This is a genomic window from Mycolicibacterium vulneris (genome assembly GCF_002104765.1).
GTDB classification, from domain to species: Bacteria; Actinomycetota; Actinomycetes; order Mycobacteriales; family Mycobacteriaceae; genus Mycobacterium; species Mycobacterium vulneris.
In genome coordinates, this window is sequence record NZ_NCXM01000014.1 from 55532 (window position 1) to 112021 (window position 56490).

The 56490-nt window shown below is 66.7% G+C and carries 53 protein-coding genes and 4 pseudogenes (2 of these 57 only partly in view); 24 read left to right on the top strand and 33 right to left on the bottom strand.

Annotated features, from left to right (window positions below):
- The 5 genes from B8W69_RS15100 to B8W69_RS15120 all read right to left on the bottom strand — a co-directional run.
- Nucleotides 1-1405, bottom strand: the 5' portion of a protein-coding gene (locus B8W69_RS15100; RefSeq protein ID WP_085290591.1) for an LCP family protein. It extends 161 nt beyond the left edge of the window; only the first 1405 of its 1566 coding nucleotides appear in the window; it begins with the start codon at nucleotides 1403-1405; its stop codon lies beyond the left edge, outside the window.
- A gap of 111 nt (nucleotides 1406-1516) precedes the next feature.
- Complete coding sequence (locus tag B8W69_RS15105; protein ID WP_085290592.1) at nucleotides 1517-2458, bottom strand: class I SAM-dependent methyltransferase; 942 nt, start codon at nucleotides 2456-2458, stop codon at nucleotides 1517-1519.
- Between the two features lie 27 nt (nucleotides 2459-2485).
- A complete protein-coding gene (locus B8W69_RS15110) occupies nucleotides 2486-3427 on the bottom strand; it encodes a class I SAM-dependent methyltransferase (protein ID WP_085290593.1) in 942 nt (313 codons plus the stop codon).
- Between the two features lie 75 nt (nucleotides 3428-3502).
- Nucleotides 3503-4138 carry a TetR/AcrR family transcriptional regulator gene (locus B8W69_RS15115; protein WP_085290594.1) on the bottom strand — a complete coding sequence of 212 codons (636 nt, stop codon included), beginning with the start codon at nucleotides 4136-4138 and terminating at the stop codon, nucleotides 3503-3505.
- Nucleotides 4139-4140: 2 nt separating this feature from the next.
- On the bottom strand, nucleotides 4141-5133 hold the full coding sequence (locus B8W69_RS15120) for a pirin family protein (RefSeq protein WP_085290595.1): 993 nt from the start codon (nucleotides 5131-5133) through the stop codon (nucleotides 4141-4143).
- Between the two features lie 436 nt (nucleotides 5134-5569).
- On the opposite strand from B8W69_RS15120, the gene B8W69_RS15125 reads away from it, so the two are divergent.
- The gene (locus tag B8W69_RS15125; RefSeq protein WP_245843254.1) at nucleotides 5570-7468 is read left to right on the top strand and encodes a chloride channel protein; all 1899 of its coding nucleotides are present in this window, start codon (nucleotides 5570-5572) and stop codon (nucleotides 7466-7468) included.
- 10 nt (nucleotides 7469-7478) lie between these two features.
- Here the strand turns inward: B8W69_RS15125 and B8W69_RS15130 are convergent, their stop codons facing one another.
- Nucleotides 7479-8027 carry a Dps family protein gene (locus B8W69_RS15130; protein ID WP_085290597.1) on the bottom strand — a complete coding sequence of 183 codons (549 nt, stop codon included), beginning with the start codon at nucleotides 8025-8027 and terminating at the stop codon, nucleotides 7479-7481.
- 88 nt (nucleotides 8028-8115) lie between these two features.
- Nucleotides 8116-9027 (bottom strand): DNA-3-methyladenine glycosylase family protein, encoded by a 912-nt coding sequence (locus B8W69_RS15135; protein ID WP_085290598.1) that lies wholly within the window; start codon nucleotides 9025-9027, stop codon nucleotides 8116-8118.
- Between the two features lie 60 nt (nucleotides 9028-9087).
- On the opposite strand from B8W69_RS15135, the gene B8W69_RS15140 reads away from it, so the two are divergent.
- The gene (locus B8W69_RS15140) at nucleotides 9088-9489 is read left to right on the top strand and encodes a nuclear transport factor 2 family protein (RefSeq protein ID WP_085290599.1); all 402 of its coding nucleotides are present in this window, start codon (nucleotides 9088-9090) and stop codon (nucleotides 9487-9489) included.
- On the opposite strand, the gene B8W69_RS15145 is transcribed toward B8W69_RS15140, so the two are convergent.
- The 4 genes and pseudogenes from B8W69_RS15145 to B8W69_RS15160 form a co-directional block, all read right to left on the bottom strand.
- Nucleotides 9483-9863, bottom strand: coding sequence for a DUF427 domain-containing protein (locus B8W69_RS15145; protein ID WP_085290600.1), 381 nt, complete (start codon nucleotides 9861-9863; stop codon nucleotides 9483-9485). The two genes, B8W69_RS15140 and B8W69_RS15145, sit on opposite strands and share 7 nt — an antisense overlap.
- Nucleotides 9864-9908: 45 nt before the next feature.
- Nucleotides 9909-10425 (bottom strand): annotated as a pseudogene (locus tag B8W69_RS15150) (hypothetical protein).
- Nucleotides 10426-10503: 78 nt separating this feature from the next.
- A complete protein-coding gene (locus B8W69_RS15155) occupies nucleotides 10504-11523 on the bottom strand; it encodes an NAD-dependent epimerase/dehydratase family protein (protein WP_085290601.1) in 1020 nt (339 codons plus the stop codon).
- Nucleotides 11520-12026 (bottom strand): nuclear transport factor 2 family protein, encoded by a 507-nt coding sequence (locus B8W69_RS15160; RefSeq protein ID WP_085290602.1) that lies wholly within the window; start codon nucleotides 12024-12026, stop codon nucleotides 11520-11522. The genes B8W69_RS15155 and B8W69_RS15160 overlap by 4 nt, the downstream gene beginning before the upstream one ends.
- Before the next feature lie 75 nt (nucleotides 12027-12101).
- Here B8W69_RS15160 and msrA point away from each other — a divergent pair, with 75 nt between their 5' ends.
- On the top strand, nucleotides 12102-12614 hold the full coding sequence (gene msrA / locus B8W69_RS15165; RefSeq protein WP_085290603.1) for a peptide-methionine (S)-S-oxide reductase MsrA: 513 nt from the start codon (nucleotides 12102-12104) through the stop codon (nucleotides 12612-12614).
- A gap of 318 nt (nucleotides 12615-12932) precedes the next feature.
- Nucleotides 12933-13163 (top strand): helix-turn-helix domain-containing protein, encoded by a 231-nt coding sequence (locus B8W69_RS32250; protein WP_439330617.1) that lies wholly within the window; start codon nucleotides 12933-12935, stop codon nucleotides 13161-13163.
- 8 nt (nucleotides 13164-13171) lie between these two features.
- On the opposite strand, the gene B8W69_RS15175 is transcribed toward B8W69_RS32250, so the two are convergent.
- Nucleotides 13172-14488, bottom strand: a complete 1317-nt coding sequence (locus tag B8W69_RS15175) for a cytochrome P450 (protein WP_085290681.1) — start codon at nucleotides 14486-14488, stop codon at nucleotides 13172-13174.
- 142 nt (nucleotides 14489-14630) lie between these two features.
- Between B8W69_RS15175 and B8W69_RS15180 the strand changes: the two genes are divergently transcribed.
- Nucleotides 14631-15248, top strand: coding sequence for a TetR/AcrR family transcriptional regulator (locus tag B8W69_RS15180; RefSeq protein ID WP_085290605.1), 618 nt, complete (start codon nucleotides 14631-14633; stop codon nucleotides 15246-15248).
- A gap of 105 nt (nucleotides 15249-15353) precedes the next feature.
- Nucleotides 15354-15566 carry a TOBE domain-containing protein gene (locus B8W69_RS15185; RefSeq protein ID WP_085290606.1) on the top strand — a complete coding sequence of 71 codons (213 nt, stop codon included), beginning with the start codon at nucleotides 15354-15356 and terminating at the stop codon, nucleotides 15564-15566.
- Nucleotides 15567-15594: 28 nt separating this feature from the next.
- On the opposite strand, the gene B8W69_RS15190 is transcribed toward B8W69_RS15185, so the two are convergent.
- Both B8W69_RS15190 and B8W69_RS15195 read right to left on the bottom strand, forming a co-directional pair.
- The gene (locus tag B8W69_RS15190) at nucleotides 15595-16482 is read right to left on the bottom strand and encodes an alpha/beta fold hydrolase (RefSeq protein WP_085290607.1); all 888 of its coding nucleotides are present in this window, start codon (nucleotides 16480-16482) and stop codon (nucleotides 15595-15597) included.
- A 29-nt stretch (nucleotides 16483-16511) separates the two neighbouring features.
- Nucleotides 16512-17741 (bottom strand): sulfotransferase family protein, encoded by a 1230-nt coding sequence (locus B8W69_RS15195; protein ID WP_085290608.1) that lies wholly within the window; start codon nucleotides 17739-17741, stop codon nucleotides 16512-16514.
- 28 nt (nucleotides 17742-17769) lie between these two features.
- Between B8W69_RS15195 and B8W69_RS15200 the strand changes: the two genes are divergently transcribed.
- Together B8W69_RS15200 and B8W69_RS15205 are read left to right on the top strand one after the other, a co-directional pair.
- On the top strand, nucleotides 17770-18345 hold the full coding sequence (locus B8W69_RS15200; protein WP_085290609.1) for a TetR/AcrR family transcriptional regulator: 576 nt from the start codon (nucleotides 17770-17772) through the stop codon (nucleotides 18343-18345).
- Nucleotides 18342-19445 carry a DUF1214 domain-containing protein gene (locus tag B8W69_RS15205; RefSeq protein ID WP_085290610.1) on the top strand — a complete coding sequence of 368 codons (1104 nt, stop codon included), beginning with the start codon at nucleotides 18342-18344 and terminating at the stop codon, nucleotides 19443-19445. Before B8W69_RS15200 ends, B8W69_RS15205 begins: the two co-directional genes overlap by 4 nt.
- On the opposite strand, the gene B8W69_RS15210 is transcribed toward B8W69_RS15205, so the two are convergent.
- Genes B8W69_RS15210 through B8W69_RS15225 form a run of 4 tightly spaced genes read right to left on the bottom strand, consistent with a single transcriptional unit; the run spans nucleotide 19442 to nucleotide 23321 of the window.
- Nucleotides 19442-20491, bottom strand: coding sequence for an LLM class flavin-dependent oxidoreductase (locus tag B8W69_RS15210; RefSeq protein WP_085290611.1), 1050 nt, complete (start codon nucleotides 20489-20491; stop codon nucleotides 19442-19444). The genes B8W69_RS15205 and B8W69_RS15210 overlap by 4 nt on opposite strands.
- A complete protein-coding gene (locus B8W69_RS15215) occupies nucleotides 20491-21015 on the bottom strand; it encodes an SRPBCC family protein (protein ID WP_181447409.1) in 525 nt (174 codons plus the stop codon). Before B8W69_RS15215 ends, B8W69_RS15210 begins: the two co-directional genes overlap by 1 nt.
- A 44-nt stretch (nucleotides 21016-21059) precedes the next feature.
- A complete protein-coding gene (locus B8W69_RS15220) occupies nucleotides 21060-22175 on the bottom strand; it encodes a fatty acid desaturase family protein (RefSeq protein WP_085290613.1) in 1116 nt (371 codons plus the stop codon).
- A gap of 42 nt (nucleotides 22176-22217) precedes the next feature.
- Nucleotides 22218-23321 (bottom strand): ferredoxin reductase, encoded by a 1104-nt coding sequence (locus B8W69_RS15225; RefSeq protein ID WP_085290614.1) that lies wholly within the window; start codon nucleotides 23319-23321, stop codon nucleotides 22218-22220.
- A gap of 70 nt (nucleotides 23322-23391) precedes the next feature.
- On the opposite strand from B8W69_RS15225, the gene B8W69_RS15230 reads away from it, so the two are divergent.
- Complete coding sequence (locus B8W69_RS15230; protein WP_085290615.1) at nucleotides 23392-24066, top strand: TetR family transcriptional regulator; 675 nt, start codon at nucleotides 23392-23394, stop codon at nucleotides 24064-24066.
- A gap of 34 nt (nucleotides 24067-24100) precedes the next feature.
- On the opposite strand, the gene B8W69_RS15235 is transcribed toward B8W69_RS15230, so the two are convergent.
- Both B8W69_RS15235 and B8W69_RS15240 read right to left on the bottom strand, forming a co-directional pair.
- On the bottom strand, nucleotides 24101-24454 hold the full coding sequence (locus B8W69_RS15235) for a hypothetical protein (RefSeq protein ID WP_085290616.1): 354 nt from the start codon (nucleotides 24452-24454) through the stop codon (nucleotides 24101-24103).
- Between the two features lie 64 nt (nucleotides 24455-24518).
- The gene (locus B8W69_RS15240) at nucleotides 24519-25124 is read right to left on the bottom strand and encodes a GNAT family N-acetyltransferase (RefSeq protein ID WP_085290617.1); all 606 of its coding nucleotides are present in this window, start codon (nucleotides 25122-25124) and stop codon (nucleotides 24519-24521) included.
- A 51-nt stretch (nucleotides 25125-25175) separates the two neighbouring features.
- Between B8W69_RS15240 and B8W69_RS15245 the strand changes: the two genes are divergently transcribed.
- The 3 genes from B8W69_RS15245 to B8W69_RS15255 all read left to right on the top strand — a co-directional run bounded on the left by B8W69_RS15245 (nucleotide 25176) and on the right by B8W69_RS15255 (nucleotide 28411).
- Complete coding sequence (locus B8W69_RS15245) at nucleotides 25176-26270, top strand: F420-dependent hydroxymycolic acid dehydrogenase (protein ID WP_085290618.1); 1095 nt, start codon at nucleotides 25176-25178, stop codon at nucleotides 26268-26270.
- Between the two features lie 50 nt (nucleotides 26271-26320).
- On the top strand, nucleotides 26321-27022 hold the full coding sequence (locus B8W69_RS15250; RefSeq protein WP_085290619.1) for a GAF and ANTAR domain-containing protein: 702 nt from the start codon (nucleotides 26321-26323) through the stop codon (nucleotides 27020-27022).
- Nucleotides 27023-27118: 96 nt separating this feature from the next.
- Nucleotides 27119-28411, top strand: coding sequence for an acyl-CoA dehydrogenase family protein (locus tag B8W69_RS15255; protein WP_181447411.1), 1293 nt, complete (start codon nucleotides 27119-27121; stop codon nucleotides 28409-28411).
- A gap of 10 nt (nucleotides 28412-28421) precedes the next feature.
- Here the strand turns inward: B8W69_RS15255 and B8W69_RS15260 are convergent, their stop codons facing one another.
- Nucleotides 28422-28877, bottom strand: coding sequence for a MaoC family dehydratase (locus tag B8W69_RS15260; protein ID WP_085290621.1), 456 nt, complete (start codon nucleotides 28875-28877; stop codon nucleotides 28422-28424).
- A gap of 77 nt (nucleotides 28878-28954) precedes the next feature.
- Here B8W69_RS15260 and B8W69_RS15265 point away from each other — a divergent pair.
- From B8W69_RS15265 to ag85C, 6 genes and pseudogenes are all read left to right on the top strand, one after another.
- Nucleotides 28955-29606, top strand: a pseudogene (locus tag B8W69_RS15265) (MMPL family transporter); the annotation flags it as partial.
- Nucleotides 29607-29635: 29 nt separating this feature from the next.
- Nucleotides 29636-30133, top strand: a complete 498-nt coding sequence (locus tag B8W69_RS15270; protein WP_085290622.1) for a metallophosphoesterase family protein — start codon at nucleotides 29636-29638, stop codon at nucleotides 30131-30133.
- 67 nt (nucleotides 30134-30200) lie between these two features.
- Entirely contained in the window at nucleotides 30201-30653 is a 453-nt protein-coding gene (locus tag B8W69_RS15275) for a MarR family winged helix-turn-helix transcriptional regulator (protein WP_085290623.1), read from the top strand.
- On the top strand, nucleotides 30650-31480 hold the full coding sequence (locus B8W69_RS15280; protein ID WP_085290624.1) for an ATP-binding cassette domain-containing protein: 831 nt from the start codon (nucleotides 30650-30652) through the stop codon (nucleotides 31478-31480). The genes B8W69_RS15275 and B8W69_RS15280 overlap by 4 nt, the downstream gene beginning before the upstream one ends.
- Nucleotides 31470-32288 (top strand): ABC transporter permease, encoded by an 819-nt coding sequence (locus B8W69_RS15285; RefSeq protein ID WP_085290625.1) that lies wholly within the window; start codon nucleotides 31470-31472, stop codon nucleotides 32286-32288. The genes B8W69_RS15280 and B8W69_RS15285 overlap by 11 nt, the downstream gene beginning before the upstream one ends.
- A gap of 234 nt (nucleotides 32289-32522) precedes the next feature.
- Nucleotides 32523-33548 carry a diacylglycerol acyltransferase/mycolyltransferase Ag85C gene (gene ag85C, locus B8W69_RS15290; RefSeq protein ID WP_085290626.1) on the top strand — a complete coding sequence of 342 codons (1026 nt, stop codon included), beginning with the start codon at nucleotides 32523-32525 and terminating at the stop codon, nucleotides 33546-33548.
- Nucleotides 33549-33605: 57 nt separating this feature from the next.
- Here the strand turns inward: ag85C and B8W69_RS15295 are convergent, their stop codons facing one another.
- From B8W69_RS15295 to B8W69_RS15310, 4 genes are all read right to left on the bottom strand, one after another.
- Complete coding sequence (locus B8W69_RS15295) at nucleotides 33606-34292, bottom strand: YoaK family protein (protein ID WP_085290682.1); 687 nt, start codon at nucleotides 34290-34292, stop codon at nucleotides 33606-33608.
- 45 nt (nucleotides 34293-34337) lie between these two features.
- Nucleotides 34338-35687: a maltokinase N-terminal cap-like domain-containing protein gene (locus B8W69_RS15300; RefSeq protein WP_085290627.1), complete on the bottom strand. Its 1350-nt coding sequence runs from the start codon at nucleotides 35685-35687 to the stop codon at nucleotides 34338-34340.
- A gap of 55 nt (nucleotides 35688-35742) precedes the next feature.
- Nucleotides 35743-37515, bottom strand: coding sequence for a maltose alpha-D-glucosyltransferase (gene treS, locus B8W69_RS15305; protein ID WP_085290628.1), 1773 nt, complete (start codon nucleotides 37513-37515; stop codon nucleotides 35743-35745).
- A 121-nt stretch (nucleotides 37516-37636) separates the two neighbouring features.
- Entirely contained in the window at nucleotides 37637-38719 is a 1083-nt protein-coding gene (locus B8W69_RS15310; RefSeq protein WP_085290629.1) for a S1C family serine protease, read from the bottom strand.
- A 173-nt stretch (nucleotides 38720-38892) separates the two neighbouring features.
- On the opposite strand from B8W69_RS15310, the gene B8W69_RS15315 reads away from it, so the two are divergent.
- Complete coding sequence (locus tag B8W69_RS15315; protein ID WP_085290630.1) at nucleotides 38893-39309, top strand: TIGR03668 family PPOX class F420-dependent oxidoreductase; 417 nt, start codon at nucleotides 38893-38895, stop codon at nucleotides 39307-39309.
- A 144-nt stretch (nucleotides 39310-39453) separates the two neighbouring features.
- Nucleotides 39454-41613: an elongation factor G-like protein EF-G2 gene (locus tag B8W69_RS15320; protein ID WP_085290631.1), complete on the top strand. Its 2160-nt coding sequence runs from the start codon at nucleotides 39454-39456 to the stop codon at nucleotides 41611-41613.
- A gap of 12 nt (nucleotides 41614-41625) precedes the next feature.
- Here the strand turns inward: B8W69_RS15320 and B8W69_RS15325 are convergent, their stop codons facing one another.
- Nucleotides 41626-43221: a FadD7 family fatty acid--CoA ligase gene (locus tag B8W69_RS15325; RefSeq protein WP_085290632.1), complete on the bottom strand. Its 1596-nt coding sequence runs from the start codon at nucleotides 43219-43221 to the stop codon at nucleotides 41626-41628.
- A 241-nt stretch (nucleotides 43222-43462) separates the two neighbouring features.
- On the opposite strand from B8W69_RS15325, the gene oxc reads away from it, so the two are divergent.
- Entirely contained in the window at nucleotides 43463-45214 is a 1752-nt protein-coding gene (oxc, locus tag B8W69_RS15330; protein ID WP_085290633.1) for an oxalyl-CoA decarboxylase, read from the top strand.
- Here oxc and B8W69_RS15335 read toward each other — a convergent pair.
- Nucleotides 45198-46130, bottom strand: coding sequence for a LysR family transcriptional regulator (locus B8W69_RS15335; protein WP_085290683.1), 933 nt, complete (start codon nucleotides 46128-46130; stop codon nucleotides 45198-45200). The two genes, oxc and B8W69_RS15335, sit on opposite strands and share 17 nt — an antisense overlap.
- 396 nt (nucleotides 46131-46526) lie before the next feature.
- Here B8W69_RS15335 and B8W69_RS15340 point away from each other — a divergent pair, with 396 nt between their 5' ends.
- Together B8W69_RS15340 and car are read left to right on the top strand one after the other, a co-directional pair.
- Nucleotides 46527-47282, top strand: coding sequence for a L,D-transpeptidase (locus B8W69_RS15340; protein ID WP_085290634.1), 756 nt, complete (start codon nucleotides 46527-46529; stop codon nucleotides 47280-47282).
- A 143-nt stretch (nucleotides 47283-47425) separates the two neighbouring features.
- Nucleotides 47426-51007 (top strand): carboxylic acid reductase, encoded by a 3582-nt coding sequence (gene car / locus B8W69_RS15345; RefSeq protein WP_245843255.1) that lies wholly within the window; start codon nucleotides 47426-47428, stop codon nucleotides 51005-51007.
- Nucleotides 51008-51018: 11 nt separating this feature from the next.
- On the opposite strand, the gene B8W69_RS15350 is transcribed toward car, so the two are convergent.
- On the bottom strand, nucleotides 51019-51633 hold the full coding sequence (locus tag B8W69_RS15350) for a hypothetical protein (protein ID WP_085290635.1): 615 nt from the start codon (nucleotides 51631-51633) through the stop codon (nucleotides 51019-51021).
- Between the two features lie 181 nt (nucleotides 51634-51814).
- On the opposite strand from B8W69_RS15350, the gene B8W69_RS15355 reads away from it, so the two are divergent.
- Entirely contained in the window at nucleotides 51815-52759 is a 945-nt protein-coding gene (locus tag B8W69_RS15355; protein WP_085290685.1) for an NADP-dependent oxidoreductase, read from the top strand.
- Here the strand turns inward: B8W69_RS15355 and B8W69_RS15360 are convergent.
- The 5 genes and pseudogenes from B8W69_RS15360 to B8W69_RS15380 all read right to left on the bottom strand — a co-directional run.
- Nucleotides 52751-54321 (bottom strand): annotated as a pseudogene (locus B8W69_RS15360) (NRAMP family divalent metal transporter). The gene B8W69_RS15355 and the pseudogene B8W69_RS15360 overlap by 9 nt on opposite strands.
- Nucleotides 54322-54587: 266 nt before the next feature.
- A pseudogene (locus tag B8W69_RS15365) lies at nucleotides 54588-54957 on the bottom strand (AMP-binding enzyme); the annotation flags it as partial.
- Nucleotides 54958-55050: 93 nt separating this feature from the next.
- Nucleotides 55051-55713: a hypothetical protein gene (locus B8W69_RS15370; RefSeq protein ID WP_085290636.1), complete on the bottom strand. Its 663-nt coding sequence runs from the start codon at nucleotides 55711-55713 to the stop codon at nucleotides 55051-55053.
- On the bottom strand, nucleotides 55710-56315 hold the full coding sequence (locus B8W69_RS15375; RefSeq protein WP_085290637.1) for an Rv1363c family protein: 606 nt from the start codon (nucleotides 56313-56315) through the stop codon (nucleotides 55710-55712). The genes B8W69_RS15370 and B8W69_RS15375 overlap by 4 nt, the downstream gene beginning before the upstream one ends.
- A gap of 42 nt (nucleotides 56316-56357) precedes the next feature.
- A protein-coding gene (locus B8W69_RS15380; protein WP_085290638.1) for an MCE family protein crosses the window boundary here: on the bottom strand, nucleotides 56358-56490 show its 3' end. Its footprint extends 1322 nt past the window's final position; 133 of the gene's 1455 nt are visible here — the last part of the coding sequence; the start codon falls outside the window, past its right edge; the stop codon is at nucleotides 56358-56360.

A 56490-nucleotide genomic window follows, 5' to 3' on the forward strand; every position in this document is an offset into this window, starting at 1 on the left:
GCGTTCCGACGGTCAGCCGCACCGTGCCGGCGGCCACGGCGCTGTTCGCCGTCGCCGGCAGGTGCAGTTGATCGGCCAGGACCTGTGCGGCCCGGTCGGCACCGGGGCCGTACTCGATGACGCTGTCGTCGGCCGGGGCCGCCGCGGTCGTGGCGCTGCCGCGGGTGAAGCCGCGGCCGGCGAAGGCCTCCTCGACGGCGCCCGCGAGCCCGTCCCGTGAGGTGGCATTGACGACGTCGAGAATCGCGGGTTCGGCGAGCGCCGGCGGTGGCTGGGTGGGCGGTGATGCGGCCTCCAGCGCGACCGGTGTATCCGACATGAAGCGCTCGTTGACGATCCGCCGGATGGTCGGCAGGTCGACCTGGTTGATGTCGGACCCGTTGGCGTCTTTGCCGAAGCCGGCGATCGGCAGGGTGTAGAGCGACAGCGGCCGCTCGCTCAGTTGCGAGGCGCGCGAAGCGAATTCCATGACGTCCAGCCCGTCGTCGACGGCGACGTTGTCGCGGGCGACCTGCAGCAGCTTGCGCAGCCCGCTCACGCTGGACAGCGCGCCGCCGCTGCGAGCCGCCTTGACCAAGGACACCAGGAACGCCTGCTGTCGCCGTGTCCGGTCGAAATCAGTGAAGGAACCGTCGTTTTCGTCGCGCCGCTGCCGCACGAAGGCCATCGCGTCCGCGGCGTCGATGCGCTGGACCCCCTGGTGGAAGTCCGCACCCGAATAGCTGTCCCGCGTATCGGCATTGAGGCACACCGTGATCGGCTCGACGGCCTTGGCGATTTGAAAGAACGCGCCGAGCGTGACCTCGACGAAGTGGTCGACCGAGATGCCCAGAAAGTCGTTGACGGCGTTGATTTCGGCTTTGCGGCCGGCCTCGCGCGCGGTCTGCTCGCGAGCCGTCAGGTTGTTGGCGCCCGCCCCGCCCGAGTTCCCGGCCGCCTGCGAATTCAGCGACTGCTGGTAGGCCAGGCCGTACGCCTGCTTGATCTTGCCGGCGCAGACCGATCCCGGGCAGCCCGGCAACTCCGCGTAGTCGTCACGCGGAATCGATATCGCGGTCACCGGCCCGTCGCCGTCCGAAATGTGCACGACGATAAGGACATTGGCGTTGTAGCCGCCCGAGCTCTCGTCGCCGGCGTGCAGCGCCTCGTAGATGTCTTGGGGTAGCGGCTTACCGTTCTGGTCCAGCCGGCTGTCCAGACCCATCAGCAGAATGTTCTGGTTGCCGTCCATCGTCGTCGCCGCATTCGGCAGCGCGTGCGAAATGATGATCTTGCCCAGCGCGGTGTGATAGCCCGTCCAACCCATACCGGTGATCGCCATGACGGCGGCCGAAGCGACGGCCGCCACGAACCGGCCCTTGCGCAGGGCCCAACGGTGCGATTGATCGGATCCGCCACTGGCCATAACGAGTGACCATTGTCCCCGATGACCAGGCGAATTCCCGGTAACCGGGACCGCGAGCCAAGGGTCGACGTGCGACAGGTCTACGAGGTCAGACGCCTCGAAGCCATGGCTTTACAGCCGCTCGGCGACCACGAAGTCGGAGAAGGCGTCCCGGTCTTCGTCCACCTCGGAACTCTGCACCCCGCGGCCCAGGCGGTGCATCTCGTCGATCGAGTTCTGCGCCGTGGCGCGCCAGCCGTTGTCGTTGAGCCAGTCGGCGAGGTTCGCGCGGTGCTCGTCGCGGTACATCAGCTCGCCCACGTCGACGGTCTCCTCCAGGCCGAGCTGGTCGGCCACCTTCTTGAACCGTTCCCGCATCTGCTGGCGCCGCTCCTCGGCATGCATCGGTGCGGTTTCGGCGGAGACGCGGCTGCCCGCCGGGCTCAGCTCGCCGATCTGGGTGAACAGCTTGTCCTGCGCCTCGGCGGGCAGGTACATCAGCAGTCCCTCGGCCAGCCAGGCGGTCGGCTGGGCCGGGTCGAATCCGGCGGCGCGCAGCGCCGCCGGCCAGTCTTCCCGCAGGTCGATCGCCACCTCGCGACGATCGGCGGACGGCTTGGCGCCGCTTTCGGCCAGCGTGGTGGTCTTGTAGTCCAGCACCTGGGGCTGGTCGATCTCGTACACCGTGGTGCCGGCCGGCCAGTCGAGGCGGTACGCCCGCGAGTCCAGTCCCGACGCGAGGATCACCACCTGCCGGATCCCGGTGGCGACGGCGTCGGCGAAGTATGAGTCGAAGAAGTGGGTCCGCACCGCCTGGTAGCCGCGCATGTGCTGCATGCGAGCGGCGGCCTCTTCATCGATGGCTTCGATCTTGGCCACGACCTCCGGGTCGAGCATGGCCTCCCACAAGACGTCGGCACCGGCGTTGTTGACGAGCAGCCGGGCGTAGGGGTCGCGGATCAGCGCGTCGGGCTGCTCGGTCTCGATGGCCCGGGCGGCGGCCACCATGACCGCGGTGGTGCCGACGCTGCTCTTGATGTCCCAGGTGTCGTCGTGTGTGCGCAGTGAACTCATGGCGGTGCTCCTTGGATGGATGCTCGGTCAGGCGGTGGGCTTGCCGAGACGCGCCCGCAGCAGTGTGCTGCGGACCGCCTCGTCGGTCAGGTCGTCGGGTACCGGACGGCCCAGCCGGGCCATCTCGTCACGGTTGCTCATGCTGTGCACGTGCCAGCCGTGGTCGGCCAGCCATGCGGCGGCGTCCGAACGGTCCGGCTCGTGGTACGTCAGCGCCTGGACATTGACGTCCAGTCCGAGCCGGTCGCGCATCCGCAGCCAGCGCTGCGAGTTGCTCCGGGAATTCATGCCGAACATTTCGATCGCGATCTGGCTGTCCGGCGCGCTGAGCGCGGTGACCATCTCGAACAGCCGGTCCTGAGCGTCGCTGGGCAGGTACGGGAGCAGCCCTTCGGCCAGCCAGGCAGTGGGCTGGGTGCGGTCGAATCCGGCGGCGTTCAGGGCCCCGGGCCAATCGTCACGCAGGTCCACCGGGACGGGGTGCCGGATGGCGGACGGCACGGCGCCGTGCTGCTTCAGGATTCCGGTCTTGTATTCCAGTACCTGGGGCTGGTCAATCTCGTAGACCGTGGTGCCGGCCGGCCAGTCCAACCGGTAGGCCCTGGAATCGAGGCCGGCGGCCAGGATCACCACTTGCCGGATCCCCGCGCCGACGGCCTTCGCGAAGTACTCGTCGAAGAAGTGAGTGCGCACGGCCTGGTAGTCGATGCCGCATCGATGCGAGCGCTGTCCGTGCTCGTCACCGTCGAGCCAGGCCAGCCCGGGGTCGGCCAGCCGCGCCCACGCGGGGCCGGCCGACGAGACCAGCAGGCGGGCGAAGTCGTCGCGGATCAGCGGATCGGGCCCGGCGGTTTCCGCTGCGCGCGACGCGGCGACGCCCAGCGCGGTGGCGCCGACGAGTTCGGTGATGGTCCAGCTGTCGCCGGCAGACCGTACGGACGGTGGCAACGAGGCATCCAGGTCAGTCATATCCCAACCATGGTACCGGGATAAGTTAGTTAGCCTATACGCTTTGTGCGCAACTTCACTGCGCCCCGACGCACGCTAACCCTCCGGCCGCCAGAGGGCGCCTTCCAGGACCTGGCGCAGCACCCCGGTCACTGCCAGCATCTCTTTGTAGCTCTTGATGTAGCCGGCGTAGAGACCCACGCCGGAGATCACCACGAGCAGCGTTTCGACCAGTGCCGAGGCATCGGTGTCGGCTTTAAGCTCGCCGCGCTCGATCGCGTCGCTCACGACGCGCATCAAAAAGTCCCGAGCAATCCGGACGGAATCATTTTCGGTCCCGCTCCATTCCGGATGACGCTGCGATTCCAGTACACCGCCAATAATGAATGCCGAACCGGCGGGATTCTCCGAATTCGCTTTCACCGCCGCGTTGATGAACGCCGTCAGCTGCGCCACCAGCGAGGTCTCGCCTTCCGCCTGTTTAATACCAACCCCGATGATAAATTCATTTGTCTCGTCCATAACTTCGCGATAAAGCGCCCGCTTGCTCGAGAAATAATGGTTGATCGCCGGCCGGGTCAGGTCGGCGCGCGCCGCGATGGCCTGGAACGTCGCGCCGTCGTAGCCGCGTTCGCTGAACACCAAACGAGCAGCCTGGATGATCCGCTGCCGTGTCTCGTCGGCCTTTGCGGCAGGCGGACGCCCCGGCCTGCGGTTGCCCCGTGGAAGCATTGCTAAAGTCTGCCACCCCCGTGGTGGGGCATTAGCGCATTTGGCGGAATGCTGCCAAATTTTCCGGCTTGGTAGTCCTCAAGCGCCTCGATCAATTCCGTGCGGGTGTTCATCACGAAAGGCCCGTAGTGGACTACCGGCTCGCGAATCGGTCGCCCGCCCAGAAGCAGCAAATCAATTGCTCCGCGATCGGGTGTCCGGCCCGAATCCGGGACCGGCCGGGCCCCGACGGTGATCCGATCGCCGGGCCCCAAGACCGCTAACTGGCCCCGGTGGATCGGATGAGCGACAGGGCCGACGTACCCGCCGCCCGACAACACATAGACCAGCGCGTTGAAGTCGCGCCGCCACGGAATGTTGAGCTGAGCCCCGTTCTCGATGGTCGCGTGAGCGAGGACGATCGGCGTGTGGGTGACGCCGGGGCCCCGGTGTCCGTCGATCTCGCCGGCGATGATGCGGATCAGCGCTCCGCCGTCATCGGATGCGAGCAACGCGGCGTCGCCACCTTCGATGGATTGATACCGCGGGGATGCGAACTTGTCTTTCTTGGGCAGATTCACCCACAACTGGACGCCGTGGAAGAGCCCGCCGCTGTCGACCAGTTCGGCCGGCGGGGTCTCGATGTGCAGGATGCCCGAGCCCGCCGTCATCCACTGCGTCGCACCGTCGGCGATCAGGCCGCCACCGCCGTGTGAGTCCCGGTGTGCGAACTTCCCGTCGAGCATGTAGGTGACGGTTTCGAAGCCGCGGTGTGGATGCCAGTCGGTGCCCCGGGGCTCCCCCGGTTGGTACTCGACCTCGCCCATCTGGTCCATGTGCACGAAAGGATCCAGCGCGGCCGTGCTGACGCCCGCGAAAGCGCGCACAACCGGGAAACCCTCGCCCTCGTAACCGCGAGGGCCGGTGGTGATCGATCGGACCGGCCGTTCGGTATCGGCGGGGCCGGGGCCACTGACTCGTGGCAACGTCAGCGTGTTAGCCGTGATTGCAGGCATCTGGCCTCCTCGGATAGCAGATGCCCTATACAACCGGACTAGAGTCCACTTATTCCCAGGCCATGACGCTCGGTCCGCGCCTGCGTAGCCCTGCGCTTCACGTACGCCAGGACGCGCGGAAAGCTCCGCCATAACCATTCGATCGACCCCGACCATCACGATGGCCGCGTAGACGATAGTTTGATAAGGCAATACTTGCCGGGATAAACGATCATCGTCTGTGCGGGCTCGTCAGACGGTCGATGTGGCTGGAAATGAACTCGAAACGACCTGGCAATGACCTCGGACGATCATGCGAGGGGGTCGCTGAGAAAGGTGATGGGGGATGGGGCAGAAGAGGTCAGCGGGTAATTCGGTCCGGCAGCGGCTGACGGTGCCTACTGCCGTCGGACAAGTCGCCAGCTGGACCCGGGCGAACCGCTTCGGATTGTTTTGCATGGCGATTGTGGTGGGAATCGGCGCCGGGCTCGGCGCCGCGGCTTTCCGGTATCTGGTCTTCGGCTTCACCTGGCTGGCAACAGGGCACGAAGAATTCGGCCAACAGGGCCGGGTGGCCAGCGACCACCTACCGTGGTTGGGGGCCGGGTTCTACGCCGTCATCCCCGTCATCGGTGGGTTGCTCTACGGGCCGCTGATCAACCGGTTCGCTCGAGAGGCACAGGGCCATGGCGTGCCGGAAGTCATGATCGCGGTCGCCGAGAACGGCGGCCGTATCCGTCCCCAGGTCACGGTTGTGAAGGCGCTGGCCTCGGCGCTGTGCATCGGCTCCGGTGGCTCGGTCGGTCGGGAAGGACCGATCGTGCAAATCGGCGCCGCATTGGCATCGGGCTTCGGTCAATGGGTGCGCATGCCGGAGAACCGGCTGAGGGTGCTGGTGGCCTGCGGTGCCGCCGGCGGCATCTCAGCAACGTTCAACGCCCCGATCACCGGGGTGTTCTTTGCCGTCGAACTAATCCTGCGCGAACTTTCCGTCGAAGCGATTTTCACTATCATGCTTTCGGCGATGGTTGCCGACGTGATCGCTCGCGTGTTCTTCGGCTCCGCCCCCTTCCTCAGCCAGCTGCCGGAGGGTATCGAACTCGATCACATCGCCAATTATTTGCTGGTGGCGCTTCTCGCGGCGATCGCCGGGCTGCTCGGGATCGTCTTCAAGAACCTGCTGTACAAGACGGAGGACGTGTGCGACCGGCTATGGGGCCGGCGACCGGCGTGGGCGCGCCCGGCCGTCGGTGGCATCGTGCTCGGCCTGCTGCTGCTGGCCGTGCCCCAGCTATATGGGGTCGGCTACCCGGTCATGTACGCCGCGTTCGCCGGCCATTACGCCCTGTGGTTTCTGGTGGTCCTCGCCGCCGGCAAGATGCTGGCGTGCAGCCTGACCATCGGGATCGGCGGCTCCGGCGGCGTGTTCGCTCCGTCGTTGTTCGTGGGGGCTACTTCGGGCATGGCCTTCGGGCTCATCGCGCAACACGTCATCGGCACGGCGGTGGGGCATCCGGCGCTCTACGCCATCGTCGGCATGGGCGCAGTATTCGCCTCCGCGGCGCGAGCCCCGCTCACCGCACTGGCCAGCACCGTCGAAATGACCGGTGACTTCACCCTCACCCTGCCGGTCATGTTGGCGGTCGCCGTCGGGACCACCGTGTCGCGCGGGCTTTCCTACGGCACCGTTTACACCACAAAGCTGTTACGCCGGGGCATCGACATCGACCGCGCCACTCCCACGCACATATTCACCGACCTCACGGTCGCCGAGGCCATGCACCCATTCACCGCACCACTCGACCTGACCCACCCGGTGGGTGACGACACACACGACTGGACCGGATTGCTCGGCCCGGTGACCCGGATCCGCGAACCGCAAGCACTATTCGCCAACGACAGCCTCGCCCAAGCGTTGCGTCAGCTCGTCCTTTACGGCCGCGATGGGCTGCCGGTGATCGATACCGACGCACGGCACGTTCAAGGCTGGCTGACCAATCAGAACGTGCTGCAAACGGTCGGCGCCTACGTCACAGATCTCGAACCGGGCGCTTCTCGCGGCCGTCCGGGCGACGAGTGGACCGACCAGGCGGCGGCCCATAACGAACATGATCCGCGGAGTGAACTCGACGGCTACTGCATCGTCGAACACACGCTGTCACCTGATTCGGTCGCAGTCGGGCGCAAGCTCAACGACCTCGAATGGCCTCCGGGCCACCTGCCGGTATCCGTGGTGCACAACCGACGACTCATCGACGCCCAACCTGCCGTGCGGCTCGCTGCCGGCGACCGGATCAACGTCTTGGTGCCCAAGAACGGTTCGCACAGCACCGAGGCGGCGGAGTCCCGTCAGTGAGACAAGTCCGTCAGGATTTGCCACGCGCGCTGCTAGCCGCGTCTTTCTCGGTGCTCTTACCCTTGTGGGCCAGCTCGCCGCCGGCGCTTTCCAGGTGCGCCCGGACGAACCATTGGAACTTCTCCAACTGGCCCGCCTGACCGATCAGAAGGTCCTGGGTCACCTGGTCGAGTTCGTCTGTCTCGTCGATGTATCGGCGGATGTCCTCGATGACGCCGGTGTAGACGAGGTCCAGCGCGGCCAAGTGCGCCTGCACTGTGTCGCGGCCGACCGAGTAGTCGTCCCACGAGCGGTCCTGGATGATGGCGCCGGGCGTTCCTTGCGGCGAAGCACCAAGGGCCGCAATGCGTTCGGCAACGTCGTCGGCGAATCCGCGGACGGCGTCCACCTGCGGGTCGATCATCTCGTGCACGCCGATGAAGTTGGGGCCAACCACGTTCCAGTGAATGTGCTTCAGCGTCAGATGAAGATCGTTGTAGGTGCTCAGTTGCTTCTGCAGCAGCTCGGTGAGCCGCGCTGCCTGCTTGTCGGTCACTCCCGGAATGGTGAACTGAGTCATCGCTTCTTTCCTAGCTTCCTTCCATGAGGATCACACACGGTTACTTGTCTTGTTGGGTACCCGATGGCCAGCCTGAAAAACGCGACGATCAAAGCGAGTGGATTTGCTGCACCGGCAGCCGCGGCCCGCGGCGGGGCTCGTAAGCCAGTCCGCTGGCTTCGAGTAGCCGGACCACGCGTTGGCGGTGGGGCCGCATCGGCTCGAGCAGTTCGAGCATGCCCGCGTCGTCGACGGGCCGGCCCAGCAACGTCCAGCCGATCATTTTGGGAATGTGGTAGTCGCCCACCGACACGGCGTCCGCGTCGCCGAAGGCGCGTTGTGCGGTCTCGGCGGCGGTCCACTCCCCCACCCCAGGCAGCGACATCAATGCCTCACGTGCCTGCACCGCCGGCCTCGACACCAGCCGTTCCAGCGACGGGGCCCGCCGCGCACAGGTCACCACGGTCTGCGCCCGCCGCGGGTCGACGTTGGCGCGGTGAAACTCCCACGACGGGATGTTCCGCCACGCCTGGGCCGGCGGCATGACCCGCATCCCATCCGGTGCGGGGCCCGGTGCCGGCGTCCCGTACTTCGATACCAGCACCCGCCACGCCCGGAACGCGTCGGCTCCGGGCACCCGTTGCTCGATGATCGCCGGGATCAGGGCCTCCAGCACCTGCCCGGTGCGGCCCAGGCGCAGGTGCGGAACCCGTTGGTAGGCGGCGGCAATCGTGGGATGCCGCGGCACGAAGTCCGAGTCGTCGTCCTCGAAACCCAGCATGGCGGGCAGCATTTCGAGGAACTCCTGCGCGCCGCTGCCCCACGCCGCACCGTGCGCGGCATTGGGCCCGACGCGGCTGATCCGGGCCGTGACGGGCCCGCTGGGCAGCAGGCTGGTGCGCCAGATCGAGCCATCGCCGGGAGCCCGGAAGCATGGATCCCCGCGGCCGCGGCGAAGGGGCGCCAACGTGTGCCCGAAGCTGACCGCTCCGGGAAACACGACCGTGCGCGCGGTCTGCACCTGATGACTCCCCGACTGCTCTGATTGACCGTGAACTACGTCCCAAGTCAATATTGCGTTGTGATGACGCCGTTCGATGACCCGCAGGGCGAACTGGCCTGGATGTTCCTGCAGAGCACCAGCGACGGCGGCGATCTCGACGAGGGCTTCGCCCTGCTCAGTGACGACTTCACCTACTGGACGCTCTACACACGCACGCCCTGCGACAAACACGTACTCCGGCGGTCGATCGAGCAACGCAAACACAACCTCGAACTGACCATCGACCTGGTGCGCTGCGTCTACGCGGGAGAGACCGTTGTCGTGGAGGCGCAAGCCTCCGGCACCGCGTCCGACGGTGTCGAATACGACAGCCCGTTCGTGTGCATCTTCGACACCCGCGACGGCCGCATCGTCTCGATGCGCGTGTACAGCGACACCCGCGCGGTGGCGGCCGCGCTTCCCGGGTGGATGCCCTACTGAGCCAAGATGCTGATGTCGGCCTTATTGGGGTAGAACGCGACATGCCCGGCAATCTTTTCCACGGCCGGATACGGCTGCTCGTAGGTCCAGATCACATCGTCGACGGTGTCACCGGCCGAGGTGGTCACGCTGTAGTAGCTGGCGTTTCCCTTGAAGGGGCAGTATGTGCTGGTGTCCGTCCGGGTGAGCCGGTCCTGCACCACGTCGGAGATCGGAATGTATTGCACCGCAGGCAAAGTGGCTTCGCGTAATTCCAGCGCGGCCGTGGTTTCGGCAACGAGCTCGCCGTTGATGCGTACTTGCACCCGCCCCTCGGTCGGCTCGATGGTGATCGGGTGCCCGGCGCTGGGCTCTTTGATTTCCGGGTGGGCCATGGTTCCTCCTTAGACGCCTTACGGTTGTGCAACGCGCGTCCGCGGTCAAGGCTTCCCGTCCGGCGGACCGAATGCGTAGCGGTGGTACTGCGACATGTTCGCCACCGCGCGAACCTGCGACATGACCCTGCCCAAGGCTCGGGATGAGCGGGGCAACTGCGCGAAGGTGTACGACTCGAACCATCGTTCCCACGCCAGCAGCCGCACCCCCGGCACGGCTTCGATGATGTCGTCGGGCCCGTTGATCGCCCAGTGCAGCGTGGACCCGGACCGTCGCACCACGGTGTTCAGCGATTGCGACTTGATCCCGAGCCAATTGAACGCGTCGAACTGCAGCTCGCCCGAACCGAACCGGTGCTGCACGACCGTGCGCCGACCGGGTGGTCACCGACGGCGCCCGCCGCGGGGTGATGGTCGTCTTCTTCCAGTCGTAGTCGATGCGCCCGACGATCTCCTTCGCATACCGATCGCCCAGGATCGGTCTCGGGAAATCGGCGTCCAGCGCCTTCGCGTAGAACGTCGCCAGCATGGTCTGGGGCGCCCCGCGGAGATCGACTGGCACTCGCGCGGTGGTCACACCGCGAGGCTAGTCCCACACCGAGCACCCGCGCCGCGTCCTGAACAGCGGACGGCGTGGTGTTCAGCCTGGAGTTGTGCTCCTGCCTTTGGCATCTCGCATCGCGGCCCAGAACCGGGCCGCCTCGCGGATGGATTCCTCGACCGGGCGCGGCTGCCAGCCCAATTCGTGGACGGCCTTGCTGTGGTCGACGGGCGCTTCGGCCCGCATCATGCGCACCGACGCGAGGCTGAGTTCAGCGTCCTTGCCGGTGAGGCGCGCCCGCAGGTTGCCCAGCGCGCCCATCGCATACAGCACCGGGACGGAGATCGAGCGCCGCGGCGCCGGCACACCGGCCTCGTCGGCCGCGATCCGGACCACCTCTTTCAACGCGATCATCCGCTCGGAGATCAGGTACCGCTCGCCGATGCGCCCGTGTTCGGCGGCCAGGATCATCGCCCGGGCGGCGTCGGTGACACCGACGACTTCGAGTTGGATGCCCTCCATCGTGAACGGCAGCTTGCCGAAGACCGCGCCGGCGATGAATGCGCCGTGCGGGGTACGGCCCCAGTCGCCGCTGCCGTACGTCGTCGACACGCACATCGCCACCGCGGGCAGGCCGGCCTCGGCCACGTAGCGCATCACCAGGTTCTCGGCCTGGACCCGGGACTGGACGTAGTCCGACAACCCACGGGTGCCGACGATGTCCTCTTCGGTCGCGACGTGTCCGTGGCGCCGGCCCACGGTCGCGTAGGTGCTGGTGAAGATGAACCGGCGCAGGTCGGGTTGCGCGACGGCCACGTCGAGAACGTTGCGCAGCCCTTCGACGTTGGTGCGAAACAGCGGCGCGGTATCGCGCAGCCAGGCGCGGGTGTCCACCACGCAGTAGTAGACGTCGTCGACACCGTCCATCGCCTCTTGCACCGTGGCCTTGTCGAACACGTCACCGTGAAAGCGGGTGAGCTCGAGGTCGTCGATCGAGCGGGTGTTCGCGCCCTCGCGGACCATGGCCCGCACCTGGTGGCCGCCCGCAACAAGTTGACGGGTCACATGCGAACCCAGAAAACCGTTGGCGCCGATAACCAGTTTGGGTGTGGTGCTCACTGGGCGCCTCCGTACTGCTCCATGAAACGTGCGGCGTCCTCATCGAGCGTGCCGAGTTCCTGCGCCTTACGGCACCACTTCAACGTGGCCTGCACGAAGCGCAGCGGGTTGTAGATGTCTTCCTGCTGGCGCCACAGGCCGTCGCCGGCGTAGGTGATGATCGAGATGTTCGTCGCGCTGATGACGGTGCCGTCGCCGGGATCGCGCATCGGGTTGTCGAGTTCCATGATGATGCGCCCGGTGGGCTCATCGATCACCGACCACAGCGACGGGAACGCGACCATGTGGCTGCCGGGAAAGCTGCCCATCGTCTTGCTGATCCACTCGCGGACCTCGTCGCGGCCGTGCATGGTGCCGGCTGCGTGCTCGATGTACACGACGTCGGGTGTGTAGTGCTGGACCCACGCGTCCCAGTCCTGCGATTGCGCGGCCGCATCGACGGTCGCTTCGAATTTCTCGAAGGCGGCGGCCAGTTCGCTACGCGAGAACTCTGGCGTGCTCATGATTTCGCGGCCCCGTTGCAGCTCATCGGCGGAGTGTAACCTGGCGTCATTGTTGCCGGTGAGGAGGACGAAACGATGACCAACCAGAAAGCGATTCTCGCCGGCGGTTGCTTTTGGGGGATGCAGGAACTGATCCGCAAGCAGCCGGGCGTGGTTTCGACCCGGGTCGGTTACACCGGCGGCGACGTCCCCAATGCGACATACCGCAACCACGGTACCCACGCCGAGGCGATCGAGATCGTCTATGACCCGGCGGTCACCGACTACCGCACGATGCTGGAGTTCTTCTTCCAGATCCACGATCCGACAACGAAAGACCGGCAGGGCAACGACCGGGGACCCAGTTACCGGTCGGCCATCTTCTATCTCGACGACGAGCAGAAGCGGATCGCGCTAAACACGATCGCCGACGTCGAGGCGTCCGGCCTGTGGCCCGGCAAGGTGGTGACCGAGGTCAGCCCGGCCGGCGAGTTCTGGGAAGCCGAGCCCGAACACCAGGACTACCTGCAGCACTATCCCAACGGTTACACCTGTCACTTCATCCGCCCGGGCTGGAAACTGCCGCGCCGGGCGGCTGCGGGCCATTAGCGACGCCGGGTTCCTCACCGACACTGTGCGGCGCCACCGTTAACGGCCCGAAACGATGTCGCTGACAACATCGACATCGCGATCCGGCAGGCGGAAGACCTAACCCATCGGATGCAGTGCGCACCAGCGCGGGTGCGTTTTTCATGTGCGTGAAAAGTCCGCTCGCTAAGGGAACTTGGGCTCATGTCGTCTTCACCCACCGCCTGGGATGTCACCTACGATCTGCTGCGCTCCTTGGGATTGACGACGGTGTTCGGCAATCCGGGACCGACCGAGCAGACATTGACACACTGCGCATTTCGTTGCAGGGGCGACGCGTTGCCGGAGCAGGAACGAGAGGCGCTGCTCGACACGCTTGAGGCGTGGTTCGACCATGGGGGTTCGGCCGAGCGTGCCGCACGGGCCCTGTACGTTCACCCCAACACGGTGCGCCAACGGCTGCGCGAGGTCGAGCAGCGGACGGGACGTCTGGTCACCGAACCGCGCGTCGCGGCGGAACTGTGTATCGCGCTGGAAACCACCCGCCGCGCGGCAAAACCGGAACCCTAGCGCCGAGTTCAGCGCCGGCGCACCACGATCCGGCCGCCGTCCTTCGGGGTGAAGGCCACCCCGCGGCAGTGCCACCGCTCGCCGGGCACGTCCGTCGTCTCGATCGTCAAGCGACCCAACACCGTCCGAAGCACGACGTCCATCTCCATGTTGGCGAACGCCGCCCCTACACAGCGACGGGTCCCGCCGCCGAACGGAATCCACGACAGCGCAGACGGTTTCGTGTCGATGAAACGTTGCGGGTCGAACCGCCCGGGATCAGGGAACACGTCGGGGTTGTCGTGTATCTGCGCGATGCCGACGATGATCGAATAGCCGCGTGGGATCACCCATTCGCCGAGCCGGAAGGTTTCGGGGTAGACGTGGCGACCGGCGAAATCGATGACAGTCCTGGCCCGTTGGACCTCCAGGATCGTCGCCTGGCGCAGCTCGTTTCCGCCGTTGTCGGCCTCCTCGACAAGCGCGTTGAGTAGGTCAGGGTGCCGGCTGATGCGTTCGAATGCCCATGCCAGCGTGGATGCGGTGGTTTCGTGCCCGGCGGCCAGCAGGGCCAGGAGCTCGTCGCCAATCTCCCTGTGTGACATGGCCGCACCGTCGTCGTAGGTGCTGCGCAGCAGCAGCGCGAGCACGTCGGTCCGCTCGCTGAAGTCCGGGTCGGCCCGCTCCGCGGCGATCAGCTTCTCGATGACGTTGTCGTATTGGCGCCGCCACTTGTCCAGCCGGCCCCACGGGCCGAACCGGGGATAGCGCTTCGGCTTCGGCAGCGCCGCAAGGCGTGAGCCCAGGGTGACCCACGGCGGGATGAGCCGGCGCAGCTCGTCGAGCTCGGCGCCTTCCGCGCCGAAAACCGCGCGCAGGATTGCGTTGAGCGTGATTCGCATCATCGGCGGCAACGTCGCGAATGACCTGTCCTCCGGCCAGCCCGCCATCTCGCGCAGTGTCTCTTCTTCGATGATGCTCTCGTAGTTCTTCATGCTCTTGCCGTGAAATGGCGGCGCCAGCAGCCGTCGCCGGCGGCGATGGGCGTCACCCTCGAGTCCGAATACCGAGCCGGAGCCGAACAGCCTGCTCAAATTGGGCTGGATGTTGCCGAGTTCGTCTGGGCTGGTGGTGAAGATCTGCTTGGCCAGCTGTGGGTCACTGACCATAATGACGGGCCCCCACATCGGCAGGCACAGCGTGAAGACGCTGCCGTAACGGCGTGACAGTCGTCGCATCATCATTCGTCGCGACATGGCAAAGCCCATGCCCTGCAACAGCTTCGGGGCTCGGGCCACAGGAGGCAAGTGGACCTCGGTCGAGGGGGCGGCGACTTGCTGGCTCATGACGACGGCTTCTCCCAACATCTGCCCCGGGACCGGGGTGGTACGGCGATGTACCGCAGCATCTTCCGAGTACGGTACTCTGAAGTACCAAGCCTGACAAGGTGCCGCACACACCGAAAGGGGCGCCCGCGTGACACCAGCGGTGACAGCGCCCGCCGCCGACGCGGCCGCGGGCGATACTCCCGCCGAGCCGGATCCTTTTCGGCAACGGCTGCTCGACGGCCTCGCCACCTCGATCACCGAGCGCGGCTACCGCGCCAGCACGGTCGCCGACGTCGTCCGCTCCGCGCGCACGTCCAAGCGGACCTTCTACGACCACTTCGCCGGCAAGGAAGAGTGCTTTCTCGAATTGCTGGCCGTCGACATCGAGAAACTGGGCGCCAAGATCGAGACCTCGGTCGATCCCGAGGCCGATTGGCACGTGCAGATCCGCCAGGCCGTCGAGGCCTATGTCGGATACATCGAGGCCCGGCCGGCCATCACGTTGAGCTGGATCCGCGAACTGCCCTCGCTGGGTGCGGCCGCTCGCCCGGTCCAGCGCCGCGGGCTGCAGTTGCTGACCAGCCTGCTGATCGACCTCAGTGCCAGTCCCGGGTTCCGGCGCGCCGAGCTACCCCCGTTGACGGCACCGTTGGCCGTGATCCTGCTGGGCGGCCTGCGGGAGCTGACCGCACTTGCGGTCGAAGACGGTAAACCGGTCCGAGAAATCGTGGAACCGGCCGTGGATGCATCCGTAGCCCTGCTCGGCCCGCGCCGTTAGGTCCGCACGTCCACGTAAGTGAAAGCCTCACAAGCCATTCCGGCCCTGGCCCGGTGGGGTTAGGCTCACCGCAGACCCACCCGTTCCGACTTGGAGGATCCTGCGATGCGGCTCTCGACGCGAAACCAGCTCAGGGGGACCATCACCGAGGTCGAACTCGGCGCCGTGATGGCCGTGGTGAAGGTGACGCTCGACGGCGGCGATCAGGTCGTCACGTCGTCGGTCACCAAGGATGCCGCGATCGACCTCGGCCTCAAGGTCGGGCAGACTGCGACCGTGTTGATCAAATCGACCGAGGTCACCATCGGCGTCGACTAGGGCCGGCACCGAAAAGCACTGACCTGGTTCATGTTTCGGCGAGAAAAGCGCGGACCCGGTCCAAGACCAGATCGGGACGCTGGTCGACGATCCAATGGCCGACGCCGTCGACCAGCTCGACCTCGAAATCATCGATGTGGTCGGCATATCCGTCGGTGAGGTCCGCCGTGATCACCGGATCTTTCGTTCCTGTCAGCCAGCGCACCGGGACGTCGACGCGAGCATCGTTGTACTGGCCACGCATCCATTTGCGCATCTCTTTGGTTTGGAAGCTTCGGTACCACCGCGAACCCGCCTCCGCGTGGCCGGGCTGTTGCATGCACTCGATGTACATGCGGGTGTCGGCCTCGGGCAGGGTGTAACCACCACCGACCCATGACCCGAGCATTCGGACGAACCGGGAGTCGGGATCGCTGATCACCCTCGGGCCGATGACCGGCAGCGAAATCGGGATCTGGTACCAGAACCGCCAGATATTGCGCAGCGTCGACAGGCTCGGCTTCACCCACGGCGCAACGGTATTTACGCCGAAGAACCCGGTCACCCGCTCCGGATGGCGCAGCATCATGATGAACGCGACCGGTCCGCCCCAGTCGTGGGCCACCAGCTTGACCGTCGCGACGCCCAAGCGGTCCAGCACCCCGGCCAGATCGTCGGCCATCTCGTCCTTGGTGTAGCTGGTCCGTGGCGCCGAACTCCAGCCTGAGCCGCGCAGGTCCGGACACAGCACCCGGTAGCCGTCAGCGGCCAGCGGCCCGATCAGCTCGTGCCATTCCCACCAGTTCTGCGGGAAGCCGTGCACCAACATCACCGCGGGCCCGCTCGCCGGCCCGGCGTCCGCGACGTGGATCGTCACGCCGTTTCCGAGATCGACGTACCTGTGTTCCACACCGTCCAGCGCGGGCATAGTGACCATGGATTCAGAACGTAGCGGCTCGGAAAGGCTTAGGCCAGAAACCGCTCGACATACGGTGCGAAGCGCTCGCGCAGGTTGCCCTCGTCCAGCCCGAACATCTCGTAGGACGTCTCGACATTGCCCAGTCGCCCGCGCCGGTGGCCCGCGAGGTAGTCGCCGACGGCCGTGCGCGCCTCATCGGTGAACGGTTCGCCCGCCAGTGCGTATACCCGCTCGGCGACGCCGAGCTCGTCCGCCATGAAGTCGTCGAACCGGACGTCGATCGAGCGGTCCGGACCGATGGTGTCGCGGTCGCGGATCAGCGCGGTGAGCATCTGGTCGAGGCGGTCGATCCACGAGTTGGCGATCTGCTCCACCGGCACCGGCGAGCGGTGCATGCGGGCGGAGTAGGTGATCATTGCGATTATCGACAGCGCCACCGGCACCGGGTCGCGGTGGGTGAACACGACGATGCTGTCGGGGAACACCCGATTCAGGACGGGCACCTGCTCGAGATGCTGAGGCGATTTGAGCAGCCAGCGCCGTCCGCCGCGCAGGAACTGCATCGCCCGGAGCTGAGTGGCCAGGTATTGGTAATGCGGCGTCTGATCGTGAGCCTGGTAGTAGTCACGCCAGCGGGGCACGTCGGCGAGCGTCTCCAGCAGCATCGTGGACACATCGTTGGCCAGCAGCTGGATCTCTTCGTGGACATGGTCGGTGGTCATCTCGTGCATGAGCGGGAAATGCGGCATCACCATGTTGATCACGCCGACCGCGACATCCATCCGGGTTCGCCGCGGATCCGGTTGCACGCCAACTTCATTCGGCGTCGGGAACGGCTCGTTGCTTTCCCAGTACGGCATGGTGCGGAACGTCGGCGGCGCGGCAAGCAGGTTGTGCAGGTGCGTGGTGCCGGTGCGGGGCAGGCCGGCGATGACCACCGGCGAGCGCAGTTCGATCCCGTTGATCTCGGGATGGCGGTTCAGCAGGTCGGTCAACAGCAGGCGGTTCTTGAGGATCTGCAGCAGTTGCCCATAAAAGTTGACCACTCCGGCGTCGTGCAACCCGTCGATCTCGCGCAACGCGGCGAGGTAGACGTCGAGTCGCTCGCGGTAGTCATCGGGACCGAAATCGTCCAGGCCGGTGTCGACCCTGGCCTGGGCGTGCAACGCGCCGGCATCCAATGGGCAATGCGGGGCCATCGTGGCCATCATGTCGAGAATCTGCTGACCCTCGGCACTGAATTGGGGCTGGGCAAGGTCGTCGAGGCGAACGTTCACGGCGACTTATGTTACTCTGGGTTTCGTAATGGTAGTAGATTTTGGTCGACCTCGTGATCCGCGTATCGACGGTGCGGTGCTCAGCGCCACCGTCGAGCTTCTCGCCGAGACGGGCTACGCCTCGCTGTTGGTCTCCGCAATCGCCGAGCGCGCCGGCACCAGCAAGCCCGCCATCTACCGGCGCTGGCCGAGCAAGGCGCACCTCGTCCACGAGGCGGTGTTCCCGATCGGCGCCGCGACGGAGCTTCCGGATACCGGGTCGCTGCCCGAGGATCTACACGAAATGGTCAGTCGCTCAATGGCTTTCCTGAGCACACCGCCCGCCCGGGCGGCGCTGCCTGGACTGGTCGCCGAGATGGCGGCGGACCCGACCCTGCACTCGGCGCTGCTGGAGCGGTTCGCCGACGTCATCGGTGGCGGGCTCACCGAACTCCTGCAGCGGGCCGCGGCCCGCGGCGAGGTCCGCTCCGGCGTGACCGCCTCCGAGCTCACCGAGGCCATCGCCGGCATCACGCTGATGGGCCTGCTCACCCGCCCCGACGAGCTCGACGACACCTGGGTCGACCGCACCACCGCATTGCTCCTGAAAGGAATCAGCGCATGACGCACCGATCGACCGAGGCGTGGCTGGACCTGCTGAAAACCCTTGGCGAGCTGGGCCATTCATTCCTCGAGGGTGACCGTGCGGTCACCGACGACCGACACGTCGCCGACGGCTACCGCATGCTGGCCGCCACCCTGGGCGTGGCCCTGGACACCTACCTGTTTCCCGAGCCGGGCCGGCCGCAGTTCGTCGCGGTGAACACCCCGTTTCGCCGGGACCGCCGGTGGGGTGGCGACAACACCGATGCCTACTACTTCATCTGCCCGATCGATCCTGCGCGCCGGTACCGAATCAGCGGGAACAAGGGCGACAGCGTGTACTTCTCGGTGACGGCCTACAACGAGCCCTCGCCCGGCGCGTGGTCGGACCGGGTCGTGTCGATAGTCCGGGACACCGATCTCGACATCGACGCCGACGGCAACTTCAGCTTCGAGTTCCCCGCCACGCCGGACGCGGCGGTGCTGATGACCCGTGACTATCAGGCCGACCCCCTGACCGGCCGCCCGGTGACCTGGCACATCGAGGCACTCGACGAGCCCGACCCGGTCCGGCACGGTGACGCCGAGACCGCGGCGAGCCTGCGCGCGGCCGCCAGGTGGTTGCGGACCATGTTCGCCATCGTGCCGCTGGCGGTTGGGAACCGGGTGGACGAGCAGCATGCTCTGGGTCACGAAACCGCCCATGCCGCCAACGCTTTCGCCGAACCCTATCAGGTGCCCGACGCCAACTTCGGCTGGTCGGCGCGCGACGCCTGCTACTCCTACGGCAGCTTCGTGCTCGACGAGGACGAGGCGCTGGTGATCACGCACCGGCCGCCGTCGTGCAGGTTCTGGAACCTGGTGGTCTGGAACCAGTTCATGGCGACGGTCGGCCCGGAGGACGCCCGGTGCTCCCTCAACGGCCACAGCGCCGCCCTCAACAGCGACGGCTCCGTCACGGTCGTATTGTCCGCCGGCAAGACGGCACACCCGAATTCGCTTACCACGCTGGGCTATCCGCGCGGCAACCTGGCATTTCGGTGGTTCCTTGCCGATGGCGTGCCGCAGCGGCCCGAGGTGCGACTCGTCAAGGCGGCCGACGCTCTTACCGACGTGAGTTAGGTCTGGCGGACCAGTTCGATCGCCCGGCCCAGCGTCTCCAGCTTGGCCTCCAGCGTCGCGCCCGCGGGATACAGCCGCACGGTGTTCACGCCGGCGTCGCGCCACACCGCCAGGCGCGCGGAGACCATCTCCTCGGTCCCGATGAGCGTTGTGGCCAACACCATCTCATCGGTCACCAGGCCCGCCGCCCCGTCGCGGTCGCCGCGCTGCCAGCGCTCGCGCACCGCGGCGGCAACGTCGGCCCAGCCCTGCCGGCTGTAGGCCCGGTTGTAAAAATTCGTGCTCGACGATCCCATGCCGCCGAGGCTGAAGGCCAGCTCTTTTTTACGACCCTCGACCATGCCCCGCAGCTCGTCTTCGTCTGCGGCAAAGGCGACTTCGGCACCCTGACAGATGTCGATGTCGGCGCGGGTACGGTTCGCGGCGGCCAGCCCGTCGTCGAGGTGCGAGAAGTAGGCATCGCCGGAGCCCTCGGGGACGAAGCTGGTGCCCAGCCAGCCGTCGGCAACCCGTCCGGTCAACCGCAGCATCGCCGGTGACAGGGCGGCCAGGTACACCGGAATGGGGTGCTCGGGACGGTTCGACAAGCGCATGGGCACCGCCTCGCCGCCGGGCCGAGGAATCTTGAATTCCGCACCGGCATAAGCGATTTTCCTGCCCGTAAACGCCTGCCGCACAACGTCGATCGTCTCGGAGACGCGCGCCAGCGGTCGGCTGAACGAGGCGCCGTGCAGGCCCTCGATCACCTGCGGGCCAGAGGCACCCAACCCGAGCAGGAATCGCCCGTTCGACAGGTTGCAGAGCGTGATCGCGGTCTGGGCGACCATCACCGGCGAGCGGGTGCCGACCTGCAGGACACCGGAACCCAGCAGCATCCGCTCGGTGCGGGCTGCCAGATAGCCCAGTGCCGACGGCGCATCCGCGCCCCACGCCTCGGCCACCCAGCACATATCGAGACCCAGCTTCTCCGCCTCGACGGCCAACGCCACGACCTCAGCGGCCTCGCTCCCGGTACCGGAGAGCTCGACCGTCGTGGCGGTCCGCATCAATGCACTCCGTGTTCGGCCAGCCGTTTGATCGCCGCCAGGGTCTTTCCGATCGCGCCCTCGAATTCGCGCAGCCGCACGAACACGATCTTCTGTTCCTTATCGGGCATCGCCTCGAGGGCCACCGACAGGCCCGAGCGCCCCGGCCCCATTTGCATCCAGTAGTTCAGCAGGGTGCCGCCGTCGCGGGGGGTCAGCCGGAATCGCCACATAGCCGCGGGATCGTCGGGTTCGCCAACGGCCCAGGTGAATTCGTGCGGCTGATCGCAGACGACGATCTGCGAGGTGCTGCTCCACTGCCCGAATGCGTCGTGCTCGTTGTGTCCGACGAAGCGCGCGCCGACCCGGGGGCCGTCCGATCCCTCCGCCCATTCCACGGCCTTCAACTCGCTGCTGAACGCGGGCATCAGCGCGATATCGGAGACCAGGCTCCAGACCCGGGCCGGGTCGGCGTCGATCCACGTCGAAGCTTCCACTGTCGGGGTATCCGCATAGCGCGCGCCGGTCCATTCCACGGACCTCATTGTCCCCCTGTCCCGGCGCGAGGCAATGCCCCGGCCGCGTGGATTTACGCGGCGACCGGCTCGGGCTCGGGCGACCTCTCAGCGCCGGCCTTCTGCACCCAGGTGTCCGGGAAGGTCAGCCGGACGATCTTGCGGACGACGGTGCCGAACTGGCGCAGCAGCGGACCGCGGTTGTACGGGATGCCGTAGCGTTCGCAGATCTCCTGTACCTCGGCCGCGACGTCGGAGTACCGGCGGGCCGGCATGTCCGGGAACAGGTGGTGCTCGATCTGGTGCGACAGGTTGCCGGAGAGCAGGTGAAAGAGCTTGCCGCCGGTGAGGTTTGCCGAGCCGAGCACCTGGCGGAAGTACCACATGCCGCGCGACTCGTCCTTGGTCTCCTCGACGGTGAATTCCTGTGTGCCGTCTGGAAAGTGGCCGCAGAAGATGATCATGTACGACCACACGTTGCGCATCAGGTTGGCGGTGAGGTTGCCGGTGAAGACAAACGGCGCGACGGGCCCCGCCAGCAGCGGGAAGGCGACGTAGTCCTTGAGGGTCTGGCGGCGGGTCTTCTTCCAGATGGCCCGAAGGACTTCGCGTTTGTCCTCGAGCCGGATCTCACCGGAGCGGATGCGCTCGGTTTCCAGCTCGTGCAATGCGACCCCGTACTGGAACAACACCATCAGCAGGAAGGCGTAGATCGGGTTGCCGAGGAAGTATGGCTGCCAGCGCTGGTCCTCGCTCATCCGCAGAATTCCGTAGCCGATGTCGCGGTCCATCCCCACGATGTTGGTGTGGGTGTGGTGCATGTAGTTGTGCGAGTGCCGCCATTGATCGGCCGGGCACGCGGTGTCCCACTCGAAGGTGCGCCCGGAGATGGCCGGGTCGCGCATCCAGTCGTACTGGCCGTGCATGATGTTGTGGCCGATCTCCATGTTGTCCAGGATCTTCGACAGGCCCAGCATCGTGGTGCCGGCCAGCCAAGCCGGTGGCAGGAACCCGGCGAACAACAGCGCCCGGCCACCGACTTCCAGCGCACGCTGCGTCTTGATGACGCGGCGGATGTAGTCGGCGTCCTTCTCGCCGAGTTCTGCCATAACGCGTTCCTTGATGGCGTCGAGTTCCCGGCCGAATGCGTCGGCCTGTTCGGGTGTCAGGGTGATCTTGTCGTTCGGCATTGCTTGTCCTCCAAGTCTTTTCTGAGCTGTGCCGGCTTATCGCTACAGCGACAGGTCCACGTCACCGACCGGAACGGACACGCAGATCTGCACGTCCTCATCGGGAGCGGTCGAGACCGCACCGGTGACCAGGTTGCGCACGGTGCCGGCGGTTTTGCGCCGCGTGCAGGTGTGGCAGATGCCCATCCGGCATCCGTTCTCGGGCGTCAGGCCCGCCGACTCAGCCTGCTCCAGCAGCGACCGCCCGTCATCGACGATGTCAACTCCGCTGTCGGCGAACGTGACTCGTCCGCCCGACGGTTTAGCCGGCGCATCGAAGACCGGCGGCACGAAGCTCTCGGTGTACACGTTGTCGCAATACGACTGGACCGCCTCCACCAGAGGCGTTGGACCGCAGACGAATACCGCATCGGGGGACGGCATCGCGGCGGCCAGGTGCTCCGGGCCGAACCGCCCGGTGAGGTCGCCGTCGTCGGATCGGGTATAGCCGTGCAGCACCCGCACCGGGGCCATCGCGGCCAGCTCGTGGCGGTAGCACGCCTCGGCGGGCGTGCGGGCGTAGTGGATGAATGCGATCTCGCCCGGATGGCCCTGGGCGACCAGGGTTCGCGCCATCGACAGCACGGGGGTGATACCGCTACCCCCGGAAATGAAGAGGATGCGCTGCGGGCTTTGCGATCCGCGCGCCGGCAACGTGAAGTCGCCGCCGGTGCCGGTCAGACCGACCACCATGCCGCGGTGGGCGTGTTCGTATAGATAGTTCGAGACCAGGCCGCCCTCGTGTCGGCCGATGGTCAACTCGAGGCCGGCCGTCCCTTCGGCATTGGCGGGCGAATAGCAGCGGGTGTGCCGGCGGCCGTCGATCTCGACGGTGAGGTTGACGTACTGGCCGGCCTTCAGGCTGTGGGCGGACAGGAAGGCGTCGTTGGGGATCAGGGCCAGGGTGACACTGCGCGGAGTGCTCCGGCGCACGTCGGTCACTTTGGCGCGGGCTTCGCCCAGCGTCCAGGTCGGCGCCACCAGCTCGGTGTAGCGGTCGACGCCGTGTGGACCGGTCAACAGGTCTAGGAGCTCCGAACCCAACACGCGTTGCCGAAGGGTCCGCGCTAGGACTCGGCCAGAAGCTTGAGCGGATTGAGTGAACATATGTACACTGTGCGACCGCAACACCCGTGCAGTCAAGGGTTTACTGCCTGGCTGTGGTAGGGTTCACACAGTGAACAGCCGTACTCCTAGCTCACGCGGGCGCGGCTCTGGCCGCGAACGCTCGCGCGATAACCAATCGCGTGAGGAGCGCAAGGAGGCGACCCGCCGGGCCATCATCGCGGCAGCGCTCAAGCTGTTGCAGGACCGCAGCTTCTCCAGCCTGAGCCTGCGCGAGGTGACCCGCGAGGTCGGGATCGTTCCGGCGGCGTTCTACCGGCATTTCGAATCGATGGAGGCCCTCGGCCTGGTCTTGATCGACGAGTCGTTCCGGAGCCTGCGTGACACCCTGCGTGATGCCCGTGCCGGCAAGCTCGACCCGAACCGGGTGATCGAGTCGTCCGTCGAGATCCTGGTCGCCAGCGTCGCCGACAGGCGCGAACACTGGCGGCTCATCGGTCGCGAGCGCAACAGCGGCTTGTCGGTGCTGCGGTACGCCATTCGCACCGAGATCCGGCTGATCACCTCCGAGCTTGCTACCGACCTGGCGCGATTCCCCGGGCTGAACAAGTGGACCACCGAGGACCTCAACGTGTTGGCGACCCTGTTCGTCAACGCCATGATCGTGATCGCGGAGGCCATCGAGGATTCGCAGAGCGTCGAGGCGACCGAAGACATCCGCCGGCTCGCCGTCAAGCAGCTGAGGATGATCGCGACCGGCATCGCCGGCTGGCGAAGCACACCCTGAGTGGTTGGGCTGCAGTAAACAGCCGCGCACTGACTTACTCGTCGACGACGTCGTACAGCGAGTCGCCGTCCTCGGGGGTGCCGTCGATCTGGCCGCGATGGGCGCGGCGGGGTTTGTCGTCGACCGGCTCGATGGCATCGGGGACGTCTGGCTCCTCGGCAGCCAACCGGGCGTCGAGGGACTCGCCCTCGCGCTCCTCCCTGGCCGTCACGCCGAACTTGTTGGCCTCGCTCCAGTCCTCAGGGGGGTCGACGACGATGTCGCCGTCGTCGTTGCGCAGCTCGTCCGAGTCGGTACCTTCGCTCGCGTTCAGGGTGTCACCCGGGCCGCCATCTTCGGGGAAGTCCGCCGGATCCACCAGCTCGTCCGCCTGGCGGTTATCGCTCATGCCAAAACGGTTGCCCGCGCCATCGGGGGGTTAAACCCGGACAGGGCGTCATTCCGGCTATCCGCTAACGCGGCGGGCGCCACATGGCCCACAGGGTCGGACCACCGTCCGGCAGGGCGATCTCGCGGGTGACCGTGAAGCCGAATCGCTCATAGTAGGGCACGTTTTCGGGCTTGCTAGACTCCAGATAGGCCGGGCAGTACTCGGCGTCGCAGCGGTCCAGTCGCGACCTCATCAACGCCTGACCGAAACCCTTGCCACGGACGTCCGGATCGCTGCCGATAACGGCCAGATACCAGTGCGGTTCGGCAGGATGCACGCTCTTCATCAAGTCCTGGATCGCGCGTCCACGCATCGAGCGCAGGCCGAACACCCGGATGAAGGCCGGTGTCATCGCCAGCTGCGCGCGCGACGTCTCCTGCCACTGCTCGGGCGGATCCCACAACGCCGCAGCGCCGATACCCGCGTCCGCACAGCCCACCTCCGCGCCCCCGCGGGACAGGTGGTGGTGGCGCGTCATCGTCGCGAACAGGCGGGTCAGGTGCGCGGTCCGCTTGTCCTGATCGGGAATCAACCAGATCATCACCGGATCGTCGTAGAACGCGCGCGCCAGCGTTCGCGACAGCGCGCGGACATCGCCTTTGACTGCCGGCCGGACCTGCGGGGTCATCCGCAACACGCTAGTGCGTGTGAGGCCCGGTGGGACGGGTATGCCCATCCGGTGACGAGCATCTCGCGGCGAGCGTTCGGGCGGATGGCAGCCGGTGCGGGCATGCTCGGGTCCATCGGGGTGGCCGACGGATGCGCGAAACCGGCCGGCGACCATGGCAAGTCCAGCGGTCCGCCACCGGCGGGCAAGGGCGTGGGATTTGTGCTCTCCCACGAGCAGTTCCGCACCGATCAGCTCGTCGCACAGGCTCAGGCGGCCGAGCGGGCGGGCTTTCACTACGTGTGGGCCAGCGACCACATCCAGCCGTGGCAGGACGACGAAGGCCATGCGATGTTTCCCTGGCTGACGCTGGCGCTAGTGGGCAGCGGCACCAGCCACATCTCGTTCGGCACCGGGGTCACGTGTCCGACCTACCGGTATCACCCCGCCACGGTCGCCCAGGCGTTCGCTTCCCTGGCGATACTCAATCCCGGCAGGGTGTTTCTGGGGGTGGGCACCGGCGAGCGCCTCAATGAAGAGGCCACCACCAACACCTACGGCAACTACACCGAGCGCCACGACCGGCTGGCCGAAGCGATCGACCTGATCCGCCAACTGTGGAGTGGCGCGCGAATCTCGTTCTCCGGCCGCTATTTTCAGACGAACTCGCTGAAGCTGTACGACGTTCCGCCCACGCCGCCACCGATCTTCGTGGCCGCCGCCGGCCCGAAGAGCGTGAAGCTCGCCGGACAGCGCGGGGATGGCTGGATCACCCAGGCCCGCGATGTCACGAACCCAAAACTGTTGGCGGCCTTCGCCGCCGGTGCACAAGCCGCGGGCCGTGACGCTGGCACGCTGGGCAAGCGCGCCGAACTGTTCGCGGTCGTCGGCGACAACGCCGAGGCCACTCGGGCCGCCACGCTGTGGCGTTTCACGGCCGGAGCGGTCGATCAGCCTAATCCCGTCGAGATCCAGCGCGCGGCCGAGGCCAACCCCATCGACAAGGTGCTGGCCGGCTGGACAGTCGGTACCGACTCGGCCCCGCACATCGCGGCCGTGCAACGGGTGCTGGACGCGGGCGCGGTCCCGTTCCTGCACTTTCCCCAGGACGACCCTGCCGTGGCCGTCGAGTTCTACCGCGCCAACGTCTTGCCGGAGTTGCACTGAACGCCGCGTGGGTTACGCACCGTGGGCAGATCATGCACAATCGGGGTCCTATGGATGTTTCAGACCCGGGCTCCCGCCACGAACTGGCCGTGCGGATGGCCGAGCTCGCCCGCGGGATCGCCGCGCCGCGCCGTCTCGAGCAGGTGCTGGCCGAGGTTACCGAGATGGCGGTGGAGGTGATACCGGGCGCCGACGTCGCGGGCGTGCTGTTGGTGAAAAAGGGCGGCGAGTTCGAATCGCTGGGCGACACCAACGGCCTGGCCGCGCAGCTCGACAAGCTGCAGCACGACTTCGGTGAGGGGCCCTGCGCCGAGGCCGCCCTGCAGGAGACGATCGTGCGCAGCGATGACCTGCGCACAGAGCCGCGCTGGCCCAAGTACGCGCCCGCGGCGGTGGAGCTCGGTGTGCTCAGCAGCATGTCGTTCAAGCTGTACACCGCGGACCGCACCGCCGGCGCACTGAACCTGTTCGGCTATCAAGCCAACGTGTGGAACACCGAAGCCGAGACCATCGGATCGGTGTTCGCCGCGCACGCCGCCGCGGCGATATTGGCGGGAAGCCACGCGGAACAACTGTATTCGGCGGTGTCGACGCGAGACCGGATCGGTCAGGCCAAGGGCATCATCATGGAACGCTTCGGCGTAGACGATGTGCGGGCCTTCGACTTGCTCCGGATGCTCTCGCAGGAGAACCAGATGAAACTGGTCGACATCGCCGAACGGATCATCGACACCCGCGGCGAGCACGAATAGGTCCTTGCCGGAACCGGGGTGAACGCCCCGCTCTAGGATGGGATGGCTTCATCAACGAGTCCGGCGCGGCGTTGCGCCGGGGATTGGTTGGCCACCGTGTGGGACTTCGAAACGGATCCCGAATACCAGGCAAAGCTGGACTGGGTCGAAAAGTTCATGACCGAAGAGCTGGAACCGCTCGACCTGGTCGCCCTTGATCCCTACGACAAGAAGAACCCCGAGATGATGGCCATCCTGCGCCCCTTGCAGCAGCAGGTGAAGGACCAGGGGCTGTGGGCCGCGCATCTGCGCCCGGAGCTCGGCGGTCAGGGCTTCGGCCAGGTCAAGCTCGCGCTGCTCAACGAAATCCTCGGGCGCTCCCGTTGGGCGCCTTCGGTGTTCGGCTGCCAGGCACCGGATTCCGGCAACGCCGAGATCCTCGCGCTGTTCGGCACCGATGAGCAGAAGGCTCGCTACCTGCAGCCGTTGCTGGACGGCGAGATCACATCGTGCTACTCGATGACCGAACCACAGGGTGGTTCGGATCCGGGGATGTTCGTGACGAGCGCGACCCGCGACGGGGACGACTGGGTCATCAACGGGGAGAAGTGGTTCTCCAGCAACGCCAGGCACGCGTCGTTCTTCATCGTCATGGCGGTGACCAAGCCCGACGCCCGCACGTACGAGAAGATGTCGCTGTTCATCGTCCCGGGCGAGACGCCGGGGGTCGAGATCATCCGCAACGTCGGGGTGGGAGGCGAGTCGAAGCACGGTTCGCATGGGTACGTCCGTTACAACGACGTCCGGGTGCCGGGCGATCACGTGCTCGGCGGCGAGGGTGCGGCGTTCATGATCGCGCAGACCCGCCTCGGCGGCGGCCGCATCCACCACGCGATGCGCACGATCGCACTGGCGCGCAAGGCTTTTGACATGATGTGCGAACGCGCCGTGTCACGCAAGACCAGGCACGGCCACCTGTCCGACTTCCAGATGACGCAGGAGAAGATCGCCGACAGCTGGATTCAGATCGAGCAGTTCCGGCTGCTGGTGCTGCGCACCGCCTGGTTGATCGACAAGCACGACGACTACCAGAAGGTGCGCCGCGACATCGCGGCCGTGAAAGTCGCGATGCCCCAGGTGCTGCACGACGTCGCGCAGCGCGCCCTGCACCTGCACGGCGCGCTCGGCGTCTCCGACGAGATGCCGTTCGTCAAGATGCTGGTGGCCGCCGAGTCGCTGGGCATCGCCGACGGCGCCACCGAATTGCACAAGATGACGGTCGCACGCCGGACCTTGCGTGAATACGAGCCGGTGACAACGCCTTTCCCGTCAGCCCACATCCCGACCCGGCGCGCCGAAGCACAGGCGCGACTGGCCGAGCGGCTGGAGCACGCGGTCGCCGAGTTCTAGGGACCAGGCGTCAGGCGACGAAACGAACCACGCTTTCGGCCACACACGCCGGCTTGGCCGAACCGTCGATCTCGACGGTGGTCGAAATCGTCGCCTGCACCGCTCCGTTGCCCACGTCGTCGACGCTGACCAACGAACTCTGCGCGCGCACCCGAGAGCCGACCGGGACCGGGGCAGGGAAGCGAACCTTGTTGAGGCCGTAGTTGATTGCGAGCTTGATGCCGTTAACGGTGTAGATCTGGTGCTGCAGCTGCGGCAGCAACGCCAAGGTCATGAAACCGTGGGCGATGGTCTTGCCGAACGGGCCCGATGCGGCCCGCTCCGGATCGACGTGGATCCACTGGTGATCGCCGGTCGCATCGGCGAACAGGTTGACGTCTTCCTGGGTGATGGTGACCCAGTCGCTGTGCCCGAGGGTTTCGCCCGCGGCGGCGGCAAGTTCGGTGACTGATTCGAAAGTGCGCATTGAAGCTTCTCCTTGGTTTCGGCTGCTAACAATAGCGCCGGGCTCCCATGCCCCGACCATCCGGCCGATGCACCACAGATATCCAGGCCGGATCGCAATACGACCTACTGATCGTGGGATTGGCGGCACTGACGCTGATTTTCGCCGTCATGCTGATCATCACCCGCGCGCTGGTTGCGTCGCTTGCGATCGTCGGCACGGTACTGCTGTCCCTGGGTGCCGCGTTCTGCCTGTCAGTGCTGTTCTGGCAGCACATCTTTGGCCTGGAGCTGAAACTGGATCGCCCCGGTGTTCGGGTTGATCATCCTCCTCGCCGTCGGATCCGATTACAACCTGTTGCTGGTGTCGCGGTTCCAGGAGGAGGTCAGCGCGGGATTGAAGACGGGCATCATCCGCTTCATTGGGCGCACCGGCGGAGTCGTCACCGCGGCGGGCCTGGTCTTCGCATTCACCATGATGTCCATGGTGGCTAGCGACCTGCGCTCCATTGGTCAAGCCGGGAGCACCATCGGGCTGGGCCTGCTCTTCGACACCCTGATCGTGCGCTCCCTGATGACACCGTCCATCGCGGCGCTGCTCGGACGCTGGTTCTGGTGGCCGCGTATGGTGCGGACGCGCCCCGCCAGCCAGGTGCTCCGGCCGTTCGGGTCGCGGCGCCTCGTTCGGTCCCTGCTCCTGGGTGAGGATGCGGACGCACCAACGGCCAGGCGCCGCGCAACGGTGACGTGAACGACTCCCGGTTAGCGCAAGATGGGGCTGTGAGGCTGCTGCTGATTGCCGATACCCATATCCCGAAACGGGCCCGGGACTTGCCCGCGGCGGTCTGGGATGAGGTGGCCGAGGCCGACGTGGTCGTGCACGCCGGCGACTGGATGGCACCGGACTTCCTCGACGAGCTCGAAAGCCGGGCGGCCCGGCTGGTGGGCTGCTGGGGAAACAACGACGGCCCGGCCGTGCGGGCGCGGCTTCCTGAACGCGCGGACGTGACGCTGGCGGGGGTGCGATTCACCGTGGTGCACGAGACCGGCGGTGCGAGCGGACGCGACGCGCGGATGTCGCGGCTCTACCCCGACAGCCAGGTGCTGGTGTTCGGGCACAGCCACATCCCGTGGGACACCACCACCGCAACCGGGTTGCGCTTGCTCAATCCCGGGTCACCGACGGATCGCCGCCGCCAACCGTTCTGCACCTACATGACCGCGCGCGCCGACGACGCCGCGCTGACCGACGTCGAGCTGCATCGTCTGCCCAGGTAACGGGTACATACCCGCTACACAGCTTCCACACATAGATAGCTCGGCTACAGAGGTATTATGGGTGCATATGAAATCACGCACTGATGTGGCAGGCGAGCTGTTCGGTGTGGTCGGCAGGTTCCGCCGGCAACTCCGCAGGTCGGCCGGCCGTGGCTTCGATTCGTCGCGGCTTTCCGAGTCGCAGTCCGAGCTGTTGTGGCTGGTGGGGCGCCGGCCGGGAATCTCGGTCAGCGCCGCCGCAGCCGAGCTCGGGCTGGTGCCCAACACCGCCTCGACCCTGGTTACGAAGCTGGTGTCCGGCGGCCTGCTGCTGCGTGCTGCGGGCGACACCGACCGCCGGGTGTGCCAACTCCGGCTGGCCGAGCCCGCCCAGCAGATCGTCGACGCATCCCGCGCCACCCGGCGGGCGTTGCTCTCCGAGGTGATCGACGAGCTCGACGCCGATCAAATCGAGTCTTTGACAAAAGGATTGGAGGTCCTCGACACGATGACCCGAAAACTGCGGGAGCGGCGATCATGAGCGGATCGCTGCCGATGGCGGTCGACGGCCGCAACCTAACCTATCGCTATGGCCAGTTCACCGCCGTCGACGATGTGACGCTGCAGGTACGGCCCGGCGAAACCATGGGCCTGCTCGGGCCCAACGGTGCCGGGAAGACGACCATGGTCCGGATGCTGACCACGCTGACCCCGGTGCAGCACGGCGAACTGCGCATTTTCGGAATGGACGCGCGATGCCAGACCACCGACATCAGAAGCAATATCGGCTATGTGCCGCAACAGCTTTCGATCGAGCCCGCCCTGACCGGACGGCAGAACGTGCAGTGGTTCGCGCGGCTGTATGGGGCGCCCCGCAACGAGCGCGCCGACCGCGTCGATCAGGCGCTGGTCGCGATGGACCTCATCGATGTTGCCGACCGGCTGGCGTCGTCCTACTCCGGCGGCATGGTGCGCCGCCTCGAGGTGGCGCAGGCGCTGGTCAACCGCCCGTCGCTGCTGGTGCTCGACGAACCAACCGTCGGCCTGGATCCCATTGCGCGCGACGGCGTGTGGGACCAGGTGCAAAAAATGCAGGCGCAGTTCGGCATGACCGTGCTGCTGACCACCCACTACATGGAGGAAGCCGACGCGCTGTGCGACCGGGTCGCCCTGATGCACCGCGGTCAGCTGCGAGCCATCGGCACCCCCGACAAGTTGAAGGCGACCGTATCGCCGTCGGCCACGCTCGAGGATGTGTTCCGCCACTACGCGGCATCCGGGCTGGACGACGAGCAAAATTCATCGGAAGCCAACGGGTCCATTCGCGAAATCCGTTCCAGCAGAAAGGTGGCGCGCCGTGTCGGTTGATAGCGCCGTGGCGGGCACCCTGATTCGCGCCCCGCGCGGCTGGCAACGGGTCGGCGCGCTGTCCAGTCGCATCGGAGCGTTCGCGATCGTCGAACTGCAGAAACTGCAACACGACAGGACCGAGCTGGTCACCCGGATGGTGCAGCCCGCACTGTGGCTGTTGATCTTCGGGACCACGTTCAGCCACCTCCATGTCATCCCCACCGGGTCCGTGTCGTATCTGGCGTTTCTGGCACCGGGGATCATCGCCCAGTCGGCACTGTTCATCTCCATTTTCTATGGGATCCAGATCATTTGGGACCGGGACGCCGGCGTGCTGGCCAAACTCATGGTGACGCCCGCTCCGGCATCGGCGCTGATCACCGGCAAGGCGTTTGCCGCCGGGGTCCGTTCGGTGGCCCAGGTGGTCGGGGTGCTCGCACTGGCGTACGTGATGGGTGTCGGCCTGACGGTCAATCCGCTGCGGATCATGGCGGCGATGGCCATCGTCATGCTCGGCGCCGCGTTCTTCGCCTGCCTGTCGATGACCCTGGCCGGCCTGGTGCGCAGCCGCGACCGCCTGATGGGCATCGGCCAGGCGATCACCATGCCACTGTTCTTCGCGTCCAACGCGCTGTACCCGGTCGACATCATGCCGGCGTGGTTGCACGTGCTGAGCAAGGTCAACCCACTCAGTTACGAGGTGAACGCGCTGCGGGCGCTGCTGATCGGCACGCCCTTCAATCCCGCGGACATCATCGTTCTGGTGGTGGCCGCCGTGCTCGGAATCGTCACGGCATCAACGCTTTTGCGCCGTCTGGTCGCCTGATGCGTTGCGCATGCGATAGCGCATGCGTTAGCGCATCGCAAGATGGGCGTATGGTTCCGAGAGCCGATCGTGACCCGACCGTGACGATTTCTGGGCGAGGCTCAATCGTTAGCTAACCGCGATCTGACATCCCGGCCGCGACAACCGAATTCGGCCCTCTCGTTGTGTTTGACTCCCCGAGAACAGATTCGACCGCACCCTGCGGCAGATGAAAGTTGGGATGGGTAGAGAGCTATGTCGTTCTTCGAAAAGTTGCGTGGCGCAGCGGCTACCATGCCGCGCCGACTGGCGATCGCGGCTATGGGGGCCTCCCTGCTGTCCGGTCTCGCCGTAGCCTCCGGTGGCTCACCCGTCGCGGGGGCCTTCTCCAAGCCGGGGCTTCCCGTGGAATACCTCGAGGTGCCGTCGCCGTCGATGGGCCGCAACATCAAAGTCCAGTTCCAGGGCGGCGGATCGCACGCCGTGTACCTGCTCGACGGCCTGCGCGCGCAGGACGATTACAACGGCTGGGACATCAACACCCCCGCCTTCGAGGAGTTCTATCAGTCCGGGCTGTCGGTGATCATGCCGGTCGGTGGCCAGTCCAGCTTCTACAGCAACTGGTACCAGCCGTCCTCGGGTAACGGGCAGAACTACACCTACAAGTGGGAGACGTTCCTGACCCAGGAACTGCCGCTGTGGATGCAGTCCAACAAGCAGGTTTCGCCGGCCGGGAACGCGGCCGTGGGCCTGTCGATGTCGGGCGGCTCCGCGCTGATCCTGGCGGCCTACTACCCGCAGCAGTTCCCCTACGCCGCCGCGCTGTCGGGCTTCCTCAACCCGTCCGAGGGCTGGTGGCCCACCCTGATCGGGCTGGCGATGAACGATGCGGGCGGCTACAACGCCAACAGCATGTGGGGTCCGTCCAGCGACCCGGCGTGGAAGCGCAACGACCCGATGGTCCAGATTCCGCGACTGGTGGCCAACAACACCCGCATCTGGGTCTACTGCGGTAACGGCACCCCCAGCGACCTCGGCGGCGACAACATGCCGGCGAAATTCCTGGAGGGCATGACGCTGCGCACCAACGAGCAGTTCCAGAACAACTACGCGGCCGCCGGCGGACGCAACGGGGTGTTCAACTTCCCGGCCAACGGGACGCACTCCTGGCCCTACTGGAACCAGCAGCTGGTCGCGATGAAGCCCGACATCCTGCAAACCCTCAACACGGTCAACGCCGCACCGGTTAGCGCGCCCACAGCTAACCCTCCCGCGGCCTGAGGCCAAGGCCGGCATCGGCAGTAGCGCACCGGTCAGCGCTACTGCCGATGCTCTTTTTCACGCCTCGTCCAGCAGGGCCCGGCGATCGGAGTGGAAATACGTGTAGCCGGTGGTCAGCGCGCACACGACGGTGGCCACCACCAGCATCCACGTACCGTTGACCAGCGTGCTGATGAAGCCGCCCACCGTCGCGCCCACCGCGAAGCTGGCGAACAGCAGGAAGTAGCCCAGCCAGTCCGCCGCGGATCCGCCTGCGATGTGGCGCTCGACCCCCTGGCCCATCTTCACCAGCGTGCCGGTCACGTAGCTCAGCGGGACCGACACCTCGCCGTCCTTGACGAACGACGTGTTCAACGCGCCAATCCCGAAGGCCACCAACATGATTGGCGCGAAGTCGAGCAGATTCTCTTCCCAGCCCTCGTCGACGACGTCCACCACGGTGGCCGCCGCCAGGCTGAACGTCGTCAGCACCGTCGGGCCGTGCGGGTGGGCCACCCAGAAATGCCGCCGGCAGACCGAGGCGACCACCACGCCCGCGACGAAGCAGACGATCAACACCCCCGCCGTGGCCGACAGCAGCACGTCGCCGCGGAAATATCCGAGCACCGCGCGCTGGGCGTTGCCGGTCATGAAGGTCACGAAGTAGCCGGCGGAGTGGGTGAAGGCGGTGGCCCCCAGCACGCCCGCGAGCGCCGCCAGCACCCACGACAACCGCGACTCGCTGTTGTATATCTCACTCGGCACACGCACATGCTTCCAGACGGCCACGACGCGCGCAGCGGAGGCAAGCTAGCCCGATAGACGAGCGATGGAGCGCAACGGAATCGGCAGCCAGCCCGGCCGGTGCCGCGCCTCGTAGCCGGCCTCGTAGACGGCCTTGTCCAGCTCGTAGGCGGCGAGCAGCGGCGCAGAGTCGCGGGGGTCGGTCCCGGAGGCGGCCGCATAGCCGTCGCAGAACGCCGTCCGGTTGCGCTCGACCCATTCGCGGGCGCGCGCCGCCAACTGCTTGTCGTCCGCATGATCCACCAGCGGCCCGTAGGCGGCGTACTCGAACGACCGCAGCACGCCGGCCACGTCGCGCAACGGCGAATCGGGTGCGCGTCGCTCCTCGAGCGGCTGTCCCGGTTCACCCTCGAAATCGATCAGCAGCCACCGCTCCGGCGTGCGCAGCACCTGGCCCAGGTGCAGATCGCCGTGCACGCGCTGCACGGTGATCTGCTCGGTGTCCAGCTTTTGGAAGCGCTCCTCGATCCTCCCCGCGTGCTCCTTGAGCTCGGGCACCAGTGCCACGGTCGCCGACAGCCGCGAGAGCATGTTGTCCACCGGGAAGGCGGCATGCGAGGTTCCGAGGGTCTCGGCCAGAGTTGCGTGCACCGACGCCACCGCCTCGCCCAGGCGATAGGACTCACCGGCGAAGTCGCCGCCGACCTCGTACGCGTACAGGTCACCCTCGGCGAACAGGTCGCGGACGCTGGCGGTGGCCATCGCCCAACCCTCGGCGGCGTTGGCGGCGAACGCGGTCACCATGCCCAACGGCCACGCCGCCTCGGCGTTGCCGTCCGCGCCGGTCATCTCGTAGGTCCCCAACAGCCGTGCGACGTGCGGGTTGCCGGCCCGGCCGAGCACGCGGTTCAGCTCGATGTCGGGGTTGATGCCGCTGCTGACCCGACGGAACACCTTGAAGATGGCGTCCCGGTCGAAGATGACGCTGGTGTTGGACTGTTCGGCGTCCGATACGTGCGCCATCGCCTCCAGCGGCAGCACAGCATCCGGTTCCTTGGCGAATTTCACCTCGGTGCCCGACGCACTGCTACGCGAAGCGGACGAGTCGATCAGCGAGAGCAGGCACTGCGGCGCGTCGGCGTCATACATCGCGTCGAAGCCGGTCCGGTCGTCGACGGCGCCGATGGTCGCGACGCTGCTGTATTCGGAGACCGGGGCGGCATCCCACCGCACGATCACCTGGTATTGGTGCCGGGAACCGTCGGCGTAGTCGACGTCGACGAGCACCAGGTCGAGGCCGTCGTCGAGCGGGACGACCACGCTCGCCTCGGCGCCGGACAGTTTGCGGTTGCGCCCGGCGTACCAGCGTTGTTGTGGAAGCCACTCAGACCAGGGCAGCTTGGCCGGCTGAGTCATTTGCGCCACTCCTTCTCATCGGCTCCGCTGCGCATCGTCGCGGCGCGAGTGGAAATCATGAATCCTCCTCGCATGCGGTCAGCTGAAACCAGTAGAACCCGTGTCCCGGCAGGGTGAGCAGGTAGGGCAGGTGACCGACGCGCGGGAATTCCACCTGCCCGGTCAGCTCGACCGGGGTGCAACCGCTCCAATGCTGCAGATTCAGTTCGATCGGCTGGGGGAAACGCGACAAATTATTGACGCACAGCACGGTGTCACCGTCATCGGACACCTGTCGCACGAAGGCCAGCACCGAAGGGTTCGAGCCGCCCAGCTCTTCGAAGCTTCCGATCGCGAAGGCCTCGTGACGGCGCCGCACGGCGAGCATGGTGCGGGTGAAGTTGAGCAGCGACGTGGAGGTGTCGCGCTGGGCCTCCACGTTGACCGCCTGATAGCCGTAGACGGAGTCCTGGCTGGGCGGCAGGTAGAGCCGGCCGGGGTTGGCCTTGGAAAAGCCCGCGTTGCGGTCCGGCGTCCACTGCATCGGCGTGCGCACCCCGTCGCGGTCACCCAGCCAGATCACGTCGCCCATGCCGATCTCGTCGCCGTAATACAGCACCGGCGAGCCGGGCAGCGACAGCAGCAGCGCGGTGAACAGCTCGATCTGGTTGCGGTCGTTGTCCAGCAGCGGCGCCAGCCGGCGGCGGATGCCGACATTCGCCTTCATCCGCGGGTCCTTGGCGTACTCGGAGTACATGTAGTCACGCTCTTCGTCGGTGACCATCTCCAGCGTCAACTCGTCGTGGTTACGCAGGAAGATCCCCCACTGCGCCATGTCCGGGATCTCGGGCGTCTGGGCCAGGATCTCCGAGATCGGAAAGCGTGACTCCCGGCGCACCGCCATGAAGATGCGCGGCATCAGCGGGAAGTGGAACGCCATGTGGCATTCGTCACCGCCGGTGGTGGCGTCGCCGAAGTACTCGACCACGTCGGCGGGCCACTGGTTGGCCTCGGCCAGCAGCACCCGGCCAGGGAACTCGTCGTCGATGACCTTGCGGACGCGCTTGAGGAAGGCGTGCGTCTCGGGCAGGTTCTCGCAGTTGGTGCCCTCCCGTTCGAACAGGTAGGGCACCGCGTCCAGCCGGAACCCGTCGATACCCAGCTCGAGCCAGAACCGGAGCACGTCGATCATGGCTTCCTGCACGGCCGGGTTGTCGTAGTTCAGGTCGGGCTGGTGGGAGAAGAAGCGGTGCCAGTAGAACTGCTTGCGCACCGGGTCGAAGGTCCAGTTGGACTCCTCGGTGTCGATGAAGATGATCCGCGCGTCGGTGTACTTCTCGGCGGTGTCGCTCCACACGTAGTAGTCGCCGTACGGGCCGTCGGGGTCGTGCCGCGATTCCTGAAACCAGGGGTGCGAGTCCGAGGTGTGGTTCATCACCAGGTCGGTGATGACCCGGATCCCCCGCTCGTGCGCGGCGTTGAGCAGCGCGACGAAGTCCTCGACCGTCCCGAACTCGGGCAGCACCTTGTAGAAGTCCCGGATGTCGTACCCGCCGTCGCGCAGGGGCGAGTCGTAGAAGGGCGGCAGCCAGATGCAGTCGATGCCCAGCCACTGCAGGTAGTCCAGGCGCCCCAACAGACCGCGCAGGTCGCCGGCACCGTCGGCGTTGGCGTCGAAGAACGCCCGGACCAGCACCTCGTAGAACACCGCGTGCTTGAACCACGTCGGGTCGGTGGGCAGCGCGGTGGCGTTGTTGAAGTCCTCAGCGTCGGGGTGTTCCACCACGCCGTCCTGGACGTGACTGCCACCTTCGGGATGGTGCTCGACAGCTTCTCTTGCGTCGTTCATCAAATCCACGATGCCACGGGTACCCTGGGCGCGACTTCCGGAATCACACCCCCACGTTTACAACCAAACACGCCCGGCAGCAAACGAATTCGCCACCGGTCGCGTCCCGTCGGCGCGGATGTCAGGCCGGCGGCCCCTCCGCCAGGGTGATGTTGGCGGTGCGCTCGCCACCATCGTTGGACCGGTAGTGCACCGCGATGGTGTCCCCGGGGTGGTGCGGGACGAGCACCTCTGTCATGGACGTCGCGCCGGTGATCGCGACGTTGTCGACGCCGGTGATGAGGTCGCCGGGCGCGATCCCGGCGGCGCCGGCGGGACCGGTGTTGACCACCCGTTGCACCCGCGCGCCCGTGCCGTTGTTGTCCATCACACCCAGGCCGAGGAAGGCCGTGGGACCGATGTGCACGGTGTTCGAGGCGGCGCCCGACCGGATCTGTCCGGCAACTCCCATCGCGCGCCCGATCGGGATGGCGAAGCCCTGCCCGCCCGACATCTTGTAGCTGTCGGTGGCGGCGGTGTCCACGCCGATCACCTGCCCGGCGTTGTTCACCATCGGCCCGCCGGAGTCGCCCGGCTTGATCGGGGCGTCCGCCTGGATCAGACCGCCCAGGCTCTCCTGGGCACCGGTCAGCGTGTCGGTCGCCGAGACGCTCTGGTTGAGCGCGACGACCTTGCCGGCCACCGCGTTGGGCGTACCGCCCTGGCCGTTGACGTTGCCGAGCGCGACGATCGGCTCCCCCACCGTGGCCTCGCCGCCGATGGCGACGGTGGGAAGGCCGCTCGCGCCGCGCAGTTGCAGCACCGCGATGTCCTGCGTGCGGTCGTAGCCGACCACGTCAACGGCGTAGGTCTGCCCGTTGCCGACGTCGAATGCGCTGATGTCGGTGGCGCCGGAGATCACGTGGTTGTTGGTCAGGACGACGCCGTTGGGATCGATCACGATGCCGGTGCCGGCGCCGACCGCGTTGTTGTAGCCGAATTTGGTGTCGATGTTGACCACCTGCGGCCCGACCTGACCGACCATCGCCGAAGGGTCGATTGGCGCCTGGGGGCGGTCGGTGAACCGGTCCAGCGCGAAATTCGACGGCGCCGCCGACGCCGGCGCGAGGCCCACGCCGGACCCCAAACCGAGGCCCAGTGCAACCACGGTCAGCACGCTGACCAACCATGACCACAAGACCGGGCGGTGCTGCGATTTGCTCATCGGTGTCACCCTCCTGCTTCGCGGTAAAGAACAAACTGTCCCGGCCTCAGGATCTTGGCGGCACATTTGTGTGTATATAACCGTAATGCAGGTAGCTATGCACGACATGTGCCAGGTCTGATGCGCCTCATCTGCTTCCCGTCCCTATTTGCCGCTCGTCCTAAGCTGACCCGGTGGGCGATTTCGACCCCAAGGCCAACTTCAGCCGGTCCCCGGTGGCCCGGCTGGCCACGGTCGCGCCCGGTGGCCTGCCGCACCTGGTGCCGGTGGTTTTTACGGTCGCCGGCGACACCGGCGACGTCATCTACACGGCCGTCGACGCGAAGCCGAAAACTACGCGGCGGCTGCGCCGCCTGGCCAACATCGACGACAACCCCCGGGTGACCCTGCTCGTCGATCACTACGCCGATGATTGGACCCAGCTGTGGTGGGTGCGCGCCGACGGCCTCGCGACCGTCCACACCGACGGGGACGCCGTCGATCTCGGCCGCCGCCTGCTGCGCGCGAAATATCCCCAGTACCAGTCGGTTTCGCTGGACGGCCCGGTGATCGAGGTCGCGGTGCAGCGCTGGTCCAGCTGGCATTATTGAGTAGCGCGCCGAAAGCCGCGGCGCGGCTGCGGGTACCTGATCTGGCCCGACGGTCTTGTGGTCGACCGAAGTTCGGTGAATGGTAGCTAGATAGGTGCTAACTAGGTCAGCAACGGCGCGCCCTGGGCAACCTGGAGGAAAGTCATGGCCGACAGGACAAATACTTCCCAAGGAGCGGGGAGCGCTCCCACCGCCGACGGTCCGGACGAAATTCGCAACGTCGTGCTGGTGGGTCCGTCCGGTGGCGGCAAAACCACACTCGTAGAAGCCCTGTTGGTCGCCGCCGGTGTGCTGACCCGGAGTGGCTCGGTCGCCGACGGCAGCACGGTCTGCGACTACGACGATGCCGAGATCCGCCAGCAACGATCGGTGGGTGTCGCCGTGGCGTCCCTGTCGCACGACGGCGTCAAGGTGAACCTGGTCGACACGCCCGGATACGCCGACTTCGTCGGCGAGTTGCGGGCCGGGCTGCGCGCCGCGGATTGCGCGCTGTTCGTCATCGCGGCCAACGAAGGCGTCGACGAGCCCACCAAATCGCTGTGGCAGGAATGCAACCAGGTTGGCATGCCCCGCGCCGTGGTGATCACCAAGCTCGACCACACCCGGGCGAATTACGCCGAGGCGCTGGCCGCCGCGCAGAATGCGTTCGGCGACAAGGTCTTACCGCTCTATCTGCCCACCGACCTGCCGTCCTGCACCGGCCTGATCGGGCTGCTCTCGCAGACCCGTTACGAATACACCGGCGGCAACCGCACCGTGCAGCCACCGAATCCCTCCGACGCCGAGCAGATCGAGGAGGCGCGCGGCGCCCTGATCGAGGGAATCATCGAGGAGTCCGAGGACGAGTCGCTGATGGAGCGCTATCTCGGGGGCGAGGCCATCGACGAATCCGTGCTCATTCAGGACCTCGAGCGCGCCGTCGCCCGGGGGTCGTTCTTTCCGGTGATCCCGGTCTGCAGCAGCAGCGGCGTCGGCACCCTGGAATTGCTGGAGGTCGCCACGCGCGGGTTCCCGTCACCGATGGAACACCCGCTGCCCGAGGTCTTCACACAGGTCGGTGCGCCGCACGCCGGCCTGAAGTGCGCCGCGGACGCGCCGCTGCTCGCGGAGGTGGTGAAGACGACGTCGGACCCGTACGTGGGCAGGGTCAGCCTTGTCCGGGTGTTCTCCGGCACCATCAGGCCCGACGCGACTGTTCATGTGTCGGGCCATTTTGCGTCGTTCTTCGGCACGTCCAACGGCGATGGCCATGCGCATCCAGACCACGACGAGGACGAGCGCATCGGGGTGCTGTCCTTCCCGCTGGGCAAGCAGCAGCGCCCGGCGGCGGCCGTGGTGGCGGGTGACATCTGCGCGATCGGCAAACTGAGCCGCGCCGAAACCGGTGACACGCTTTCGGACAAGTCGGAGCCGTTGGTGTTGAAGCCGTGGACCATGCCCGAGCCGCTGTTGCCGGTCGCGATCGCGGCGCACGCCAAGACCGACGAGGACAAGCTGTCGGTGGGATTGGGACGGTTGGCCGCCGAGGATCCGACGCTGCGTATCGAGCAGAACCCCGAAACCCACCAGGTCGTGCTGTGGTGCATGGGCGAGTCACACGCGGGTGTCGTGCTCGACGCGCTGGCCAATCGGTACGGCGTCACCGTCGACACCGTTGAACTGCGGGTCCCGCTGCGAGAAACGTTTGGCGGCAAGGCAAAAGGCCACGGCCGCCACGTCAAGCAGTCCGGCGGGCACGGCCAGTACGCGGTATGCGAGATCGAGGTGGAGCCGCTGCCGGAAGGCTCCGGGTTCGAATTCGTCGACAAGGTGGTCGGCGGAGCGGTGCCGCGGCAGTTCATCCCGAGCGTGGAGAAGGGCGTGCGGGCGCAGATGGAGAAGGGCGTGCACGCGGGCTATCCGGTGGTCGACATCCGCGTCACCCTGCTCGACGGCAAGGCGCACAGCGTCGACTCGTCGGACTTCGCATTCCAGATGGCGGGCTCGCTGGCGCTGCGCGAGGCCGCCGCGGCGACCAAGGTGGCGCTGCTCGAGCCCATCGACGAGATCTCGGTGCTGGTGCCCGACCATTTCGTCGGCGCGGTGATGGGTGACCTGTCCAGCCGGCGCGGCCGGGTGCTCGGCTCCGACACCGCCGGCAACGAGCGCACCGTGGTCAAGGCCGAGGTGCCGCAGGTGGAGTTGACGCGCTACGCGATCGACCTGCGGTCCCTTGCGCACGGCGCCGCCTCGTTCACCCGCTCTTTCGCCCGCTACGAACCCATGCCGGAATCCGCGGCCGCCCGGCTCAACGCCACCGTCTAGAACCCCTGCCGTTCAGGCCTTGCGGCCGAACTGATCGGCCACCGCGCGGCGGTCCAGCGATCCCTTCGCGGTGTGCGGCAGCTCGCCGGCCTGCTGGAACTCGGCCGGAACCTCGAAGGGCGCCAGGCGGTCACGGCAGAACGCCGTCAGTTCGTCGGCCGTCGGCGCGGCCGACCCGCGGGCGACGATCACCGCGGCCACCGTCTCGCCGTAGAGCTTGTCCGGCATGCCGAACACGCCCACCTCGAGCACGTCGGGGTGGGTGGCCAGGATGCCCTCGACGCGCTCCGGCGAGATCTTCTCCCCGCCTCGGTTGATGAGTTCCTTGATGCGTCCGCGGATGACGAGGTCGCCGGCTGGCGACAGGGTGCCCAGGTCGCCGGTGTGCAGCCAGCCCTGGGTGAAGTTGGCGGCCGTGATGGACGGGTCGCCGAGGTAGCCGCGCACCACGGTCGGGCCGTGCAGCCACACCTCGCCGACGGTCTCCGCGGGCAGCGCCTGGCCGTCGGGCCCGGCGATCCGGATTTCCGGTCCGGTCGACCGGCCGACGAGACCTGGTGTGGCACCGGGATTTTCGCTGCTGCCCGCGCCCCCGATGGCCGTCGTCGCCACCTGGTGGGTCGACTCGGTCATCCCGAACGCGCACACCACCGGCGCCGAGAACGTGTCGTGCAGCGCCTGCGCCGTCTCGGCGGTCAGCGGCGCGCTGCAACTGCGGATGAATCGCAGGGCGTGCGTCCCGCCCGGTTGCTCGGTCCGGGCGCGCTCCAGCAAGATCTGATGGATCGTCGGGACGGCGGTGTACCAGGTGGCCCCGACGGCCTCGATGTCGTCCCAGAACGTGTGCGCCGAGAACTTTCCGCGCGCGGGCAGCAACACCGCTCCCCCGGACACCAGGGTGCCCAGCAGCGCGGCGAGCAGGCCGTGCCCGTGGTAGAGCGGCATCACCGCCACCGTCGCGTCCCGCGGCCCCAGCCCGTAGCCGGCGATGATGGCCGCCACCGAGCGGGCGACGTTGTAGCGCGTCCAGGGCACCATCTTGGGCACACCGGTGGTGCCGCCGGTGAACATGATCATGGCGTCGTCGTCGCGCAGCCCCTCCGGCGTGGACACGTCACGCGCGGGTGCCGCGGTGACATCCAGGCTCACCGCCGCGGCGCCGCCAGACCCGACGGTCACCGCGATCGGCCACCACGGCAAGCCGTCCGGTGTGTCGCTGTCGGCGTCGGCGACCTGGTCGACGAGCACCGCCCGGGCACCCACCGCGGCGCTGCGTGCACGTTGCTCGGCGACGGGCAGGGCCGGATCCAGTGGCACCACAACGAGATTTGCACGCGACCCGGCCAGCAGCCCGATGACGAATTCGGCGTTGCTGCCGGCGCGCAGCGCAACCCGGTCGCCCGCGACCAGGCCGCCGGCCTTCAGCTGGGCGGCCAGATCGTCGATCAACCGGATCACCTCGCGGTAGGTGACCGGTATGCGCTCGGCGGTCACGACCAGCGCCCGTGCCTCGGGTGACCGGCGTGCCGCCGCCTCGACCAGATCGGCGATGCCGGGGCTGGCGGATTCCGTCGACCCCTCGCCGGTGGTGATCGCGTCAGTTGTCATCGACGCACTCCTTCCACTCCCGCTACGGATGCCACCCTGCCGGGCGGCCCTTCGCTGCGTCCAATATCGATTGGCTCACGATCGATAACCGCTGGCTATTGAATCGCGGTAGCATCGCGCTGACCTGCCACGATAGACGGTGTAAATCGTTGGATAGTGCCCTCGTCTTGGACACCTGGGGTGCGCTGGGGTCACAGTGATGGCCATAGGCAGTACCGCACAGCATCCGAGGAGTCGCCACATGTCCACCGCTTCGGCATCTCCGAACCCGACGGGCCTGATCGACGGCATTCACCTCGTGGTGGACGCGCTGAAGGCCAACGACGTCGAGACGATCTACGGCATCGTCGGCATCCCGATCACCGACCTCGCGCGCGTCGCGCAGGCGTCGGCGATCCGCTACATCGGTTTTCGGCAGGAGGCCTCGGCCGGCAACGCCGCGGCCGCCGCCGGGTTCCTCACCCGGCGTCCCGGCGTCTGCCTCACCACGTCGGGGCCCGGCTTCCTCAATGCCCTGCCCGCGCTGGCCAACGCCACCACGAATTGCTTTCCGATGATCCAGATTTCCGGCTCCAGCAATCGGGCGCTGGTGGATCTGCAGCGCGGCGATTACCAGGACATCGATCAGCTCAGTGCCGCAAAGCCGTTCGCCAAGGCGGCCTATCGGATCGGCCGGATCGAGGACATCGGGCGCGGCGTCGCGCGCGCCGTTCGCACCGCGGTCTCCGGCAGGCCCGGCGGGGTCTACCTGGACATCCCCGGTGAGATCCTGGGCCAGGCGATGGACGCCGCCGCCGCGGCAGGCACGGTCTGGCGGGTCATCGATCCCGCACCCCCGCAACTGCCGGCGCCGGATGCGATCGACCGCGCGCTGGGCGTGCTGGCCCAAGCGCAGCGGCCGCTGATCGTGCTCGGCAAGGGCGCGGCGTATGCCCAGGCCGACAACGTGATTCGCAAGTTCGTCGAGGCCACCGGGATCCCGTTCCTGCCGATGTCGATGGCCAAGGGCCTGCTGCCGGATTCACACCCGCAGTCCGCCGCGGCCGCACGTTCGCTGGCGATCTCGCGCGCCGATGCGGTCCTGTTAGTCGGTGCGCGCTTGAATTGGCTTCTGGGCCAAGGTGATTCACCGCCATGGAGCCCGAAAGCCAAGTTTTTACAGGTGGACATCGCCGCGTCCGAGTTCGACAGCAACCAGCAGATCGTTGCGCCGCTGGCCGGCGACATCGGCTCGGTGATGTCCGCGCTGTATGACGGTGTGGCCGCGCGCCCGATCACCGCGCCGCCGGACTGGGTCGGCGAACTGGCCGAGCGCACCGCACGAAACGACGCCAAGATGAGAGAGCGCCTGGCCGAGGATCCACACCCGATGCGGTTCTACAACGCCCTCGGCGCGATTCGCGCTGTGCTGCAGGACAACCGCGACGTGTATGTCGTCAACGAAGGAGCCAACGCGCTCGATCTGGCCCGCAATGTCATCGACATGGAGCTGCCGCGGCACCGGCTGGACACCGGGACCTGGGGCGTGATGGGCATCGGGATGGGCTATGCGATCGGCGCCGCCGTCGAGACCGGCAAGCCGGTGGTGGCGATCGAGGGTGACAGCGCATTCGGCTTCAGCGGCATGGAGATCGAGACCATCTGCCGCTACCGGCTGCCGGTCACCGTCGTCATCCTCAACAACGGCGGCGTGTACCGCGGTGACGAGGCGACAGCCGGCGCGGCGGCAACGGGATCCGATCCGGCCCCGACCGTGCTGAGCGCCCGGGCGCGCCACGAGCTGCTCGCGGAGGCGTTCGGCGGCAAGGGATATCACGTCACCACCCCGTCGGAGCTGCGCGCGGCGCTGACGGAGGCGATCGGCTCCGGGGCGCCGTCGCTCATCGACTGCGAACTCGACCCGGCGGCGGGCGTGGAGAGCGGCCACCTGTCCGGCCTGAACCCGGCGAGCGCGGCCACCCGACCGCCGGCCGCGGTCAGCGCCGGCGGGTAAGGCCCAACAGTTGCGCGTCGAAAAATTCGTTCAGCGAAAGCCGCCCGGCGGACGCGGCCAGCGCGCGGGCGATCGGCGATCCGGGGCCGCTCGAGTTGGTGGCCAGGGCGACATCGGCTTTGAGCACCGGATCGATCATTTCCACCGCCCGGATGTCCGGCCCCAGCGGCGACGTCCACAGCCACGTGTGCGGCACGATGGATGCCCAGTTGCCGGCCGATGCCTGCGCGAATAACGATGCGACGGAATCGGTTTCGACCTGCGGACTGACGGTGATCGAATGGTCGGCGAACGCTTTGTCGATGATCTGGCGATCGCGCATGTCGGGGGTGAGCAACGCCAGCGGGAGCTGCGCGGCTTCCGCCCAGTTCATCGTCGCCGCACCGGATCCCACCATGTCCGCGGGGGCCAACAGCACGTAGCGCTCCTGGTATAGCGGAACCAGGTTCACATCGTGGGACTCGTCGGGAGCCGCATGCACGATGGCGGCATCGATCTCGAACTCGCGCAGGCGCCGGTACAGTTCGGTGGCCGCCAGCCGGGACAAGATGTGCACCTTCACCAACGGGTGCGCCGAACAGAACGACGATAGCACCAGTGACGCGGTCGTGGACGCGGTGGGGACGGTGCCCAGCCGCAGGGTTCCGGTGATACCCGAGCGCACGGCGTCGACTTCGGACTTGAACGCGTCGTGCTCGGCGAGAATCCGCCTGGCCCACACCACCAACCGCTCGCCCTCAGGCGTGAGGCCCTCGAAGCTGTGCCCGCGGTTGATCAGCGTGACGTTCAGTTCTCGCTCCAGCTTGGCGATCGCCGCCGACAGCGCCGGTTGGGAGACAAAGCATTTCTCGGCCGCCCGGGCGAAGTGCCGCTCGGAGGCGACGGCGACGAAATACTCCAGTTGACGGAAAAGCACCCGCACTCCTCGGGTTCGGGCTCGGCCTTGGGGCACCGATCCCGCCGAGGCTAACGCGTCGAGGGTGGGCGGGCCAAGCCAAACGTTTGAGCCACGCCTTTTGCGGCTATCCTCATCAATTCGGCCGAGCGGGCTGGCCGAGGGTCGGGCCGCGAAAACCGAAGCATCGGTGGCCCTTTCACACGACCACGGCCCGAACTCGGGCGACGGCCGCAAGCGGCGATCATGTGCTGAACTACCCATCCCGCTGCGCCCCGACACGGTTGAACTCAATCGGTGATTGAATCGTTACCGCGGCGGGCCGGCAGGCCTGTCATTGTTTGCTGAAACCGGTGACGAGTGGGTAACCAGTAGAATACCGGTGTGTTGGTCGCACCATCTCGAAGGGTGGACGCTATGCGTCGGGGTGTTCGTTATCTATTTGTTATGGTCGCGATCACGGCCGTGGGCCTCGTGGCACCGGTCGGCCGCAGCGCCGCCGCCGTGCCACTGCCGCAACCCGGCCCCACGGTCGCCTCGATTTTGCCCGCTGACGGCGCCGTAGTGGGCGTAGCCCACCCGGTGGTGGTGACGTTCACCGCTCCGGTGGCCGATCGGGCCGCGGCCGAACGGTCAATCCACGTCACGTCGCCCAGCGGCACCCCCGGACACTTCGAGTGGGTTCAGAACACTGTCGTGCAGTGGGTGCCCAACCAGTTCTGGCCGGCGCACACCCACGTATCGGTCGGTGTGCAGGCCTTATCGACGGGCTTCGACACCGGCGATGCGCTACTCGGGGTCGCCAGCATCTCCAAGCACACCTTCACCGTCAGCAGGGATGGCGAGGTGCTGCGCACCATGCCGGCGTCGATGGGCAAGCCCAGCCGGCCCACCCCGATCGGTAGCTTCACCGCGCTGGAAAAGGAGCGCACCGTGGTGATGGACTCGCGGACCATCGGCATCCCGCTCAGCTCCCCCGAGGGCTACAAGATCACCGCCCAGTACGCCGTCCGCGTCACCTGGAGCGGCGTCTACGTGCACTCCGCCCCATGGTCGGTCGATTCCCAGGGCAACGCCAACGTCAGCCATGGCTGCATCAACCTCAGCCCCGACAACGCCGCCTGGTACTTCAACGAGGTGAACGTGGGCGATCCCATTCAGGTCGTGGCCTGAGCCTGAACGACACATCGCCCGGGTGCCCCGAGCTCGGCGACGCCACTCCGTCGCGTTGTGACCACCGTCACAACCATCGGACGGAAGCCTGACCCGCGGGGGTTCGTTCAGGTAGACGAGTGATCGTCAACGAGAGGCGGGCCATGACCGACGACGCGAAGCGCGCGAAAGTTAGCTCTACAGGCCCGATCAGCGCGGTGCGCCAACAGGTAGCCGACCGCATCCGCGACCTGGATGCCCGCGACGAGGAGTTCCGCAGTACCAAGCCAGATTCCGCCCTGCAACTCGCGGCGCGCGAACCCGGCCTTCGGCTGCCGCAGATCCTCGAAATCTTCGCCGAGGGCTACGCCGATCGCCCCGCACTGGGCTGGCGAGAGCGCTCGCTGACCACCGATCCCGCCACCGGTCGAACCAGCACACACCTGCTGCCGCGGTTCGACACCATGACCTATCGCCACCTGTGGGCCAATGTCCGCGCCATCGCGGGCGCATGGCGACGCGACGCCGCCAATCCCGTTGCGCCCGGAGACGTCGTCGCCACCGTCGGTTTCGCGAGCGCCGAGTACCTCACCATCGATCTGGTCTGTGCCTACCTCGGGCTGGTGGCCGTGCCACTGCAGCACAACACGACGGCCTCGCGGCTGAGGCCGATCGTCGAGGAGGTCGAGCCATCCACATTGGCCGCCGGTGTCGGTTATCTCGACCTCGCCGTCCAAGCGGCACTGGGTAGCCCGTCGTTACGGCGGGTCGTGGTCTTCGACTACCGGCCCGAAGTCGACGAGCAACGCGAGGCCGTCGAACGCGCGCAGGCGAAGCTGACGGGCGCCGGCGTCACGGTCACCATCGAGACCCTCGACGACGTGATCGAACGCGGGCGGACCCTGCCGCCGGAGCCAATGTTCACCGGGGCCACCGACGAGCGGCTGGCCATGATCATGTACACCTCGGGCAGCACCGGATTGCCCAAGGGCGCCATGTACACCGAGCGGATGCTGTGCCAGCTGTGGACCACCGAACTGATGCCCGACTTCACCGACACCCCGGTGATCAACGTGAATTTCATGCCCCTGAATCACCTGGGCGGGCGGATACCGCTGTCGACCGCGTTCCAGGCGGGCGGCACCAGTTACTTCGTCCCCGAGAGCGACCTGTCGACCCTGTTCGACGACTGGAATCTGGTGCGCCCCACCGAGATGGGGCTGGTGCCACGTGTCGCGGAGATGCTGTACCAGCGCTACCAGAGTGCGGTCGATCGATTCGAAGTCGCGGGTGCCGACACCGCCGCGGCCCAGGCGCGGGCACAGGCCGAGCTGCGTGAGCAGGTTCTCGGTGGACGGATCGTGACCGCCTTCTGCGGCACCGCGCCGTTGGCGGCGGAGATGCGGAGCTTTATCGAAACCTGTTTGGAAGTCCACGTTCTCGACGGCTACGGCCTGACCGAGGTCGGCATGGTGACCAAGGACGGCCGGATCACCCAACCGCCGGTGCAGGACTACAAGCTCATCGATGTTCCCGAGTTGGGCTATTTTCTCACCGACAAGCCTTATCCGCGAGGCGAATTGCTGGTGAAGTCGCTGACCGCGACGCCCGGGTACTTCAAACGGCCCGATGTCACGGCCAAGGCCTTCGATCCCGATGGCTACTACCGCACCGGTGACGTGATGGCCGAGCTGGAGCCGGGCCGGCTCGCCTACGTCGACCGCCGCAACAACGTGCTGAAGTTGGCGCAGGGCGAGTTCGTCGCCGTGGCGCGCCTGGAGGCGGTGTTCTCCAGCTCGACCCTGGTGCGACAGATCTTCGTCTACGGCAACAGCGAACGGCCCTATCTGCTGGCCGTTGTCGTCCCGACCGACGACGCCGCGGAGAGGTTCGCCGGCGACGCCGACGGCCTGAAGGCCGCCCTGGGCGAATCCCTGCGCCAGTCGGCCAAACTCGCCGAGCTGCAGTCCTACGAGGTACCCGTCGACTTCGTGGTCGAGACGGAGCCGTTCAGCGAGGACAACGGCCTGCTCTCCGGGGTGGGAAAGCTGCTGCGGCCCAAGCTCAAAGAGCACTACGGCACCCGGCTCGAACAGCTATACGCGGAGCTGGCCGAAAATCGGGTGACCGAATTGCGTGCCTTACGCGAAGGCGCGGCCGACCATCCGGTGATCTTCACCGTCAGCCGTGCCGCTGAGGCGCTGCTCGGCCTGGCCGGCGGGCCGCCGGCCCCCGACGCGCTGTTCATCGACCTCGGCGGCGACTCCCTGTCGGCGTTGACATTCTCCAATCTGCTGCGCGACATCTTCGACGTCGAGGTGCCCGTCGGAATGATCACCGGCCCGGCAACCGACCTGGGCCAGCTCGCGGAATACGTTGAATACGAACGTGAATCGGGGTCGCGGCGGCCGACCTTCGCAACCGTACACGGACGAGGTTCGACGCAGGTCCGCGCCGCGGAGCTCACCTTGGACAAATTCATCGACGCGACCACCCTGGCCGAGGCCGCGGCGCTGCCGCGCGCGACCGGCACGCCGCACACCGTCCTGCTCACCGGCGCCAACGGCTACCTCGGCCGCTTCCTAGTCCTGGAGTGGCTCGAACGGCTCGCCGAGACCGGCGGAAAACTCATCTCCATCATCCGAGCCACGGATGCGGCGGCCGCCACCAAACGCCTGGAGGCCGTATTCGATAGCGGCGATCCGCAATTGCTGGAGCGCTTCCACACGCTGGCCGCCGATCACCTCGAGGTCATCGTCGGCGACATCGGTGAGCCGAATCTTGGCCTGGAGCAAGGCACCTGGGAGCGCCTCGCGCAGAGTGTGGATCTGATCGTGCATCCGGCCGCACTGGTCAACCACGTGTTGCCCTACGACCAACTGTTCGGCCCCAACGTGGTGGGCACCGCCGAGTTGATTCGCCTGGCGATCACGACACGGATCAAGCCCGTCACATACATGTCGACCGTCGCGGTGGCCCTGTCGGTCGATCCGGCCGCGTTCGCCGAGGACGGCGACATCCGCACCGTCAGCGCACTGCGGCCGGTTGATGACAGTTATGCGAACGGGTACGCGAACAGCAAGTGGGCCGGCGAGGTGTTGCTGCGCGAGGCACACGACCTGTGCGGCGTGCCGGTCGCGGTCTTCCGGTCCGACATGATCCTGGCGCACAGCCGGTATGCCGGACAGCTCAATGTTCCAGATGCGTTCACCCGCTTGGTATTCAGCTTGCTGACCACCGGTATCGCGCCGGCCTCCTTCTACCAGACCGATCCGCGGGGAAACCGTGCGGTCGCCCACTACGACGGGCTGCCCGCCGACTTCGTGGCCGAAGCGGTGACCACGCTCGGTGAACAGATCGCCTCAACCACCGAGGATTCCGGTGCATACCGGTCCTTCGACGTGATGAACCCGCACGACGACGGCATCTCGCTGGATGTGTTCGTCGACTGGTTGATCGCCGCCGGGCACGACATCCGGCGCATCAACGACTACGACGAGTGGCTGGGCCGGTTCACGACCGCCCTTCGCGCCTTGCCCGATAAGCAGCGCCAGCATTCGGTGCTGCCATTGCTGGACGCCTACCGGAAACCGGAGACGCCGCTGCGCGGTGCCCCGGCCCCCACCGACGTGTTCCGTAGCGCCGTGCGGGCGGCGAAAATCGGCGCGGACGAAGACATTCCGCATCTGTCGGCGGCATTGATCGACAAGTACGTCGCTGATCTGCGCTTGCTGGGGTTGGTGTGACCGCTACCGAGCTAGCCGGGCAGCCCGGACTTGACCGCGGCATCCTGCTTGCGGGCGATTTCGAGGGCGGCGGTCGGATCGATCGGGTCGGTCGGCGCGCTGTCGAATTCCAGGGTGACCAACGCCTTGCCTTCGGTGAAGACCAAGACCGTCGTCGCCTGGGAGTTGTCCGGCGAGGCGCCCGAGATCGTCACCCCGTGGGCGCCGACGGCGAGCGGCTGCCAATTCCCGGTCACCTTGCCGTTGTAACCGCCTTGGGTGGAAGCCAATTCGGCGGCGGCCGCCGAGGGATCCGCGGCGACCGTGATGGTGTCCCATAACCGCCGGCTGCTATCGGCGTTGGCGAACAGCTGGGCGACCCCCGGCGCGTTGTTGGGGTTGAGCATGGGCGACTGTGGCGCGGTGAGACCGCCGCCCACGTCATTCGGCTTGATCAACAAGGAGCCGTAATCCGACGGTAGGGCCGAGGGCGGGCCGGTGACCACGCTCGTACTGGTCGAAGTGGCGGCGGTGCTCGACGCCGACGGGGGTGAGGCCTTATCGGCGCCGCCACATCCGGCGCTCGCGGCGCCGACCACGACGATGGCAACGGCACAGCCGGCGATGCCGATCCGATCAACTTCCACGCATGTTCCTTCCACGTGTCATCGGTATCCGGCTTTCACCGCGGCTCCCGACGCCGCCGGCGAAATGCTGGTGGTGAACCAGGCTTGCTACGAAGATATGCCCACTCGGCGCCCGGTGGGTAGCACTTCGGGTGCCTATGCTGGCGTGGGTAAGAGCATCCCCGCGCGGAAGGAGATCGGCATGACGGCTGCAGCGGCGCGCGCAGTACGGTTCGACCGTTACGGGGGACGCGAGGTGCTGTACGTCGCCGATATCGAGATGCCCTCCCCCGAGCCCGGCGAGGTCGTCGTCGAGGTTCGAGCCGCCGGGATAAACCCCGGCGAGGCCGGCATCCGGGTGGGGGCGATGCACGAGATGTTCCCGGCCACCTTCCCCTCCGGACAGGGCAGCGACCTGGCCGGCGTCGTCACCGCCGTGGGACCCGGCGTCACCGAATTTTCCGTCGGTGACGAAGTCCTGGGATTCAGCATGCGCCGGTCCAGCCACGCCACCCACACCGCGGTTCCGGTGAACCAGTTGATCCGCAAACCGGCCCAACTCAGTTGGGAGGCAGCGGGTTCGCTGTACGTGGTTGGAGTGACCGCCTATGCGGCCGTCCGCGCGGTCGCACCCCAACCGGGTGAGACGATCGCCGTGTCAGCCGCCGCGGGCGGGGTGGGCAGCCTGGTCGTACAGCTCCTGGTGCTGCGCGAGGCCCGGGTGGTCGGCATCGCCGGGCCCGGCAACGCCGACTGGCTGCACGCGCATGGCGTCATTCCGATCGCCTACGGTGACGGGCTGGCCGAGCGGCTGCGCGAGGCGGCGCCGGATGGCATCGACGCATTCATCGATCTGTTCGGCCCGGACTACGTGCAGCTCGCCGTCGATCTCGGCGTGGCACCCGAGCGGATCGACACCATCATCTCGTTTCAGAAGGCGGGGGAAGTGGGCGCCAAAACCGAAGGCAGCATGGAAGCCTCGACGCCCGAGGTGCTCGCCGAGATGGCCGACCTGATCGTCTCCGGCGCCATCGAGTTCGACATCGCCGCAACCTATCCCCTGGACCGGGTGGCCGACGCGTATGCCGAGCTGGAGCAGCGGCACACCCACGGGAAAATCGTTCTGCTGCCGACTAACTCACAGTGAGGTGGCCGGTCCGACCACACCGGCCTGCACCATTTTGATGATGACGAAGGCGACGGCCACCACCAGGTAGCCCCGCAGGGTGAACAGCCCCGCCCGGCGCATCGGTGACATCGTCGGCCGATCGAGCAGCGCGATGTTCGGGGTCTGCCAGCCGGCCCGGTCCTGGCGACGTACGGCCCGCCGCTCGGCACACGTCAGCGACGAGGCCTCGTCGAGTTCGTCGATCTCCCCCGGGTCCAGGCCGCCGCCGAGCGTGCGCACGAGGGCTTCGGCCTCGGTCAGGTTGCGGCGCCGCCGGTCGACGATGATCATCACCGCGCCGCCGAGGATGCCCAGCACCGCTCCGCAGGCGAGGCCCTCCTCCAGCGTGGCGGTGGACAGGTTCGGGAAGAAGGTCGCGGCCGTCAACGCCAGCGACAGCAGCACCAGACACCAGACACCACACGATGGTCCACGCGATGATGTTCTGCCGCACCGTGTTCACCCACGGACCCAGCACCGCCCGGTCGTTGCACAGCAGCACCAGAAAGACGGTGACCGAGGGAAGCAGGACACCGGCGAGCGCCTGAACGCCCTGCGTCACCAGGCCCAGGATGTGGTCGGGGCTGAAGGAGACCGCCGCCGAAACCCCGAGCAGTATCGCGTAGCCCCCGTAGAACAGCGGGGCCTCGCTGATCTTCCAATGCAACGAGTGCCGCTTGCCCATGGCATCACCGACCGCATAGGTGGTCGCCAGGCCGACGGCATTGGCGCCGATCAGCGATGCGTCCAGCAGGGTGATCGCGAACAGCACCCCCAGCGCCGCCCAGATGCCTCGACAATCCCGCGGCGACCGCGCCCGCATCGGTGAAGTGACCCGCTTCGGCGGTGCCGGTCAATCCGAACGCCGCCACGGCCATCAACGCCGTCGCGCCGACCATGACCACGACGATTCCGATGCCCAAATCCGCTCGGCCGTAGGGGATCCAGCGGGCGGTGATGCGCTTGTCCACCACGTTGGACTGCTGGAAGAACAGCTGCCACGGCGCGACCGTGGTGCCCACGATCGCGATCACCAGCAGCAGCACCCTCGAGTTGAGCCCGCCCGGGAACTGCGGGATCAGGCCCGCCGCCGTCGATTTCGGGGTCGGATGCACCAGCCACACCATCGGGAAGATCAGCACGTTCACCGCAATCAGGAGGAACATCAGCCGCTCCCAGCGGCGGAACGACCCACCGGCCACCACCGCGAACAGCAGCACGGCCGCGGCCGGGACGGCGATGATCCTCGGGCAGCCCAGGAACCCGAGAGCCAGTGAGACACCGATGAATTCGGTCACGATCGTCAACGCGTTCAGCACCAGCAGATCACCGACGCTGAAGGCGTCCCAGAACTTGCCGAACCGCTCGAATATCAATCGCGCGTGCCCAACCCGGGCCACCGCACCGAGCCGCAGCACCATCTCCTGATTCACGTAGAGCACCGGAATCAACAGTGCCAGCGTCCACAACAGTCCCATGCCATAGTTCTGACCGGCCTGCGCGTAGGTCGCGACGCCGCCGGCGTCGTTATCGCCCACCATGACGATCAAATTCTGGATCTCAGTGCCAACTCGGACACCACTGCCGCGAAACTGCGGAACCCAGTAGGCCATCCAGGCGCAGTACGCGGCGCACGCGCTGTAGACGTCCTCCCATCAACGTGGCGACAGCAACCGGCGCCGGCGCAGCCTGGTACCGCGTGTCCGCCGCAGCGAGCCCGGAACCGAAATGTTCAAGTACGTCCAGGACGTCTTTAACCGACGGCGGCTTCCCCGAACTTCTACTACCGCATCGCCACTCGGCGCTCGACACGGTCTTTGACGAAGTCGCGAATCGCCACGGCGTCAGCCTCAATCCCTGCCGCCAACGCGATCACGGCGCCCACCTCTTCGCCGAGCATGTCGCTGGGCACACCGACGACGGCGGCCTCACGGACGCTGGGATGCTCGTAGAGGACCTCTTCGACCTCACGGGGGGTAGACGTTATAGCCGTCGCGCACGATCGTGTTCTTGGATCGGTCGACGATGAAGAAGTAGCTGTCGGCGTCGACCCGCGCCAGATCGCCTGTGCGAAACCAGCCGTCGCGGTCCAATGCCGCCGCGGTCGCATCAGGCCGATTCCAGTAGCCCCTCATCACGTTGGGGCCTCGGATGGCGATTTCACCGATACCGTCCGCGTGCTATAGCAAAAGAAACCCAGCGCGACTAATGAGATTCTCATATTGGTGGCGGATCCGCAGGAAAACGATTGGTGCGGCTTCACCGTGGGCTCAGATGGGATCGAACTCAGCGATCAGCCACCGACCGTCGACTTTGTCGAGCGTGACTCGGACGCTGGAGGCGCTGTTGGTCGGCGCATCTTGGCCGATGGTGACGGTCTGGTTTACCAACAGCAAAACGACGGCATGGCTGCCGGTCGCCTCTATCGGCGCTGCGGCCGACACCGTGGCCGACGCAGAGATGTGCTTCTGCTTGGCTCCCGGGATGACTACGTCGTGGGTCAGTGACGTGTAGGCGTTAAGGAACTTGCCGGTGAGTCTGCTCCGGGCGGCCTCGAGGTCCTTTTCCACGCTATCGGCCCGATACGACAGCAGAGCGATGGTGCTTTCGGTGGCGGTGCGCACGGATTCCGTGGCGGCCAACTGAGCGGTGCGCGCGGAGCCGTCCTGCCACTTCAGGAAGCCTGCGGCCACGGCCAGCGACAGCGCGAGGCCGGGCAGTAGTGCGTACGCGATCGCCCGCGCCCAGCGGATGTGATGCTTCGCAGGTGTCGAACTTTGACGGTCGCCTGACTCGTCGTCCTCGGTAGCCGCAACATCTGTGTCAGGCTTGTCCCCGGCGATCGTCGTCAGGCCCGGCGTGGCAGGTGCTTCCTCCGCTGAGGCGACATTGGTGTGATCGTCCGCGCGGCGGAGCAACTTCGGAAACTTCATGGCACAAACTCGACGTTGGAGACTTTGACCTGACCGTCGGTCTTCTGCACGAAGATCCGCATTCGCCATGCTCGTGGAGCCTGATCAGATGCAGCGGCGTCTGACGTTTGCACAGTCATGGCCACCAGCACCTGGGCGGTGTCGGCCGTCTCCGACTCCAGCCCTGCCGAGCTGAGGGTACCGACCGTGATGGCTTTGGCTTGCTTGACAACCTCGACGAACGGCTTCGACCGTTTGGCGAAATCGTCGTGTAACTGTCCTGTTGCCCCATCCAGGATGCGCTGTACATCGGTGTCAGCATGCCGCCAGTCGATCGTAGTTAGGTTCAGCGCACCCTGCCTGGCCACTTGCAGAAATTGGTCTCGCTGGATCTGCGCCTGGTGCGTCTGGTAGCTGCGAAATCCCAACCATCCAACCAACACAGACAAGGCAACCACGATAATCAGACCGACGCGAATCGTCGGCCGCAGGTGGAACAGCGATTCTGCGGAGCGTGGTGTAGATGCGTTCTCCGTGGTGTCTGTATCAGATTCCGAGGTCTTGCCTTCCGCGTCGACGATGTCGCCGTCCGGAGACGTTTGGAAGTCAGCCGCCGCACGCATACCGTGCTCCGTCCGTCGTGGTGATTCTGCGCGTCATCGTCGTCAGCTGCCCGGCGGCATCAGCATTGTTTGCCATGTCTTATCCTTGGGCGCGGTTTGGGCTAGATCGGATTGCGTGTATTGATGCCCGTCGGGTCCGATGTAGGTGCCGGTGGCCGGGTCGTACTGGGCGGCA

Bases quoted from the DNA above. Each gene is read 5' to 3' on its own strand.
- B8W69_RS15105 (WP_085290592.1), bottom strand. From the start codon at position 2,458: ATGAGTTCACTGCGCACACACGACGACACCTGGGACATCAAGAGCAGC.
- B8W69_RS15110 (WP_085290593.1), bottom strand. From the start codon at position 3,427: ATGACTGACCTGGATGCCTCGTTGCCACCGTCCGTACGGTCTGCCGGC.
- B8W69_RS15115 (WP_085290594.1), bottom strand. From the start codon at position 4,138: ATGCTTCCACGGGGCAACCGCAGGCCGGGGCGTCCGCCTGCCGCAAAG.
- B8W69_RS15120 (WP_085290595.1), bottom strand. From the start codon at position 5,133: ATGCCTGCAATCACGGCTAACACGCTGACGTTGCCACGAGTCAGTGGC.
- B8W69_RS15125 (WP_245843254.1), top strand. From the start codon at position 5,570: ATGGCGATTGTGGTGGGAATCGGCGCCGGGCTCGGCGCCGCGGCTTTC.
- B8W69_RS15130 (WP_085290597.1), bottom strand. From the start codon at position 8,027: ATGACTCAGTTCACCATTCCGGGAGTGACCGACAAGCAGGCAGCGCGG.
- B8W69_RS15145 (WP_085290600.1), bottom strand. From the start codon at position 9,863: ATGGCCCACCCGGAAATCAAAGAGCCCAGCGCCGGGCACCCGATCACC.
- B8W69_RS15160 (WP_085290602.1), bottom strand. From the start codon at position 12,026: ATGAGCACGCCAGAGTTCTCGCGTAGCGAACTGGCCGCCGCCTTCGAG.
- msrA (WP_085290603.1), top strand. From the start codon at position 12,102: ATGACCAACCAGAAAGCGATTCTCGCCGGCGGTTGCTTTTGGGGGATG.
- B8W69_RS15175 (WP_085290681.1), bottom strand. From the start codon at position 14,488: ATGAGCCAGCAAGTCGCCGCCCCCTCGACCGAGGTCCACTTGCCTCCT.
- B8W69_RS15185 (WP_085290606.1), top strand. From the start codon at position 15,354: ATGCGGCTCTCGACGCGAAACCAGCTCAGGGGGACCATCACCGAGGTC.
- B8W69_RS15190 (WP_085290607.1), bottom strand. From the start codon at position 16,482: ATGGTCACTATGCCCGCGCTGGACGGTGTGGAACACAGGTACGTCGAT.
- B8W69_RS15200 (WP_085290609.1), top strand. From the start codon at position 17,770: ATGGTAGTAGATTTTGGTCGACCTCGTGATCCGCGTATCGACGGTGCG.
- B8W69_RS15205 (WP_085290610.1), top strand. From the start codon at position 18,342: ATGACGCACCGATCGACCGAGGCGTGGCTGGACCTGCTGAAAACCCTT.
- B8W69_RS15210 (WP_085290611.1), bottom strand. From the start codon at position 20,491: ATGCGGACCGCCACGACGGTCGAGCTCTCCGGTACCGGGAGCGAGGCC.
- B8W69_RS15215 (WP_181447409.1), bottom strand. From the start codon at position 21,015: ATGAGGTCCGTGGAATGGACCGGCGCGCGCTATGCGGATACCCCGACA.
- B8W69_RS15220 (WP_085290613.1), bottom strand. From the start codon at position 22,175: ATGCCGAACGACAAGATCACCCTGACACCCGAACAGGCCGACGCATTC.
- B8W69_RS15225 (WP_085290614.1), bottom strand. From the start codon at position 23,321: ATGTTCACTCAATCCGCTCAAGCTTCTGGCCGAGTCCTAGCGCGGACC.
- B8W69_RS15235 (WP_085290616.1), bottom strand. From the start codon at position 24,454: ATGAGCGATAACCGCCAGGCGGACGAGCTGGTGGATCCGGCGGACTTC.
- B8W69_RS15240 (WP_085290617.1), bottom strand. From the start codon at position 25,124: ATGACCCCGCAGGTCCGGCCGGCAGTCAAAGGCGATGTCCGCGCGCTG.
- B8W69_RS15250 (WP_085290619.1), top strand. From the start codon at position 26,321: ATGGATGTTTCAGACCCGGGCTCCCGCCACGAACTGGCCGTGCGGATG.
- B8W69_RS15260 (WP_085290621.1), bottom strand. From the start codon at position 28,877: ATGCGCACTTTCGAATCAGTCACCGAACTTGCCGCCGCCGCGGGCGAA.
- B8W69_RS15275 (WP_085290623.1), top strand. From the start codon at position 30,201: ATGAAATCACGCACTGATGTGGCAGGCGAGCTGTTCGGTGTGGTCGGC.
- B8W69_RS15280 (WP_085290624.1), top strand. From the start codon at position 30,650: ATGAGCGGATCGCTGCCGATGGCGGTCGACGGCCGCAACCTAACCTAT.
- ag85C (WP_085290626.1), top strand. From the start codon at position 32,523: ATGTCGTTCTTCGAAAAGTTGCGTGGCGCAGCGGCTACCATGCCGCGC.
- B8W69_RS15300 (WP_085290627.1), bottom strand. From the start codon at position 35,687: ATGACTCAGCCGGCCAAGCTGCCCTGGTCTGAGTGGCTTCCACAACAA.
- treS (WP_085290628.1), bottom strand. From the start codon at position 37,515: ATGAACGACGCAAGAGAAGCTGTCGAGCACCATCCCGAAGGTGGCAGT.
- B8W69_RS15310 (WP_085290629.1), bottom strand. From the start codon at position 38,719: ATGAGCAAATCGCAGCACCGCCCGGTCTTGTGGTCATGGTTGGTCAGC.
- B8W69_RS15320 (WP_085290631.1), top strand. From the start codon at position 39,454: ATGGCCGACAGGACAAATACTTCCCAAGGAGCGGGGAGCGCTCCCACC.
- B8W69_RS15325 (WP_085290632.1), bottom strand. From the start codon at position 43,221: ATGACAACTGACGCGATCACCACCGGCGAGGGGTCGACGGAATCCGCC.
- oxc (WP_085290633.1), top strand. From the start codon at position 43,463: ATGTCCACCGCTTCGGCATCTCCGAACCCGACGGGCCTGATCGACGGC.
- B8W69_RS15340 (WP_085290634.1), top strand. From the start codon at position 46,527: ATGCGTCGGGGTGTTCGTTATCTATTTGTTATGGTCGCGATCACGGCC.
- car (WP_245843255.1), top strand. From the start codon at position 47,426: ATGACCGACGACGCGAAGCGCGCGAAAGTTAGCTCTACAGGCCCGATC.
- B8W69_RS15355 (WP_085290685.1), top strand. From the start codon at position 51,815: ATGACGGCTGCAGCGGCGCGCGCAGTACGGTTCGACCGTTACGGGGGA.
- B8W69_RS15370 (WP_085290636.1), bottom strand. From the start codon at position 55,713: ATGAAGTTTCCGAAGTTGCTCCGCCGCGCGGACGATCACACCAATGTC.
- B8W69_RS15375 (WP_085290637.1), bottom strand. From the start codon at position 56,315: ATGCGTGCGGCGGCTGACTTCCAAACGTCTCCGGACGGCGACATCGTC.